The sequence below is a fragment of the Pseudomonas sp. CFBP 8770 genome (assembly GCF_014841705.1).
Classification (GTDB): domain Bacteria; phylum Pseudomonadota; class Gammaproteobacteria; order Pseudomonadales; family Pseudomonadaceae; genus Aquipseudomonas.
In genome coordinates, this window is the sequence record NZ_JACYUL010000001.1 from 57,672 (window position 1) to 113,716 (window position 56,045).

Genomic DNA, 56,045 nt, shown 5'->3' on the forward strand with positions numbered 1-56,045 from the left:
ACGAGCTGGTGGTCGGCATGGAGCAGGAAGCCATCAAACTGGTGGAAGTCGTGCAGGGGGATCGCGAGGTCGACCTGGCCGAGGAAAAAGCGTGAAGTTTCGTCGTCGCAGTCGGGAAAACATCGAGCTCAATCTGATCTCGCTGATAGACGTCGTGTTCGTGCTGCTGCTGTTCTTCGTCATCACCACTACGTTCACTCGCGAAACCCAGCTGCGTGTCGAGCTGCCCGAAGCGGTGAACGGCGCGCCGGAGCAAGCCAGCAACCTCAAGCGCATCGATATCGCCATCAGCGCCGAAGGCGTCTATGCGGTGAACAACCAGTTGCTACCGAAAAGCGACCTGCCGACCCTGCTCGACGCGCTGCGTACCGCTTCGGCGGGAGACAGCTCGCTGCCACTGTCGATCAGCGCCGACGGCAAGACGCCTCATCAAGCCGTGATCAGCGCCATGGACGCGGCCGGCAAGCTGGGTTTCAGCCAAATCAGCATGATCACCGTCGAGGCGCAGGCGAATCCCTGATGAGCCTCGCCGACCGATTGTCCGCCGCCTGGTATGCCGGTCATCGGGCTCTGTGGCTGTTGCGCCCGCTGGAATGCCTGTACCGCAGCGTGGTGGCGCACAAGCGGCGGCGATTCGAGGCCGGGCAGGGCGAGATCTACCACGCCCCGGTGCCGGTGCTGGTGGTCGGCAACATCACCGTCGGTGGCACCGGCAAGACACCGATGATCCTCTGGCTGATCGAGCACTGCCAGGCGCGCGGCCTGCGCGTCGGCGTGGTCAGTCGCGGCTACGGCGCCAGGCCACCGAGCCTGCCATGGCGGGTCCGCGCCGAGCACGAGGCCGCCCAGGCGGGCGACGAGCCGCTGCTGATCGTGCGGCGCAGCGGCGTGCCGCTGGTGATCGATCCAGACCGTGGCCGTGCCGTACGTGCGTTACTCGAGGCCGAGCCCGTGGACCTGGTGCTCAGTGACGATGGCTTGCAACACTACCGCCTGGCGCGCGACATCGAACTGGTGCTGATCGACGCGGCGCGGGGGTTGGGCAATGGCCGCTGCCTGCCCGCCGGTCCGTTGCGCGAGCCCGTCGAGCGCTTGCAGTCGGTCGATGCCGTGCTGTGCAACGGTGCCGCCGACGATTCGCCGCGTGGCTACGGCCTGACCCTGCAAGCCCAGGCGTTGATCAACGTGCGCAGCGGCGAGCGCCGGCCATTGAGCCATTTCCCACCAGGACAGGCAGTGCACGCCGTGGCCGGAATCGGCAACCCGCAACGTTTCTTCGACACCCTGCAGGCGCTACACTGGCAGCCTGTCGCTCACCCTTTCGCCGATCATGCCCGGTTCACGCCCCAGGCCCTGTGTTTCGAGCCACCGTTGCCAGTGGTCATGACCGAAAAAGATGCCGTGAAGTGCCGCGCGTTCGCCGCTGCGGATTGGTGGTACCTGGCCGTCGACGCCCAGCCTTCGCCCCATTTCATCGGTTGGCTCGACCAGCGCCTGACCAGCCTTTTGCCCTGATCCCCTTGCCTTGAAGGATTTTTCCATGGACACCAAATTGCTCGATATCCTCGCTTGCCCGATCACCAAGGGCCCGCTCAAGCTCAGCGCCGACAAGCGCGAGCTGATCAGCAAGGGCGCCGGCCTGGCCTATCCCATTCGCGACGGCATTCCGGTGATGCTGGAAACCGAAGCGCGGACCCTGACCGACGACGAGCGCCTGGATAAATGAGCACGGCCTTCACCGTGGTGATACCCGCGCGATACCAGTCGACTCGCCTGCCGGGCAAGCCACTGCAGATGATCGCCGGCAAACCAATGATCCAGCACGTCTGGGAACAGGCCTGCAAGAGCACGGCAGCGCGAGTCGTGGTTGCTACCGATGATGTGCGCATCGAGTCCGCCTGCCGAGCGTTCGGCGCCGAGGTGGTGATGACCCGGCCTGATCACGAATCCGGTACCGACCGTTTGGCCGAGGTATGCCAGGCTTTGGGTCTGGATGCCGAGTCCATCGTGGTCAACGTGCAGGGCGACGAGCCGCTGATTCCGCCCGTGGTCATCGACCAGGTGGCGGCCAATCTCGCTGCCAGCCACGAGGCTGCCATGGCAACCCTGGCCGAGCCGATCACGGACGTGGAAGCTTTGTTCAACCCCAACGTGGTCAAGGTGGTCACCGACCTGAACGGCCTGGCGCTGACTTTCAGCCGAGCGCCGCTGCCGTGGGCGCGCGACGATTTCGCCAACGATCGCGATGCCCTCCCGGCCCAGGTCCCCTACCGTCGTCATATCGGTATCTATGCCTATCGTGCCGGCTTCCTCCAGGATTTCGTGCAGTGGGGCCCTTGCTGGCTGGAAAACACCGAGCGCCTCGAGCAGCTGCGTGCGCTCTGGCACGGGGTACGCATCCATGTGGCCGATGCCGTGCAGGCGCCGCCCGCCGGTGTCGACACTGCGCAAGACCTGGAGCGCGTGCGGCGCCTGCTGGAGGCTTGATGGCAGCCCATGGCAACGTTCCGCCAGTTGAGTCCATGAGTCTGGATATTCGCGCCAACCAGTCGCTCAAGCCCTACAACACCTTCGGTATCGAGGTGAAGGCAGCGTTCCTGGTCTCGGTGCATGACGATGCCGAGCTGATCCAGGCATTGGCCTGGGCCAAGGCGAGCGGCCTGCGTGCGCTGGTGATCGGTGGTGGCAGCAATCTGTTGCTGACCGCCGACCTCTCCGACGTGCTGGTGGTGCGCATGGCCAGCCGAGGTGTGCGCGTGCTCGAGCAGGCCGGGAATGCGGTGGTGCTGGAAGCCGAAGCCGGCGAGCCGTGGCACCCTTTCGTATTGCAGACGCTTGAACAAGGTCTGGCAGGTCTGGAAAACCTCAGCCTGATTCCCGGAACCGTGGGTGCAGCGCCCATGCAGAACATCGGTGCCTACGGCGTCGAGATCAAGGACGTGTTCGCCGGCCTCACTGCGCTTGACCGGGACACGTTGCAGAAACGCGACTTCAGCGCCGCCGAGTGCGCGTTCGGTTATCGCGACAGCCTGTTCAAGCGCCAGCCCGGCCGCTGGGTGATCCTGCGCGTGCGCTTCACGCTTTCCCGTTCCGCGCCGGTGCATCTGGACTATGGCCCGGTGCGTCAGCGGCTGGCCGAACAGGGTATCCAGCACCCTACGCCCACCGACGTCAGCGCCGCCATCTGCAGCATCCGGCGAGAAAAGCTTCCCGACCCTGCCGAGCTGGGCAATGCCGGCAGCTTCTTCAAGAACCCGGTCGTCCCCGCCGCGGTGCTGGATGCCATTCGCCGCGAGCATCCCGATGTGGTTGCCTATCCCCAGGCCGATGGCCTGTACAAACTGGCGGCGGGTTGGCTGATCGAGCGCGCCGGCTGGAAGGGCCATCGCGAGTGTGACGCCGGCGTGCACCGCTTGCAGTCATTGGTGCTGGTCAACCACGGCAATGCATCGGGCAAACAGCTGCATGCCCTGGCCCAGCGGATCCAGGACGATATCCAGTCGCGCTTCGGTGTGGTGCTGGAGATGGAACCCAATCTGTATTGAGCGTCCGTACGGCGCATCGTGACTATCGGAGCCTACCACCATGCCAGCCATCATCGCTCCCTGCGCCTTGATTCTCGCTGCAGGGCAAGGGCGCCGTTTTCAGGAAGCCGCAGGGCAGGGTGCTGACAAACTGCTTGCACCCTGCAGCGGGTTGGACGGCGTCGAGCGCAGCGTCGTCGAACAGGTCCTGCACAACCTCGGTGACACGGTTGAGCGCCGTGTGCTGATCACCCGCGCGCACAAGAAGCAAGTGATACAGCTGGGCGAAGCCTACGGCTGTGAGGTGGTATTGCTCGACTCCGCAGGCATGGGCGACAGCCTGCGCACGGGTGTCGAAGCCAGTTTGGATGCCGATGGCTGGCTGGTGTGCCTGGGCGACATGCCCTTCGTGAGCCCTGGAGCATTCGCCAGGGTTCGCCAGTGCATGGCACCGGAGCGCATCAGCATTGCCCATGGCGCTCGTGGTCACGGGCACCCGGTAGGCTTCGGCCGCACCTTTCGCGAGCAGTTGCTGTCGCTGCAGGGCGATCAGGGTGCTCGACGATTGTTCGCCGAGGCGCACATGCACCTGGTGGTATGCGACGACCCAGGGATCTACCGCGATGTGGATCGGCCGGACGACCTGGTCGGGTAACAGGTCGGCGAACAAATTGCAGGCAACAAAAAAGGCCACTTTTTCAAGTGGCCTTTTTTGTTGTTTGGTTGCGGGAGCCGGATTTGAACCGACGACCTTCGGGTTATGAGCCCGACGAGCTACCAGACTGCTCCATCCCGCGTCTGTGTGGGCTATTCTACAGCGCAGCGCCTGCTTGTCAAACCCTGATTTCAAGAAAACTCTTTTCCATCAATCGCTTAGCTTTGCCAATAGTGCTACGAGTCAGGCGGGGCGGGGCTTTCAGGGGGATTGGGGCGGTTTGCCGGTGAGCAAAAGAATGTGCACCGGGCTTTGGCCATGGCGCTTATCGCTGTGAGTGAGATAATACCGTTGTTTTTGTACGATCTTTTACCAGCTTGGTACCCCGCCCAGACCATGACGCAGCGCAAGATCATCCATGTCGACTGTGACTGCTTCTATGCCGCCATCGAAATGCGTGACGACCCCCGGCTGGCTGGCAAGCCACTGGCCGTCGGCGGCTCGGCGGAGCGTCGCGGGGTGATCGCCACCTGCAACTATGAAGCCCGCGCCTATGGCGTGCGTTCAGCCATGAGCTCGCGACACGCGATCAAACTGTGCCCCGACCTGACCATCGTCAAACCGCGCATGGATGCCTATAAAGAAGCGTCGCGGGAGATTCAGGGGATTTTTCGCGAGTACACCGACCTGATCGAGCCGCTGTCGCTGGACGAAGCCTACCTCGACGTTTCCGACTGCCCGCATTTTTCCGGCAGCGCCACGCGAATTGCCCAGGACATCCGACGCAAGGTCTCCAAGCGCCTGCATATCACCGTTTCGGCGGGAGTGGCGCCAAACAAGTTTCTCGCCAAGATCGCCAGCGACTGGCGCAAGCCGGACGGCCTGTTCGTCATTACTCCTGGACAGATCGAAGACTTCGTTGCCGCCTTGCCGGTTACCAAGCTGCATGGCGTGGGCAAGGTCACCGCTGACAAGCTGGCCCGCCTCGGCATCGACAGTTGCCTGGAGCTGCGTGAGTGGACCAAGCTGGCGCTGGTGCGCGAATTCGGCAGCTTCGGCGAGCGTCTCTACAGCCTGGCACGCGGCATCGACGAGCGCGTGGTGCAGAACGACAGTCGGCGGCAGTCCATCAGCGTGGAAAATACCTACGAGGCGGACCTGCCGGATCTGGCCAGTTGCCTGGACAAGCTCCCAGAGTTGATGCAGACCCTGGCCGAGCGCATCGACCGGATCGACAGCAGCTATCGTCCGGGCAAGCCTTTCGTCAAAGTGAAGTTTCACGACTTTACCCAGACCACCTTGGAACAGGCAGGGGCGGGCAGGGATCTGGACAGCTACCGGCAGCTGCTGGGTCAGGCCTTCGCCCGGGGTGGCAAGCCGGTGCGCCTGTTGGGCATCGGCGTGCGCCTGCTGGACCTGCGCGGGGCCCACGAGCAGCTGGAACTGTTCAGCGACAGTTGACCGGCTGGCTCAGGTCCCGGGATCGGCGACCAGTCGGCCGGTATCCCTGCGCAGCGACTTGAGAAAGTCCTGCTGCAATTCGGGGTCGTTGCGGGTCAGCTCGATCAGGCTCTGTTCCAACTCGCTGGCTTCATCTTCCAGGCCCAGCTCGGCAAGGCGCTTGACCCGATACACCCACTGACCGACCTCGTCACCTTCCAGGTCATCGAAGATCAGCGTGTGCGCTTCAGCCAGTTTGCCGCGCAGGTCCGGGCTCACCGGCAGCAGGGCGCTCGCCCGGGTCTGGCTTTCCTCGTCCACTACACTCAATTGCAGGCGTGTGACATGGGTCAGATCCTGTTCCGCAAACGGGTTGTCGAGCAGGTTGATGCGCAACACACCGTTGGCGTCGGTTTCCAGGTCATAGGTCTTGCGGCCGGTGCCCACTTGTACCGGGCGTTCGCTCCATGGCGTGCTGTCGTGCTCCACGCGCCTGTCGGTCTGCACCTCGTCGATACCGGCAAGGTTCTGCTCGGCACGGCCGTTGGATTGCACGTTCATGAACGGATTGAGTCCGGCGAAACCATAGCTGACCCAGTCCTTGGTCACGCTGTCGGGCAGGCTACCAAAGGTCGCCACGTTCACCACGTTGGCGCCGACGCCGGCTACCACGGCCACTGCCCCTAGTGGAATCTCGTAGACTTCACGCCAGGGTTGATAGGGTGTGTAGCGGTCGTAGTGACGTGTGGTCTCGAACGCCGTGACCTCGAAATCCTTGAGTTCACGAATGCGCACGCGACGTTGCGGCGTCTGCAGCACCTCGGGCTTGCCCAGGTCGATCTGCACGCTGTGCTCGAGCAGCTTGCGCTCGATGCGCTCTTCGTGTTCGTTGCGCTGCGACATCTGGTTGGCGCAGCCACTGACCAGCAGGGTGCTGCACAGGGCAGCACCACCAAAGGCCATGGTAGTTCGCTTGAACATGGTTTCTCGAGTCTGTCAGCGGCGCACGCGAGCCTGGATGAAAGACAGGACATCGTCGACAGGCAAGGCCTGTGCGGCGTCCTCGGTACGGCTCTTGTATTCCAGGTTGCCTTCGGCCAGGCCACGGTCGCTGATGACGATCCGATGGGGAATGCCGATCAGCTCCATGTCGGCGAACTTGATCCCGGGGCTGGTTTTCTTGTCGCGGTCGTCCAGCAGCACTTCGAAGCCCGCTTCGGTCAGTTCCGCGTACAGCCGGTCGGTGGCTTCGCGCACTTGCTGGGTTTCATAGCGCAGCGGCACCAGAGCGACCTGGAAGGGCGCCAGGGTATCGCTCCAGATGATGCCGCCAGCGTCGTTGTTCTGCTCGATGGCAGCAGCCACCACGCGCGACACACCGATGCCGTAGCAGCCCATGGCCAAGGTCACCGGCTTGCCGTTCTCACCCAGTACCTGGCACTTCATGGCTTCGCTGTACTTGGTGCCCAGCTGGAAGATGTGACCTACCTCGATGCCGCGCTTGATGGTCAGCGTGCCCTGGCCATCCGGGCTGGTGTCGCCGTCGACCACGTTGCGCAGATCGGCAATCTCGGGCAGCGGCAGATCACGCTCCCAGTTGACGCCGAAGTAATGCTTGTCGTCGATGTTGGCGCCCACGGCGAAGTCGCTCATGAACGCCACCGAGCGATCGATGATGCAGGTCAGGGGCAGGTTCATCGGGCCCAGGGAACCTGCGCCCGCGCCTATGGCATCACGAAGTTCGGCCTCGCTGGCCATGACCAGCGGATTGGCAACCAGCGGTTGGTTGGCGGCCTTGATCTCGTTCAGCTCGTGGTCGCCACGGATGATCAAGGCAATCAGTTTGCCTTCTTCGGCGGCGTGGACCACCAGCGTCTTCACGGTTTTTTCGATCGGCAGGCCGAAGTTTTCCACCAGCTGGGCGATGGTCTTGGCGTTGGGTGTGTCGACCAGGCGCAGGGCCTCGAGTGCGGCGCCACGCTCGGTTTCGCGCGGAATCGCCTCGGCCTTCTCGATGTTGGCGGCGTAATCGGAAGTATCGCTGAAGACGATGTCGTCTTCACCCGACTCTGCCAGCACATGGAATTCGTGGGAGCCGGCGCCGCCGATGGAGCCGTTGTCGGCTTCGACCGCGCGGAACTTCAGGCCCAGACGGGTGAAGATGTTGCTGTAGGCCAGGTGCATGCGGTCATAGGTGGCCTGCAGCGATGGCTGGTCGGCATGGAAGGAATAGGCGTCCTTCATGATGAACTCGCGACCGCGCATCAGGCCGAAGCGCGGACGGATCTCGTCACGAAACTTGGTCTGGATCTGGTAGAGATTGATGGGCAACTGTTTGTAGCTGTTGAGCTCGTTGCGCATCAGGTCGGTGATGACTTCTTCGTGGGTGGGGCCGGCGCAGAAGTCACGGTCGTGGCGGTCTTTGAGGCGCAGCAACTCGGGACCGTACTGCTCCCAGCGCCCCGACTCCTGCCACAGTTCGGCCGGCTGGATGCCGGGCATCAGCACTTCGAGAGCGCCGGCGGCGTCCATTTCCTCGCGCACGATCCGCTCAACCTTGCGCATCACTCGAAGCCCCATCGGCAGCCATGTGTACAGGCCCGAAGCGAGCTTGCGGATCATGCCGGCACGCAGCATCAGCTGATGGCTGATCACGACCGCATCGGAAGGGGTTTCTTTCTGTGTGGCGAGCAGATATTGACTGGTGCGCATGGTTGACCGTTGTCTTCGCGAAATTTTATCGAGGTCTGGCATTGTACGGCGGTGATTGGGCGACGTACAGGCGTAGGGCCGGGCTTTGCCGGGCGCTGCCGTCCAGACGCAGAAAAGCCCGGCAGAGCCGGGCTTTTCGAGGTGAAGCGACCTGCTGGGCGGTTACATGATGCTCAGAGGGTACTCGACAATGAAACGCAAGTCGTTGTTCGACGGACCGTAGTCGGCATCGTAGGCGTTGTTGGCGCGGTAGATGGCGCTACGCAGGCGGAAGGACATGTCCTTGATCGGACCTTGCTGAACCACGTACTTGGTTTCGAAGTCCCACTCGTGCTCTTTGCCTTCTTCGCCGTTGCTGGCTTCGATGTTGTCGCCAGTGATGTAGCGAGTCATGAAGCTCAGGCCGGGTACGCCGTAGGTTGCCATGTTGATGTCGTAGCGAACCTGCCACGATTTCTCTTCGGCGCCGACGAAGTCGGAGTACTGAACGGAGTTGTTCAGGAACACGGTGCCGCCGCCGTCCACGCCGTAGGCGTAGCCGGTGTCGCCGGAACTGCGCTGGTAACCCAGGGTGAACTTGTGCGCGCCCAGGCTATAGGCAACCGCGGTGCTCCAGATCTTGTTGTCGACGTCGCCGCCCAGATCTTCGCCCTGGCTCTTGGTGCGATAGGCGTTGAAGTCGAAGTTAAGCGACTGCAGGTCGTCGATCGGCAGGGTGTAGTTCAGGTTGACGTACTGACGCTTCCAGTAATCTTCCACGTCGGACGCAGCGACCGTACCGGTGAAGTTCTTGGTGAAGGCGTAGGTGGCGCCGGCGATGTCGGCGGACTTCAGGCCCAGCGAGTCGTGACCCATGCCGGTCTGCGCGCTCATCGAGGTGAAGCGACCGATGTTCAGGGTCAGGTTGTCGATTTCGTTGCTGGTGATCGAAGTGCCGGTGGCGACTTCAGGCAACAGACGGCCGTCGTCGGTCGCGAAGACCGGGCTGGCAACGATCTGCTGGCCGTATTTGAGTACGGTATTGGAGAAGCGGAACTTGACGGCTGCGCCGCCCTTGGTCTGGCTGTGCTCGAGGTTGCCTTCGTCGTCGGCTGCGAACAGGCCGTTGCTGCGGCGACCGGTACCGCCGTCCAGGCGCACCGAACCGAAGCCCATTGCATCCACACCGGCACCGATGGTGCCCTGGGTGAAGCCCGACTCGTAGAACATCTGGGCGCCAAGGCCAGTGTCTTCACGATAGCCCTTGTCGCTGCCAGCGGTAGGGTTGCCTGCGCCGTGCTTGTAGTCACGGTTCATGTACAGGGCGCGCAGCTTGAGGTTCAAGGTGCTGTCTTCCACAAAACCCTTGGACTCGTCCTGGGCTGAGGCCAAAGCCAACTGCGAGGTGCCGGCTGTTACAGCCAGTGCGATCATGCTCCACTTCATCACGCGCATCGTGATTTGCTCCTTTGGTTTTTAAGAAGAGTAACCACTGCCTCACCTGTTTTTTTATCTGAGGCAGTTCTTTCTTTTTATGACGGCGCGGAACGTATACCACGCCGGTCATGTTGGCGATACTTCAAGTCCGCTGTTGCATGTCCACGCTTACAACCACACTTGGGTTGCGTTCATGCACTGGCGTCGCTTCATTGATTCACTGTTTCCGTTTGTTCCGGTTTCGTCTTCCCACGTCCCCGGTGACCGTGCGGTGATGAATGCAACAAGCGTGCACAAACGTGCCACCAGTTCACATATTTTTCACTTTTCTTCCAGTGGTTCGGCCAAGCCCACGTAAAACCGGCTCATCGAGCCATTCCTGCTTTCCCCGGTAACGATCCTCTGCATGCGAGTGAATCCTGTTTCGCGGTGCAAACGTTACCGCTGGGTGACACGAGTGGGTAGATTACGAGGTCTTGATGCACCGAGACCTTCCCTGGTGGACCTTTTTGGTGCGAAAGGTGACGTCCTGAATGGCAAGGCTAGCCCAGCGGCAGGAATTGGCAACGCCGCGCCTGCGTAAAGAAGTACCGCTTGTCAGGCAGTTACACGCGGTATTGCACAAAGCGCGTGAAGTACGGTGAAAAGGTGTTGTCCACGGCTTGGTGCTGCGGGCGATCCTGGGGCGGGCGGCACCAAAACCGTGCCTCGCCTCGGGCGCGGCCCCAGGTGCGCCGCCTTCCGGCATATCGAGTAAATAGTGGCTCACCCGGAAAAAAACCGATCAGGCACGCTATCCTTGCCGCTCGATGATTCGTGGCCATGCTTCGGTCACCCATTCCTTTCTGTGGAGAACGCCCGTGTTCAGCCTGGATCCCCGACTCGCCGAAGACACTCATGTCATCGGTGATTTCGCACTTTGTCGCCTGCTGCTCAGTAATGACGCCAGGTATCCCTGGTTCATTCTGGTGCCGCGGCGGCCGAATATTTCCGAGGTGTTTGAGCTCGACGACGCCGACCGCGCAGTGCTGTGGAACGAAACCAATGCATTGGCGAAGTTGCTTCACCAGGAATATTGCGCCGACAAGATCAATGTCGCCACATTGGGCAATGTCGTGAGCCAACTGCATATGCACGTGATCGTTCGCTATCGCACGGACGCTGCCTGGCCTGCCCCTGTGTGGGGCAAGCTGCCCGCGATGCCCTACACCGTCGAGCAACTGGCGACGGTTCGCCAGAGGCTGGCAGGCGCGCTGGGCACCGATTTCGAATTTACGGAGGGCAGGGCATGAGCCTGGAAGATCGCGTGATGGAGCTGGAAACACGTCTGGCGTTTCAGGATGACACCCTGTCTTCGCTCAGCGACGAACTCATCCTGCAGCAGCGCGCGATCGAGCGCCTGCAGATGCAGCTCGCCGCGCTGCTCAAGCGTCAGGAGGAAATGGTCGGTCAGTTCGAAACGGCTACGCAGGAGGCGCCACCGCCGCATTACTGAAATCTTTTTTGCGGCAATGAAAAACGCGGGCAATGCCCGCGTTTTTTTATTGCCGCATTGGAGTCAGCGACGCGGCGATGCCGCAATCACGTCTTCGGCCTGCAGTCCTTTGTCGCGGTTCATGACCGAGAACTCGACCCGTTGACCTTCGACCAGCACGCGATGGCCTTCGCCACGAATGGCACGAAAATGCACAAAGATGTCGTCGCCCGAATCACGCGAAATGAAGCCGAAGCCCTTCGACGTGTTGAACCACTTGACGGTGCCGGTATCGCGGTTGGTCATGTCGTACTGCACGGCGCTGGGTGCGGGTGACGCGCGGTAGAAACTGATCGACAGGTGCGCCAGGCATGCGAGCAGTGCGCACAGCAGGCCTGGCAGAATGCCGATGGCAGGCAGCGGCACCAGCAGTGTCAGGGTCTGGGTGATCACCGAGGCAACCAGCAGCACACTGACCAGGTTTTGCAACAGATGACGTGGGCCTTTGTTCCAGCGCGGTATCACTGGAGCCAGAAGCAGGTTGAGCAGACCGAACAGCGCCAGGTAGATTGCGTCGGGTTGTTGCAGGTAAGGCGCTACATCGGCCCGCAGGCTTGGTATGAACGACAGCAGCACGGCCGCTGCGCCCGTCAGGAGGTGGACGATTTTCAACATTTGATTGGCTCACTCTAAGATCAGGCATCAGGAAGAGCTGATACCGCAACAAGCACAGCGTTGGGGTGACAATAATTGCCGAGCATCTGCAGGGATCAGCCTATGCGCCACGGCTTGATTAATTGCCCCGGCTCACGCGGCCTATTTAACAGCAAAGCCCGACCCTTCTCAAATCGGCCAGAGCGCCGCTCGACGCCGTCGAGCGGATAGCCTGCGCAACTTGCTCCAGGCAAGGGCTGCGTGGGCCGAAGGGTCTTGGTAAAGTGGGCGTCCACTCGTGGTGGTATACATTCATCGTCATCAAGGACATTACATGGCAATCGATATCGGCATCAGCGAAGAAGATCGCAAATCGATCGTGGACGGCCTGTCCCGTCTGCTTTCCGACACCTACGTCCTGTACCTCAAGACGCACAACTTCCACTGGAACGTCACCGGCCCGGCTTTCCGTACCCTGCACCTGATGTTCGAAGAGCAGTACACCGAACTGGCGCTGGCCGTGGATTCCATTGCCGAGCGCATCCGCGCCCTCGGCTTTCCCGCGCCCGGCGCCTATTCGGTGTATGCCCGTCTGTCTTCGATCAAGGAAGAGGAAGGGGTACCCTCGGCCCAGGACATGATCAAGCAGCTGGTCGAAGGTCAGGAAGCCGTCACCCGTACGGCCCGCGGCATCTTTCCGCTGCTGGACAAGGTCAGTGACGAGCCGACCGCCGACCTCTTGACCCAGCGCATGCAGGTGCACGAGAAGACTGCCTGGATGTTGCGTTCGCTGCTCGAAGGTTGATCCCTGGCGATACGGCGGCGCCTTCGCCAGCGCGACGTCCGCCGTGTCGATCCAGCCTTTCGCCGCCCACTGCACGCGTTGCTGGAACGGTTCGCTCCTACCCAACGACGCCGCGCTTCGCACGTATGCACTTCCCTATTCCTCTGTCGCCATCGTTCGCCGATACGCTTCCATAGATCCGTCAGCATACCTCCAGGGTTGGAGGGGCGATCATCTAGGAAGCACTGATCCATGGAACGGAACCTCGTCGTCACCCGCGCACGCCAGCTCGACCGATCGAGCAAGCTTGTCATCGATCCCTATTCGGAAAATTTCGACATGGGCCTGGCCAGGCCCGTCTCGCGCTCGGTCCGCCTGAACGGTTTCGCCACCTGCCTGCGCCTGGAGCGGGTCTATTGGGAAATTCTGGAACGCATTGCCCTGGTCAATGAATGCACGGTGAACGCGCTGCTTTCCTACGTCGACCGCGAGGTCCACCTACGCCATGGCGGCGTCAAGAATTTCAGTGGATTGGTACGGGTAGTCTGCGTCACCTACCTGATGGGGCGTGATCGAACGTCGTCTGTTACCTTGGACGGCTGCGCGGCGTCGATTAACCGGATATAATCCCGCGTTTCGCCCTGGCGCTGCTTGCGCTGCGGTCATTTGGTTGCCGAGACACTACCCATGCCGATGTACGACTATCAATGTGCTTCCTGCGGTCATCAGATGGAAGTCATTCAGAAGATCAGCGCCGAGCCTTTGACCGATTGCCCTGCCTGCCAGGCGCCGCAACTGAAAAAGGTGCTTTCCATGCCGGGCTTCCGCCTCAGCGGCACCGGCTGGTACGAGACCGATTTCAAGACCGGCAACAAGAAGAATCTGGCAGGCGGCGACAAGGCCGAGTGAGTTGTCCCGCCCGCTCCAGCACGATGTCCAGGGTGCCGCGTGTCAGCTACACGCCGTCATCGAATCATGAATTACGAGAAGTGAAACCACTACTATGATGCGCAGCCACTATTGCGGCCAACTGAACGAGACCCTGGAAGGTCAGGAAATCACCCTGTGCGGCTGGGTCCATCGCCGTCGCGACCATGGCGGGGTGATCTTCCTCGACATTCGGGATCGTGAAGGCATGGCCCAGGTGGTCTTCGACCCCGATCGCGCCGACAGCTTCGCCGCCGCCGATCGCGTGCGCAGCGAGTACGTGGTCAAGGTCACCGGCAAGGTCCGTGCGCGGCCCGCCGGCGCAGTCAATCCGAACATGGCGTCTGGCGCCATCGAAGTGCTGGGCTACGAGCTCGAAGTGCTGAACGAAGCAGAGACCCCGCCGTTTCCGCTCAACGAATACTCCGACGTGGGCGAGGAAACGCGCCTGCGCTACCGCTTCATCGACCTGCGCCGTCCCGAGATGGCCGAGAAACTGCGCCTGCGCTCGCGCATCACCACCAGCATTCGCCGCTACCTCGACGAAAACGGCTTCCTCGACGTCGAAACGCCGATCCTGACCCGTGCCACGCCTGAAGGCGCCCGCGACTACCTGGTGCCCAGCCGTACCCACCCCGGCAGCTTCTTCGCCCTGCCGCAGTCGCCTCAGCTGTTCAAGCAGTTGCTGATGGTGGCCGGTTTCGACCGTTACTACCAGATCGCCAAGTGCTTCCGCGATGAAGACCTGCGTGCCGATCGCCAGCCCGAGTTCACTCAGATCGACATCGAGACAAGTTTCCTCGACGAGAGTGAAATCATCGGCATCACCGAAACCATGGTGCGCAAGCTGTTCAAGGAAGTGCTGGACGTCGAGTTCGGCGATTTCCCACACATGACCTTCGAAGAAGCCATGCGCCGCTACGGCTCGGACAAGCCCGACCTGCGCAACCCGATGGAACTGGTCGACGTCGCCGATCAGCTCAAGGACGTCGAGTTCAAGGTCTTCAGTGGCCCGGCCAACGATGCCAAGTGCCGCGTTGCCGCACTGCGCGTTCCAGGCGGGGCGAGCATGCCGCGCAAGCAGATCGACGACTACACCAAGTTCGTCGGCATCTACGGCGCCAAGGGCCTGGCCTACATCAAGGTCAACGAGCGCGCCAAGGGCGTCGAGGGCCTGCAGTCGCCGATCGTCAAGAACATCCCGGAAGCCAACCTCAATGTGATCCTCGATCGCGTTGGCGCGGTCGATGGCGACATCGTGTTCTTCGGCGCCGACAAGGCCAAGATCGTCAGCGAGGCATTGGGTGCACTGCGCATCAAGCTGGGCAACGATCTCGACCTGCTGACCTGCGAATGGGCACCGATGTGGGTCGTCGACTTCCCGATGTTCGAAGAGAACGACGACGGCAGCTTCAGCGCGCTGCACCATCCGTTCACCGCACCCAAGTGCACGCCGGCCGAGCTGGAAGCCAATCCGGCCACTGCGCTGTCGCGCGCCTATGACATGGTGCTCAACGGCACCGAGCTGGGTGGCGGTTCGATCCGTATCCACCGCAAGGACATGCAGCAGGCCGTGTTCCGCCTGCTCGGTATCGAAGCGGCGGAACAGGAAGAGAAGTTCGGCTTCCTGCTCGACGCGCTGAAATACGGTGCACCACCCCATGGTGGCCTGGCCTTCGGCCTGGACCGCCTGGTCATGCTGATGACCGGTGCGCAGTCGATTCGTGAAGTCATCGCCTTCCCGAAAACCCAGAGCGCCGCCGACGTCATGACCCAGGCCCCTGGCGTGGTCGATGCCAAGGCGCTGCGCGAATTGCACATTCGCCTGCGCGAACAGCCCAAGGCCGAGTAACTGCTGACAGGGCGCATCTTCGGATGCGCCCTTGCGTTGGGCGACGGAAAAACCTTGCCGGGGGCAGGGGTCGTTTGGGTAACACACAGAAATCGGAGTTGCGTTATGGCTGGTCATTCCAAGTGGGCGAACATCAAGCACCGCAAAGAGCGCCAGGATGCCAAGAGGGGCAAGATCTTCACCAAGTGGATTCGTGAGCTGACCGTGGCAGCCCGGCAGGGCGGTGGTGAGCCGGGGTCCAATCCGCGCCTGCGGCTGGCTCTGGACAAGGCGCTGAGCGCCAACATGAGCCGTGACATCATTGATCGCGCGATTGCGCGGGGCACCGGGGCGGCCGGCAGCGACGACGTGGTCGAGCTGAGCTACGAGGGCTACGGGCCTGGTGGCGTCGCCGTGCTGGTCGAATGCATGACCGACAACCGCAACCGGACCGCTGCCGCCGTGCGCCATGCGTTCAGCAAATGCGGCGGCAATCTGGGTACCGATGGTTCGGTCGCGTATCTGTTCGAGCGCAAGGGTCAGTTGTCCTTCGCCCCGGGCGTCGATGAGGATGCATTGATGGAGGCGGCCATGGAGGCCGATGCCGACGACATCGTCACCCATGGCGACGGCTCGATGGACGTGTTCACCTCGTTCGCCAGTTTCTACTCGGTGGGCAATGCATTGCAGGCAGCCGGTTTCAATGCCGATGAGGCGGAGATCGTCATGGCGCCTACGACCAGTGCCGAACTCGATGCGGAAGGTGCCGAGAAGGTACTGAAGCTGATCGACATGCTCGAGGACCTCGATGATGTGCAGAACGTCTATTCCAATGCCGAAATATCCGACGCCGTGATGGAGCAGCTTGGCTGATCGGCCAGCGTGTTTCATCGAAGCCATGCTTTACCAGTGTCGGCCTCTTCACGGGTAGATGGCGTCAGCCGTGTTTCTCACTACTGCAGGCTTTATGACATTAATTCTTGGAATCGACCCAGGCTCGCGCATCACCGGGTTTGGGGTCGTGCGTGAAACCGGCCGCGGTTGCGAATACGTGGCTTCGGGTTGTATTCGTACCGGCGGCGGACTGCTGCATGATCGTTTGCAGATCGTTTTTCGTGGGGTGCGTGAGGTTATCCAGACCTACGGTCCGGTGACCATGGGCATCGAGCGAGTGTTCATGGCGCGCAACGCCGATTCGGCCCTGAAACTGGGCCAGGCGCGCGGCGCTGCCATCGTCGCGGCGGCGGAGGAGGGGCTGGAGATCGCCGAGTACAGTGCCACCCAGGTCAAGCAGGCCATCGTCGGCACCGGCGCGGCCAACAAGGAACAGGTGCAGATGATGGTCATGCACCTGCTCAAGCTGACCCAGAAACCCCAGATCGATGCCTCGGACGCCCTGGCCATTGCTCTTACCCACGCGCACACCCGGTCCAGCCTCATGCCCCACGGCCTGAGCGCCGCCCGCAGTCGTGGTGGGCGCTTGCGCCTGTAGCGGCTTACATCGTTTCAAACTTTTTTGCTTGCAGCTCACCTCAGTCCTGTAATGATGGCCCTTGAACTGGCCCGCATGAACAGGGCGTGACTGCGCCTTCCGACAAAGGATTCATACGTGATTGGACGCCTGCGCGGTATCTTGGCTGAAAAGCAGCCGCCGCACCTGATTCTCGACGTCAACGGGCTGGGCTATGAGCTCGAAGTGCCGATGACCACGCTCTATCGCCTGCCGCCGGTCGGCGAAAGCGTGACCCTGCACACCCATCTGGTGGTGCGCGAAGACGCTCAGTTACTCTATGGCTTCTATGAAAAGCGCGAGCGCGAGCTGTTCCGCGAGCTGATCCGTCTCAACGGCGTCGGACCCAAGCTGGCACTGGCGCTGATGTCGGGGTTGGACGTCGATGAACTGGTGCGCTGCGTGCAGGCCCAGGACACCTCGGCGCTGGTGAAGATACCCGGCGTGGGCAAGAAGACCGCCGAGCGGCTTCTGGTCGAACTCAAGGATCGCTTCAAGGCCTGGCAGACCACGCCGAGCATGTTCGAGCTGGTCCCCAGCGGGCCGCAGGGGCCGGCGCCGGTCAACAGCGCCGAAGCCGATGCCGTCAGTGCGCTCATCTCGCTGGGCTACAAGCCCCAGGAAGCCAGCCGCGCCGTGGCGGCCATCGACGCCAAGGGGCTGAGCAGCGAAGAATTGATCCGCCGCTCGTTGAAGGGAATGATCTAAGTGATCGAAGCCGACCGCCTGATCGCCGCCACTGGCCGCGATCGAGAAGAAGTACAGGACCGGGCCATCCGCCCGCTCAGCCTGGCCGACTACATTGGCCAGCCCACCGTGCGCGAGCAGATGGAGCTGTTCATCCAGGCCGCGCGCGGGCGCAGTGAATCCCTGGATCACACCTTGATCTTCGGCCCGCCCGGATTGGGCAAGACAACCCTGGCCAATATCATTGCCCAGGAAATGGGCGTGTCGATCAAGAGCACGTCGGGGCCGGTACTGGAACGGCCGGGCGATCTGGCTGCCTTGCTCACCAACCTGGAACCCCACGATGTGCTGTTCATCGACGAGATCCATCGGCTGTCGCCCATCGTCGAGGAAGTCCTGTATCCGGCCATGGAGGATTTCCAGCTCGACATCATGATTGGCGAGGGTCCCGCGGCACGTTCCATCAAGCTCGATCTGCCACCGTTCACCCTGGTCGGGGCCACGACCAGGGCGGGCATGCTGACCAATCCGCTGCGCGACCGCTTCGGTATCGTCCAGCGCCTGGAGTTCTACAGCACCGCGGACCTGGCAACCATCGTCAGTCGCTCGGGCAATATCCTCAACCTGGAGATCGAGGACGAAGGTGCCTTCGAGATCGCCCGCCGTGCCCGCGGCACGCCGCGAATCGCCAATCGCCTGCTACGTCGCGTGCGCGACTTCGCCCAGGTGCGTGGCAAAGGGCACATCACCAAGCCCATCGCCGACCTGGCGCTGAACATGCTCGACGTCGACGAGCGCGGCTTCGACCACCAGGATCGCCGGCTGCTGCTGACCATGATCGAGAAGTTCGACGGTGGCCCGGTGGGCGTCGACAGTCTTGCCGCAGCGATCAGCGAAGAGCGCCACACCATCGAGGACGTCCTCGAGCCTTACCTCATTCAGCAGGGCTACATCATGCGTACTCCGCGTGGCCGGGTCGTGACTCGCCACGCCTACCTGCATTTCGGCCTGAACATTCCCAACCGGCTGGGCGACATGCCGGGCAGCGATGCCATGTCCGAAGAAATCGACGCATGAAAGGCGCATCGCGCAGCGACCTAATTCGGCTTTGCGTGGTCCTAGGGGCTGACGCAGCTTTTGCATGGGCTTTGCCTGCACACGCGACGAAAAAACAGTTGCCTGGGCGGATTGGCAACCTGAGGAGTAAGCACTAGAGTATGCGCGCGCAAAACGGGGTTCAGGCGTTCGCCCATTCGTGTCGGGTCTATTACGAAGACACCGATGCCGGCGGCGTCGTCTACTACGTCAATTACCTGAAATTCATGGAGCGGGCTCGTACCGAGCACCTGCGTGCGCTGGGTTTCGTCCAGTCGCAGCTGGCAGGTGAGAACCTGCTGTTCGTCGTGCATTCGGCAGAGGCGCGCTACCATGCGCCGGCGCGGTTGGACGACGAGCTGACGGTGACCGCCGAAGTAACCGAATTGAATCGCGCCAGCCTGCGTTTCAAACAGCAGGTCTGGCGTGTGAAGGATGCAACGCTGCTCTGCGAAGGGCAGTTCATGGTGGCCTGTGTGCGCGCCGATAACTTCAGACCCCGGGCCATTCCCCCAGCCTTGCGTGCGGCCCTTGCCGACGCAGGCGGCCTGGGCAAACAATCCAATGCAGGAGATTAAGCGTGGAAGCTAACGTCGTCGACCATACCTCCATGTGGAGTTTGGTCAGCAATGCCAGTGTCGTGGTGCAGTTGGTAATGCTTATTCTGGTGGCCGCCTCGGTCACCTCGTGGGTCATGATCTTTCAGCGCAGCTCGATGCTGCGCGCCGGTCGTCGTGCCCTGGACAGCTTCGAGGAACGCTTCTGGTCGGGCATCGACCTGTCCAAGCTGTACCGCCAGGCCGGTAGCAATCCCGATCCGGATTCGGGTGTCGAGCAGATCTTTCGCGCCGGCTTCAAGGAATTTTCCCGTCTGCGCCAGCAGCAGGGTGTCGATCCCGATGCCGTGATGGAAGGCGTCGGCCGTGCCATGCGCGTGGCGATTTCGCGCGAGGAAGAAAAGCTCGAACAGGGCCTGCCATTCCTGGCAACCGTCGGTTCCACCAGCCCCTACGTGGGTCTGTTCGGTACCGTATGGGGCATCATGAACTCGTTCCGCGGCCTGGCATCGGCCCAACAGGCGACTCTGGCCACCGTTGCGCCAGGTATTGCCGAAGCACTGATTGCCACGGCCATCGGCCTGTTCGCAGCGATTCCGGCCGTTATCGCCTACAACCGTTTCGCTGCCCGCAGCGAAACCCTGATCAACCGTTACTACACGTTCGCTGACGAGTTCCAGGCCATCCTGCACCGTAAAGTGCACACCAGCGAAGAGTGAGCAGGGATAACCCAATGACTCGAGGTCGTCGCCCAAAACGCAAGCCGGTCGCCGAGATGAACGTAGTGCCCTACATCGACGTGATGTTGGTACTGCTGGTCATCTTCATGGTCACCGCTCCGATGATCAACCAAGGTGTGAAGGTCGATCTGCCCAAGGTTTCCAGCGAAGCGTTGCCGCAGGACAACAACACTCAGGTGCTCACCATTTCCATCAAGGCCGACAAGACCTACTACTGGAACGTCGGCAAGGAAGTAGACACTGAAAAGCAGCAGGACAAGGCCATGACGCTGGCGCAGATGACCCAGGCCGCGACCGCGATCATCAACCAGGGCAATGCCAGCGGCAAGAAGACCCAGGTCTTCATTCGCGGTGACAAGACCGTGGATTACGGGGCTGTCATGGGCGCCATGGGTGGTTTGCAGCAGGCAGGTGTCGGTAACGTTGGCTTGATTACCGAGGCCCCCTGATGCGAAAGCGAGAGCATTCAGCCTCGGAAAGCTTCTTCTGGCCCACGGTCTGGGCGGTAGCCCTGCACGTGCTGATCTTCGGGATGCTGTTCGTCAGTTTCGCCATGACGCCCGAACTGCCTGAAGCGCGACCCATCGTGCAGGCTACGCTCTATCAGCTCAAGTCCAAGAGCCAGGCCACTACGCAGACCAACCAGAAACTGGCGGGCGAGGCGAAGAAGTCTGCTGCGCGGCAGACCGAAGTCGAGCAGATGGAGACCAAGAAGCTGGAGCAGGAAGCCATCAAGGCCGCGGAACAAAAGAAAGAGGAAACCGCTCAAAAGGCCGAAGCGGCGAAGAAGGCCGACGAAGCCAAGAAGTCCGATGCTGCCGCCAAGGCGGAAGCCGCCTCTGCAGCAGCGGCCAAGGCTGAGGCTGCCAAGGCCGAAGCCGCTGAAAAAGCGGCCGAAGCCAAGAAGAGCGAGCTGGCCGACATCGCCAAGAAGAAGGCCGAGCAGGAAGAGGCCAAGAAGGAGGCAGCCGAGGACGCCAAGAAGAAGGCTGCCGAGGACGCCAAGAAAAAGGCCGCCGAAGACGCGAAGAAGAAAGCCGAAGACGACGCCAAGAAGGCCACTGCAGCCGAGGAAGCGAAGAAGAAGGCCGCCGAAGACGCGAAGAAGAAAGCTGCAGCCGATGCCGCGAAGAAGAAGGCTCAGGATGCAGCGCGCAAGGCAGCGGAGGACAAGAAGGCGCAGGCACTGGCCGATCTGCTTTCCGACAAGCCCGAACGCCAGCAGGCACTCGCCGACGAGCAGGGGGATGAAGTCGCAGGCAACTTCGACGATCTGATCCGCTCGCGAGCAGCCGAAGGGTGGGCGCGTCCGCCTTCGGCACGCAAGAACATGACCGTGGTATTGCAGATCAACATGTTGCCCGATGGCACCGTCACCAATGTCAGCGTTTCACGCTCCAGCGGCGATGGTCCCTTCGACAGTTCGGCGGTTGCTGCGGTCAAGAACATTGGCCGTTTAACGGAAATGCAGGGTTTGAAACCAGCTGACTTCAACCCCTATCGTTCCTTCAAGATGACATTTACACCTGAGGATCTTGCCTTGTGATTACCCTTCTTCGAGGACTGCTCGTCGTCCTTTGCTGCGCAGCCGGCATGGCCTCTGCGGACGAAAAGAACATTTTGGTCACCAGCGGTGCCGACCGTGCCACGCCGATTGCCGTCGTGCCGTTCGGTTTCCAGGGCGGCAGTGTGTTGCCTGACAATATTGCCGAGATCGTCGGCAACGACCTGCGCAACTCGGGCTACTACGCACCCATTCCACCGCAGAACATGATCAGCCAGCCTTCCCAGGCCAGCGAAGTCATCTACCGCGACTGGCAGGCGCTGGGTGCCCAGTACGTCATGGTCGGCAGCATCACGCCGGCCGGCGGCCGCTTGCAGGTGCAATACGCGCTGCTCAACGTCAACACGCAGCAACAAGTGTTGACCGGTAGCGTTTCCGGCACCACCGACCAGCTGCGCGACATGGCTCACTTCATCTCCGACCAGTCGTTCGAGAAGCTGACCGGGATCAAGGGTGCGTTCTCCACGCGCATGCTCTACGTGACTGCCGAACGGGCCGGCACCAATGCCACTCGCTACACCCTGCAGCGTTCGGACTACGACGGCGCACGTGCGGTGACCCTGTTGCAGTCGCGCGAGCCGATCCTGTCGCCGCGCTACTCGCCCAACGGCCGCAACATTGCCTATGTGTCGTTCGAACAGCGCCGTCCGCGGATCTTCCTGCAGAACGTCGACACCGGTCGCCGTGAGCAGTTGACCAACTTCGAAGGACTCAACGGCGCACCGGCGTTCTCGCCGGACGGCAATCGCCTGGCACTGGTGCTGTCCAAGGACGGCAACCCGGAAATCTACGTGATGAACCTGGCCTCGCGTGCGCTGACCCGCGTGACCAACAGCCCGGCGATCGACACCGAACCCTTCTGGGGCAAGGACGGTTCGACCCTGTACTTCACGTCGGACCGTGGGGGCAAGCCACAGATCTACAAGACCAGCACCTCCGGCGGCGCCAATGCCGAACGTGTGACGTTCGTGGGCAACTACAATGCCAACCCGAAACTTTCGGCCGACGAAAAGACTCTTGTAATGATCCATCGGCAAGATGGTTTCACCAATTTCAAGGTGGCGGCGCAGGACCTGGAGCGCGGAAGCGTAAAGATCCTCACAGATTCAACTCTTGATGAGTCGCCTACTGTTGCGCCCAACGGCACCATGGTAATCTACGCCACCCGCCAGCAGGGCCGGGGAGTCTTGATGCTCGTGTCGCTAAACGGCCGCGTGAGGCTCCCGCTTCCTACCGCTCAAGGCGAAGTCAGAGAACCGTCCTGGTCCCCTTACCTGAACTGACGCGGCGTAATACGTTGTACTTAACACATTGGGGTTCATTAGGAGTTTCACGATGGAAATGCTGAAGTTTGGTAAGTTCGCTGCGCTGGCCCTGGCCTTGTCCGTAGCTGTAGGTTGCTCGTCCAAAGGCGGCGAAGATGCTGGTCAAGGCGGCGCTGCTGTCGACCCTAACGCTGGTTACGGCGCAAACACCGGTGCCGTTGACGGTTCCCTGAGCGAAGAAGCTGCTCTGCGCGCAATCACCACGTTCTACTTCGAATACGACAGCTCGGACCTGAAGCCAGAAGCCATGCGCGCTCTGGACGTTCACGCCAAGGACCTGAAAGCCAACGGCGCTCGCGTCGTTCTGGAAGGTAACACCGACGAGCGTGGTACTCGCGAGTACAACCTGGCACTGGGCGAGCGTCGTGCCAAGGCCGTTCAGCGTTACCTGGTACTGCAGGGCGTTTCGCCAGCTCAGCTGGAACTGGTTTCCTACGGTGAAGAGCGTCCAGTGGCTACTGGCAACGACGAGCAGTCGTGGGCTCAGAACCGTCGCGTCGAACTGCGTAAGTAATTCGTCATGCGAACGTGCCGTCGTGCTGTAACTGTTCTGGCTTTCGCCCTGCCTGTAATGGCTTGGGGCGCGGTGCCTGTGGTCGATAGCAACAACAATGGAGGCTACGGTAACAGTGGCGCCGTTGGTGGCAGCTATCCGCCCTCAGGTTACGGTACGAACGGCGCCTCGGCCGGGACAGTCGCGCAAGCGCCTGTCTCGGCTCAGGGCGAGCTGTTCATGCAACTGCAGCAAATGCAGGAAGACATCGCACGTCTGCGAGGTCAGGTCGAAGTCCAGCAGAACGATATCCAGCGCCTGAAACAGGAAGGGCTCGAGCGATATCAGGAACTCGATCGTCGGATTGGCTCGGGGGTTGCACCTGCACCCGCTGCTCAACCGGATAATTCTTCAGCCAGTGGCGCCTCGAGCGGCGCTGGTGCTTCATCGGCCGCCGGCCAGTCGTCCGCAGGCGCCGAGCCTGGCGATCCGGCCAAGGAGAAGCTGTATTACGATGCAGCCTTCGACCTGATCAAGGCCAAGGATTTCGACAAGGCCAGCCAGGCTTTCGCTGCCTTCCTGCGCAAATACCCAAACAGCCAGTATGCGGGCAATGCCCAATACTGGCTGGGCGAGGTCAACCTTGCCAAGGGTGACCTGCAGGGCGCAGGCCAGGCTTTCGCCAAGGTCAGCCAGCTTTATCCGAAGCACAACAAAGTGCCGGATTCGCTTTACAAACTGGCCGACGTCGAGCGCCGGCTGGGCCACACCGACAGGGTCAAGGGCATTCTGCAGCAGGTAGTGACCCAGTATCCGGGTACATCCGCTGCGCAATTGGCGCAGAAAGACCTGCAAAGATTGTGAAGCTTGCCGTGTGATTCGAAGAAACCCGCGCCTGTCGCGGGTTTTTTCGTTAGAATTTGCCGCCATTTTATGAACACGCTTCCTGAGGCCACGCGATCGCGGGCCGCCTGAAGTGCCCAACGGAGGCGGTCAGCCTGTTTCGCTGTCACGCCCGTGGACCCTATGCAAGACACACTACGTATTACCGAAGTCTTCTACTCGTTGCAGGGTGAGACGCGGACCGCAGGCTTGCCCACGGTTTTCGTGCGCCTGACCGGTTGCCCTTTGCGCTGCCAATATTGCGACAGCGCGTATGCGTTCAGCGGGGGAACACAGCGCACGCTCGATTCGATCATGGAACAGGTGGCCAGCTACAAGCCTCGCTATGTATGCGTTACCGGAGGCGAGCCATTGGCTCAGCCCAATGCCATCCCGTTGATGCAGCGGCTTTGCGATGCCGGCTATGAAGTTTCCGTGGAAACCAGCGGCGCACTCGACATCAGCGCAGTCGACACTCGGGTCAGTCGCGTGCTCGACCTGAAGACGCCGGGTTCCCTCGAAGTCCATCGCAACCGTTACGAGAACATCGAGCTGCTGACCCGCAACGACCAGGTCAAGTTCGTCCTGTGCTCGCGCGAGGACTATGACTGGGCCGTGTCCAAGCTGATCCAGTACGGGCTGGACGGTCGTGCCGGCGAAGTGCTGTTCTCGCCGAGCAAGGATCAACTGCGCGCTACCGATCTGGCCGACTGGATCGTGGCCGACAACCTGCCGGTGCGCCTGCAGATGCAGCTGCACAAACTTCTTTGGAACGACGAGCCGGGGCGCTGACATGAACCATACCCAACACGAGAAAAAGGCAGTCATTCTGCTCTCCGGCGGCCTGGATTCCGCCACTGTCGTGGCGATGGCCAAGGCCCAGGGCTACGCCTGCTATACCATGAGCTTCGACTATGGCCAGCGCCATCGGGCCGAGCTCGATGCCGCAGCACGCGTGGCTCGGGACCTGGGCGTGATACAGCACAAGGTCATAGGGCTCGACTTGGATGGCATGGGTGGCTCGGCACTGACCGACACCTCGATCGACGTTCCGGAAACCTTGGGTGAGGGCATTCCGGTCACCTACGTTCCAGCTCGCAACACGGTGTTTCTGTCATTGGCCCTGGGTTGGGCCGAGGTGCTCGAAGCGCGCGACATCTTCATCGGCGTCAATGCGGTGGACTATTCGGGCTATCCGGATTGTCGGCCAGAGTTCATCGAGGCCTTCGAGCGCCTGGCCAACCTCGCTACCAAAGCGGGTGTGGAGGGCAATGGCTTCACCATACAGGCCCCGCTGCAGAACATGAGCAAGGCCGATATCGTCAAGGCAGGCGTGGCGCTGGGTGTCGACTATGGCCTGACGGTGTCGTGCTACCAGGCCGATGACCAGGGTCAAGCCTGTGGCAAGTGTGATAGCTGCCGCCTGCGTGCCGAAGGCTTCGCCACGGCAGGCGTGAGTGACCCCACGCGTTATTTTTGATTTATTTTCTGTAGGGTGTTGAATTACCGAAAGAATTCGGTATTATACGCCCCACGAAACGGGTCGTTAGCTCAGTTGGTAGAGCAGTTGGCTTTTAACCAATTGGTCGTAGGTTCGAATCCCACACGACCCACCATTTCGAAACCCGCAGCTTGCAAAGGCTGCGGGTTTTTTTATGCCTGTGATTCGGTGGTTGTGGCTGCACCGTCTATAAGGCTTTGCTAACGGCTTGTTTCTCTGTAGCCTGCGCCAGCCCTCAAAAACCTCACGAAAGCCAGGGCATATACTCCCAGGCCGTCGCTGGCCCGGCCTATACTCGACTTTCGCGCATCAGCGCCCGCAGGTCTTGCCCCATGACGCAGATATCCGAACGCCTTCTGGTCCAGGCTCACCTGGATGCCAAGCAGCCCCGGCCACTGACACCGGAACAGGAGGCTGACTACCGTGCCGCCATCGCCGCCGAGCTTGAGGCTCAGGACGCGGTGCTGGTTGCCCATTACTACTGCGATCCGGTGATCCAGGCATTGGCAGAGGAAACCGGTGGCTGTGTTTCCGATTCGCTGGAAATGGCGCGCTTTGGCAATCAGCACCCGGCGCGGACGGTGGTGGTGGCAGGCGTCAGGTTCATGGGTGAAACGGCAAAGATCCTCAACCCGGAAAAGCGGGTGCTCATGCCGACCCTGGAAGCGACCTGTTCGCTGGACCTGGGCTGTCCGGTGGAAGCGTTCTCGGCATTCTGCGACCAGCATCCCGAACGCACCGTGGTGGTCTATGCCAATACCTCGGCCGCCGTGAAAGCCCGTGCCGATTGGGTAGTGACCTCGAGTTGCGCGCTGGAGATCGTCGAAAGCCTGATGGACAACGGCGAGAAGATCATCTGGGCGCCCGACAAGCACCTGGGCAACTATATCCAGACCCACACTGGCGCGGACATGTTGATGTGGGACGGTGCCTGCATCGTTCACGAGGAGTTCAAGGCGCGGCAGTTGGCCGACATGCGTGCGCTGTACCCCGACGCCGCGATTCTGGTGCATCCCGAGTCGCCGGCCGAAGTGATCGCGCTGGCGGACGCCGTGGGTTCGACCAGTCAGTTGATTGCCGCTGCGCGCACCTTGCCGCAGCAGACCCTGATCGTGGCCACCGACCGCGGTATCTTCTACAAGATGCAGCAGGCCGTGCCCGACAAGACGCTGATCGAGGCCCCTACGGCCGGCAATGGTGCCGCCTGTCGCAGTTGCGCGCATTGCCCGTGGATGGCCATGAACACCCTGGAGCGCACCTTGCAGTGCCTGCGCGAGGGCAGCAACGAAATCACCGTGGATGCCGCGCTGATCCCCCAGGCCATCCGGCCGCTCAAGCGCATGCTGGACTTTACCCAGGCCGCGCGCCTGAAGCTGGCCGGCAACGCCTGATCAGAGGGCTTTGCCCAGCGCGACCACGGGCCGTTCGGACTTCGCCAACTCAAGCTTCGGCAACTCCGGGCGCGGACGGCCCAGTCGTTTGTTCAGTTCCAGCCATTCGGCCAGGGCCAGCATCAGGCCCGCGCCCACCAGCGCACTGGCGATCTGCATCGCGAGCTGGTCGTCGGCCAGGGCATTGGCCATGTCGGCCAACGGTGCCAGCACCACGCTGAGGCAGAAGACCTCGAGCGAATAACGTCCCATCAGCGCGACCTTGCGTGGCAGCAGCTGATTCACCCATTCGCCTCGGGGTATCAGCTTGGCCACGCAGTAGGCCAGGGCCACGAAATGCAAAAGGCGTGACGGCGACATGTTGGTCTTGTCGATGGGGTAGAGCAGTTCGCCAAACCAGCCGGGCACCAGCGCCTCGTGCAGCACCGGCCAGCGCCAGCCCAGGGCGACCAGGGCGCTGAATGTCACCAGTGCGGCGCACGCGAGAAACAGCGGCTGGCGGCCCAACGGGCGAGCCGCCGCGACTGGCGCGCGTGCCGAATGCAGCGCCGTGGCGCCACCCAGCACGAACAGCATCTGCCAGGCCAGGGGGTTGAAGTACCACAGGCCGTTGTCGTGCGCCGGGATGTTCCAGCCCAGCCATTGCACTGCCAGGTACAACACCAGCGACAAGCCGATGGCCTGCGCTGGCCGCTTGATCAGTAGTGGCAGGACGATCGGCAGGCCGAGCAGCAATACGATGTACAGCGGCAGAGGGTCCATCAGGTTGGGTTTGAAGCGCAGCAGCAGTTCGTCAACCATGGCCTGTTGCGGATTGGAAATGAAATAGGTGAGGTTCATTTCCTGGATCATGTCGCGCGTTTCGACGTGATTGTTGGCGACGAAGATGATGCCCATCAGCACCGCCAGGAGGAAGATGTGCACCACGTACAACACCCACGCGCGGCGCAGTATCCGTATGCTGGCGACCAGGTAGCCGTCGCGCAGCGCGATCTTGCCGTAGGCCAGCACGGCCGCGTAGCCGGCGAGGAACACGAACACCTCTGCGGCGTCGCTGAATCCGAAGTTGCGCAGCGTGAAGCTGGCCAAGGGGTTTTGCGGTATGTGATCCCAAAAAATGAAGATCAACGCCAAACCCCGATAGAAATCGATCCGATGGTCTCGATCGTTAGTCATGGCGACAGGCTCTTGCGAAAAGAAAGGATGTAGTAGGGAGTGAACGCTGGGGTTGCGGTTCCGCGTCGGCGGCCATTATCGATCAGCGGCGCGGAGGTTGGCGGGTTTCGCAATGAATTGCAAAAGTTTGGCTATTACGGAATGTCACAAGGTCGAGTTGGCGCAGCCTTTGTAGCTGCGACGCAAGCCGCGTTCGGCCTCACCGCGTTTGTTCAGGCACACCGCATGCACCGATGACGCGGCTCGCGCCGCTGCTACAGGGATGGATGGATCAGTTGTCGGCGCATTTCCGTGGTTTCTTCGCTCCAGTAGACCGGTTTGCCTGCGATCAATGCCGCCACGGGGAGCCCGTCGCGGTATAGCACGCGGTTGCCGGGTAGCGCTGGCACGGTTTTCTGAATCTGCAGGGGGTCGGCTCCCGGCAATGGCAGCAGGGTGCCGACCAGATTCAACGGGTCGCTGGCCGTGATCGATACCAGGGTGCCATCGACCGCTCGCTTGCGCACCTCGCGCAAGGCTGGAATGGCCTCTGGCAGTGCGAACTGCTCACCTGACAAACCATCGATGAAACGCCCCCCGCGGATCTGCCCACGCGCCTCCAGGCGCTGCAGTGCACGCAACAGCTCGCGCCAGCTGGGCAGCCAGTCGGCTTCGCGTTGCAGCAAACGCCAGAAGACCACGCCGTAGCGGCGCAGCAGCACCAGGGCGATCTGTTCCACGGCTTCCTCGGGCGCGCAACCAGGCGCCTGCAGCAGGGCCCAGCGCCCGGCATCGTCCATGCCACCGATAAACGCGCCACGACCGCGGCGACTGCTGCGCGCCTGGCGCTTGCCAGCCGGGGTGATCAGTGCGCGCAGGCCAGCGAAACTGTCGGCGTTCACGCGACCTGCGGCGACCAGCTCCTGCAGGGCGTTCTCGGCTTCCGTGCGCAGCAGGCGTGTCTGGTGGACCAGATCATCGAAAAACATGGCGCCCTGCGCAGCCAGGGTCTGCTCGACCTTTTGCGCACGCATGGACAGTTCCAGCGGCTGGACTGCCGCAGCCAAGCTGCGCCACACAGCCAGGCGCGCGCGCGGCAGCAGCACGATCGGCGTGTTGCGCAGGGTCGCGCCCTTGCCGCTGCTGGCCAGCCGCGCCCAGACCGTCTTGCCGCTGCGGCTGGCGCGGTCCAGCCACGACGGATCGTATCCGCGCAGACGAGCCGGCAGCAGGTCGTTCTCCCAGGCGCTGGCTGGCGCGCTGTAGCCTTCGAGCTGGTCGAGCAGTCGGCTCATTGCCGCTTCGCCTTGCAGGCGCGTAGCGGGCGCAAGGCACTGCCAGTCGAGGAGAAAGCGCATGAACACCTGCAGGCTGACCGGTTCGATCTCACGCCGCAGTCGCTTCACCGTATACCGATGGATACGCGCCAGCAGGTGCCGTTCGCACCACTGGGTTTCCTCGATGTGGGCGAGAAACCGGCCGCGCATGACGTAGCCCTGGGTTTCCAAGGCGAGCAGGGCTTGTTCGACGAGTGCGGGATGCAGGTTCAGTGGGGCGGCAATCTCACCCAGCCGCTGCGGGCCGAACCCGCTCAAGCGGGCGCGGATCAGTTCCAGTGTCGCTTCTTGCTTCGTCCACGTCTGCGCCAGGTGTGCGGGCATCTGTAGTGCCGGCGACAGCTCGGCGCCCCCATAGATGGCCTGCAGGCAGGCCGCTCGTTCCAGGGCCAGCCACACGTGGCCGCCGTCGCCCAGCGTCAGGCGCGCTGCGCGACCCGTACGGGCCAAGGCCTTCAGCAGCGGTAGCTCGCTGGCCCCAACCTCGCGTTCAGCCCACGCACCCAGGCTCATCAACGCCTCATGCATCTCGTCGCTGCTGACCGGGGAGGGCGATGCCTCGGCGGCCACCGCCTTGATGGCATCCTCGTCCAGTTCGCCCATGTCGTCTGCCGTGCGGGGTTCGTCCCAGCGCCTGTTCAGTACCGCTTGGGTACGTCGCTCTTCCAGCGGTGCGTCATCGAGAAACGCATAGGGCCTGGCATTGAGGATCGCTGCCGCCAGCGGCGAAGGGCGGGGCAGATCACGCTGGATGAGGCTGATCCGACCGGTTTCGATGCGCCGCAGCACGGCCAGCCAACCTTCGCTGTCCATGGCATCGTGCAGGCAATCGTCGAGGGTTTGCGTAACCAGCGGGTGATCGGGAATCTCCCGCTCGCCGACGATGTTCTCCAGGCAGGCGATCTGGTCCGGGAATACCGTGGCGATCAGGTCCTCGCTTTTCATTCGCTGGAGCTGCGGGGCGACCTTGTGGCCGCCGCTGTAGCGGGGCAGGGCCAGGGCCGTGGCGGCGTTCCAGCGCCAGCGCACGCCGAACAGCGGTGCGTCGAGCAGCGCCTGGGTCAATATCGATTCGGCGCTGTTGCTGTGCAGGTAGTGCCAGACGTCCTCCAGCGCAAAGCTGTGGCTGGTCGACAACGACAGCACGATGGCATCTTCGCTGGCCGCTGCTTGCAGCTCGAAATTGAACGTGCGACAGAAGCGCTTGCGCAAGGCCAGGCCCCAGGCCCGGTTGATGCGGCTACCGAATGGCGTGTGGATGACCAGCTGCGTCGCGCCCGAGGCATCGAAGAAACGCTCCATGATCAACGTGTCCTGAGAGGGCAGCGCGCCAAGCGCCTCGCGCGTACGCGCGAGGTAGTCGAGCAGTTGTTCGGCGCTGTCCCGTCCCAGGTCGAGCGCGTCCTGCAACCAGGGCAGCACGGGCTCGGGTAGCCCGTCACCGAGCGCCAGGCGCTGGTCTATCGAGGCCTGCAAGCGCGCCACGCCGGCAGACAGCTCGGCGCTGCGTCCGGGCATCTCCCCGAGCCAGAAGGGGATGTTAGGCGCCTGACCGTGGGCATCTTCGACCCGCACCTTGCCGCCTTCGATGCGCAGGATGCGGTAGGAGCGATTGCCCAGCTGGAAGATATCGCCGGCCAGGCTTTCCACGGCAAAATCCTCGTTGACGCTGCCGATGCTCAACGCCTGGGGCTCCAGCAGGACCGCGTAGTCGGCGTTGTCGGCGATGGCGCCTCCGCTGGTGACCGCAGTCAACTTGCTGCCGCGCCGGCCGCGCAGGCTCTGGGTGAGCGCATCACGGTGCAGATAGGCGGCGCGCACGCCCTGACGCCCGCTGTAACCTTCGGCCAGCATGCGCAGCAATGCTTCATAGCGTGTGGCGTCCAATGCCGCATAGGGCGTTGCCTGGCGGAACATCTGCAGCAACGCCTGCTCCGGCCATTCCTGGCAGCTGACCTCGGCGATGATCTGCTGGGCCAATACGTCCAGCGGCGCCTGGGGAATGCGCAGGATATCCAGTTCGCCGCGGCGCACGCAGTCCAGCAACGCCACGCATTCGATAAGGTCGTCCCGAGAGGTTGCAAACAGGCGGCCCTTGGGAATACCACCGACGTGGTGGCCCGAACGGCCTACCCGTTGCAGAAACGCTGAAATGGAGCCGGGCGAGCCGATCTGGCAGACCAGGTCGACGTTACCGATATCGATGCCCAACTCCAGCGAGGCGGTGGCGACCAGCACTTGCAGGTCGCCACGCTTGAGCCGTTGTTCGGCATCCAGACGCTGCTCTTTCGCCAGGCTGCCGTGGTGGGCCGCCACCTGCTCGCGCCCGAGCCGCTCGCTCAGATGGCGCGCCAGGCGCTCGGCCAGGCGCCGGGTATTGACGAACACCAGGGTGGTTCGATGCGCCTGTGCAAGTTCGGCCAGGCGGTTGTAGACCAACTCCCAGACGTCATTGGGCATGACCGCCGCAAGCGGCACCGCGGGCACTTCGATGGCCAGGTCGCGGGGGCGGGCATGACCGATGTCGACGATCGAACACACCCGCTGCGCCCCGACCAGGAACTGCGCCACCTGAGCGATCGGCTTTTGCGTGGCGGACAGGCCGATACGGCGCAGCGGCTTGCTGCACAGTGCCTGCAGGCGCTCCAGGCTCAAGGCCAGATGGCTGCCGCGCTTGCTGCCGGCCACTGCATGGATCTCATCGACGATCACCGTGCCGACATCCGCAAGCATGCGTCGGCCGGAGTCGGATCCGAGCAGTACATAGAGCGATTCGGGCGTGGTGACCAGGATGTGCGGAGGGTGCCGGCGCATGGCGGCCCGCTCTTTCTGCGGCGTATCGCCGGTACGCACTCCGGCGACGATTGTCAGCGCAGGTAGATCCATGCCGGCCAGTTGCTCGGCTATGCCCTGCAGCGGGCGTTGCAGGTTCAGCTGGATGTCGTTGGACAGGGCCTTGAGCGGCGAGACGTACAGCACCAGAGTGCGTTGCGCCAGTTGGCCTCCTTGCGCGAGGCCCAGCTGCACCAACTCGTCGAGAACGGCGAGAAATGCCGTCAGGGTCTTGCCCGAGCCCGTGGGTGCGGCGATCAGGGTCGAGTGCCCTTGCTGGATCAACGGCCAGGCCTGGGCCTGAGCGGGAGTGACGGCAGCAAATTGCCGGCGGAACCAGGCGCTTACTGCCGGATGGAAGTTGGCCAGTGCCGAATCGTGTTGTGCAGGTAGGTTCATGATCTATTGATGGGGAACGCGCAGCGAAGTTGCAACCGGCAGGGGGCCGCAGGTGCATTGCCGCAACCCACAAAAAAGGGCGACTCGCGTCGCCCCCGATCAAGCCGGTTGCATTCAACCGCGACGGCGCAGCGCTTCGATACGGTCTTCCAGTGGCGGGTGGGTCATGAGCAGGCCGGCCAGGCCATGCTTGAGGCCACCGTTGATGCCGAAGGCGTTCAGCGAGTCGGGCATCTGCACGGGAACGCCCTGCTCGGAGCGCAGGCGCTGCAGCGCACCGATCATCGCGTTGGTGCCGGCCAGCCGGGCACCGGCTTCGTCGGCGCGGAACTCGCGGCGGCGCGAGAACCACATGACGATGACGCTGGCCAGGATACCCAGCACCAGTTCGGCAACGATGGTCGCGATGTAGTAGGCGATGCCCTGCCCTTGCTCGTTCTTGAAGATCACCTTGTCGACGAAGTTGCCGATGATTCGTGCGAAGAACATTACGAAGGTGTTCACCACGCCCTGCACCAGCGCCAGGGTGACCATGTCGCCGTTGGCCACGTGGCCGATCTCGTGGGCCAGCACCGCCTTGACCTCATCGGGCGAGAAACGCTCGAGCAGGCCCTGGCTGACGGCCACCAGCGCGTCGTTCTTGTTCCAGCCGGTGGCGAAGGCGTTGGCCTCGTAGGCCGGGAAGATGCCGACTTCGGGCATCTTGATGCCTGCCTCGCGCGACAGCTCCTCGACGGTCTGCAGCAGCCATTGTTCGTGACGGGTGCGCGGTTGGGTGATGATCTGCGTGCCGGTGCTCATCTTCGCCATCCACTTGGAGATGAACAGCGAGAACAGCGAGCCGGCGAAGCCGAACACGGCGCAGAAGATCAGCAGCTGATTGAGGTTCAGATCCACCCCGTTGGCCGCCATGAACCCATTGAAGCCAAACAGGCTCAGGGTAATGCTGGCAATCAGCACAACCGCAAGGTTAGTGGCCAGAAACAGCAAGATGCGCATCATGGTTGTAACGTTCTCCTGACGGATAGAAGTGTTGCGTATGCGGTATATAAGGCCCGAGCCCGGTCGATTCAACCGGGGGACTATTTCAAACTGTGTATATGCGCACGGACACTTGAATACGTTCGGTTTTTACTGGCGATAATTCTTCAGGAAGCGACCGATGCGACCGATGGCCTGCTCGAGGTCGTCGACGCGCGGCAGCGTCACCACCCGGAAATGGTCCGGGTTGGGCCAGTTGAACGCAGTGCCCTGGACCACCAGCAGCTTTTCCGACAACAGCAGGTCGAGCACGAACTTCTCGTCGTTGAGGATCGGGCAGACCTTGGGATCGATGCGCGGGAAGGCGTAAAGCGCGCCCATGGGCTTGACGCAACTGACGCCGGGAATGTCGTTGAGCAGCTCCCAGGTGCGGTTGCGCTGCTCCAGCAGGCGACCGTTGGGCAGGACCAGGTCGTTGATGCTCTGGTAGCCGCCCAGTGCGGTTTGGATCGCGTGCTGGCTGGGTACGTTGGCGCACAGGCGCATGTTGGCGAGGATGTCGATGCCCTCGATGTAGCTCTGGGCGTTGTGCTTGGGCCCTGAAATGGCGATCCAGCCGGAGCGGAAACCGGCCACGCGGTAGGATTTGGACAGGCCGTTGAAGGTCAGGCACAACAGGTCCGGGGCCAGCGATGCCGTACAGATGTGTACGGCATCGTCGTAGAGGATCTTGTCGTAGATCTCATCGGAGAACACCACCAGATTGTGCTGGCGAGCGATTTCCAGCATGCCCAGCAGCACTTCCCTGGAATACACGGCGCCGGTGGGGTTGTTCGGATTGATGATCACCATGGCCTTGGTGTTGGGGGTGATCTTGGCCTTGATGTCGTCCAGGTCTGGCCACCAGTTGGCCTGCTCGTCGCACAGGTAGTGCACGGCATGGCCACCGGCGAGGCTGACCGACGCCGTCCAGAGTGGGTAGTCGGGGGCCGGGATCAGCACTTCGTCGCCGTTGTTGAGCAAGGCCTGCAGCGACATGACGATCAGCTCGGAGACGCCGTTGCCCAGGTAGATGTCCTCGATGCCGACCCCTTCCACCTGCTTCTGCTGGTAGTACTGCATGACCGCCTTGCGCGCACTGAACAGGCCCTTGGAGTCACTGTAGCCCTGGGCGGTGGGCAGGTTGCGGATGACATCCTGAAGGATTTCCACGGGGGCCTCGAAACCGAACGGCGCCGGGTTGCCGATGTTCAGCTTGAGGATGCGGTGGCCTTCCTCTTCCAGGCGCTTGGCGTGCTTGAGCACCGGCCCGCGTATGTCATAGCAGACGTTGGCGAGCTTGTTCGATTTGCTGAACTGCATGGTGAGGTCCCGAAAGATGGCAAGGCCCGCGCCGGCCCTGATGATGAAAAAAACGAATCGCTGCAACGCGGGTGACAGATTGCTGTCCAAAGGCGCAATCATACGTGCCGCCTGATCGTTGCAAAAGATACAGATCGGGCTTTTTGAACTGCCGAGGTGTACCGATGGGCAAGCTCACTCGAAGCGAAGAAGAATGGAAGAAAATGCTCGATCCCGAGCAGTACAACGTCTGTCGCCTGAGCGCGACCGAGCGGCCCTTCACGGGCAAGTACAACGACTTCAAGGGTGACGGCATCTTCACCTGCGTCGGCTGCGAAGAGCCGTTGTTCGACTCGCGCAGCAAATTCGATTCCGGCTGCGGCTGGCCGAGTTTCTCCGCACCGATCGGCGAGCAGGCGATGGTCGAGATCCGCGATACCACCCACGGCATGGTCCGTACCGAGGTCAAGTGCGCCACCTGCGACTCGCACCTGGGTCACGTGTTTCCCGACGGCCCGGCCCCGACCGGCCTGCGCTACTGCATCAATTCGGTGTGCCTGGACTTCCAGCCGCGGGCCGACCAGCCGGCATGACCTCTGACAAGAAAGCGACCATGAGCAAAGACCTTCTTTCCATCCCGTGCATCACCCTGGACGGCCAGCACAAGACCATCGGCGATTTCGCCGGCAAGGTCCTGCTGGTGGTCAATACGGCCAGCCAGTGTGGCTTTACGCCACAGTACAAGGGGTTGGAGGAGCTGTGGCAGACGTATCGCAAGCAGGGCCTGGTGGTGCTGGGGTTCCCCTGCAACCAGTTCGGCAATCAGGAGCCCGGCGATACCCTGGACATCGTGCAGTTCTGCGAGAAGAACTTCGGCGTGAGCTTTCCGATGTTTCGCAAGATCGACGTCAATGGCGACCTGACCCATCCGCTGTTCGTGCAGCTGAAGAAGCGCGCACCGGGGCTGTTCGGCTCGGAGAAGGTGAAATGGAATTTCACCAAGTTTCTGGTGGCGGCCGACGGCAGTGTCAAGCGCTTCGCACCGCTGACCAAACCCGCTGCGCTGGCTCACGAGATCGAAATGGCGCTGCGCTGAGCCTGGTTGCTATTCAGGTACCCACTGGTCGATCAGCATGACCAGTTCTTCTCGGCGGAACGGCTTGGCCAGATAGTCGCTCATGCCCGCCGCGCGGCAGCGCTCGCGTTCTTCGGGCATGGCATTGGCTGTCAGCGCCACGATCGGCAGCTGCGGCCAGCGCCCGCTTCGACGAATCTGCCGACTGGCTTCGTAGCCATCCATGACCGGCATGTTGCAGTCCATCAGCACCAGGTCGAACTCGTGCTTTTCCAGCTCGCCGAGTGCCTCGCCGCCGTGCGCGGCCACGGTGACCTCGCACCCCAGCTTGCTCAGCATGCCTTTGGCCACCAGCTGATTCACCGGATTGTCCTCCACCAGTAGGATGCGTGCACGACGCTGCGCGCTGCGCCGGTTGGCCAAGTGGTCGAGCGCAGTGGGTTCATCACCCACCAGGCTGCGCCGCAACGCCTGATACAGGGCATTGCGTGCCAGCGGCCGGGCTTGTTGCTGCAACGGCATCAGCGCGTTGGCCTGCTCGGTGGGCAGGAAGTTGCCGTAGGCGGTCACCAGCAGAATCGGCGCCTGGATACCGGGACGCAGGCCGAACAGGCAGTCCAGGCTGTCGGTGACGACCAGGTCTGGAGTGATACCGGTAAGGTCCGCGCCCAGGTCGTAGCGCTGGTAATCAATGCCCCATAGCGGCAGCAGATCGTGCAACAGTTCTGCCAGGCCGCTGCCGGCGTGACCGACCAGCAACACCTGGCCACGCAGCAACGGCGGAACGTAGGCCGGACTGTGCGCCATGAGCGGCAGGTCGGCGTAGAACTGGCTACCGAAGCCGGCTTCCGAGCTGATGCTCAAGCGGCCCTGCATGGCCTCGCAAAGGTTGTTGGTCAGCGCCAGGCCCAGGCCGGTGCCGCCGAACTGCCGGGTGATGCCGGCACCGGCCTGGGTGAAGGGCTGGAAGATCTTGACCTGCGCTTCCTGGGCGATACCGATCCCAGTGTCACTGACTTCGATGCGCACGCCACCCGGACGGGTGTAGAGGCGCACGTCGACGCGGCCGAAGCGGGTGAATTTCAATGCGTTGGACAACAGGTTGCTGACGATCTGCCGCACCCGGGTCGGGTCGCCCAGGACCAGGGCGGGAAAGTGCGGATCGATCAGGCAGGTCAGCTCGACGCTGGGCGCCGCGTTCTGCGACAGCAGGTTGGCAGTGTCTTCGATCAGTGCGCCCAGATCGAAGGGGATGCGCTCCAGCTCCAACTGCCCGGCGTCGAACTTGGACAGGTCGAGGATATCGTTGAGCAATTCGACCAGCACCTTGCCCGAATCGTGCGCGATGGACAGCTGCTGACGCTGCTCGGCGTTGAGCGGGCTGTCCAGCGACAGCGCAATCATGCCCAGTAGGCCGTTGAGCGGGGTGCGAATCTCATGACTCATGTTGGCCAGGAACGAAGCGCGCGCCTGGGCCATGTCCAGCGCCGTGCGGCGGGCCTTTTCCAATTCTTCGTTGGACATGCTCAGGCGCGTATTGCTGGCCTTGAGCTCGGTGGTCCGCGCCGACACGATGTTTTCCAGCTCACCCAGGTACTCGGTCAAGCGGTTCTCGGCGCTGCGCCGCTGCTGGATCTCCGTGGCCATACTGATGAACTGCTGGTTGGCGACCTTCACCAGCACGCCGATCTCGTCGTGCTCGTGGCCGGGCGGGTAGTCAAGCCGCGCCGGCTTGGGCTGATGCGGATCGCTGCTGCTCAAGGCACGGATGACCCGGTTGAGGGGCTTGGTCAGCATCAGGTAGAAAAAGCCCAGCAGCATGCCGGTGAGCAGCGCCGTGCGCAGGAAGCCGCTGGCCAGGGTGATTTCGGCGCGGCGCAGGAAGCGGTTGCCGATGGCGAAGGTGTCGACGCTCAGTTGCAGGGTGCCGAGGCGATCGTTGGGCATGTGCGACAGAAACAGGGGGTCTTCGTACTGACGCTGGGCGTCGAAGAGTATGTCACTGAGGAAGCGGTAGCTGCTTTCCAGGCGCGGTCGCTGCACGCTGGCCAGCACGTTGCCGTTGTTGTCCGTCAGCCGCGCACCGGTGATCGACTCCGACTGCAACAGGCCCAGAGTGAGTTCCTTGGCGAGTTCGGCATCGATGTTGTAGGCGATGCGCGAGGCCGGGTTGTGACTGATCTCGAGCAGCGAGCGCATCTGCCGATCAATGGCTTCGTTGACATTGGAATAATCGATGCCGATCTGGATAACACTGAGCAAAGCCCCCAGAATGAAGCCGACCAGTACCGTCAGGCGTGCTTGTTTATAGGACAGCCGCTGGGTGAATTTTATATCCATGGGTACTGGGCCAATTTCCATTCCGTGCGCAGGGCCAAAGCATGGACCATGTGTGTGCGCCGCAGCGTGCGACGGCATGTCCGCCTTGCCGAACCTTTTACACGCAACTTGCCTTGAGGAAAAGTCGTGGACTCTCGTTTGAATGCCTTTCTTGAGCGCGCCGAATCCGTGCTGGCGCGGCTCGAGCCGTTGCTGCCCGCGCTTCGCAGCGAAATCGACTGGAATCAGTGCCTGGCGGCACGCTGGCAGCGTGAAGGTCGCAGCGGCTACCTTTTGCCGCTGGAGGTCAGCCTGGACATGCGCCTGAGCGACCTCATCGGTGTCGACCAGCAGCGCCAGCAGCTGGCGCGCAATACCCAGCAGTTCCTCGACGGCCATCCGGCCAACCACGCGCTGTTGTGGGGGTCGCGTGGCACCGGCAAATCATCGCTGGTGCGCGCGCTGCTTGCCGAACACGCGGCTGCGGGGCTGCGCCTGATCGAGATCGAGCGCGACCACCTGGCCGACCTGCCGCGGGTGGTCGAGCAGTTGCAGAAACTGCCGCAGCGTTTCGTGCTGTTTTGCGACGACCTATCGTTCGAAGCGGGCGAGGGCGACTACCGGGTGCTCAAGAGCGTGCTCGACGGTTCCCTCGAGCAGGCCCCTGACAACGTCCTGCTCTACGCCACGTCCAACCGCCGTCATCTGGTTCCCGAGCATCAGAGCGACAACGAGAACTGGTCCCGGGTCGACGGCGAGTTGCACCCCAGCGAAGCGGTCGAAGACAAGATCGCCCTGTCCGACCGGTTTGGCCTGTGGCTGTCGTTCTATCCGTTCACCCAGGAGCACTTCCTGCGTGTGGTGGAGCACTGGATCGGCGAACTCGCTCGCGACAGCGGCCTGCAATGGTCGCGTGACGAGCAACTGGATATCCTTGCCGTGCGCTGGGCGACCGGGCGGGGTAACCGCAACGGCCGCTGCGCCTATCAATTCGCCCGTTACTGGGTAGGCCTCAAACTGCTGGAGCAACAAGCATGATCGATTTGCACGCCGCAGGCGCGGGGCTGGAAGGCTACCGCATGCTGTGCGCTCAATTGCAATCGCTGTTGGCGGACGAGCGTGATTTCGTCGCCAATGCGGCGCAACTCTCGGCATTTCTATTCAACCAGGTCGACGACCTGAACTGGGCGGGCTTCTACCTCAACCGCAACGAGGAGCTGGTCCTGGGGCCCTTCCAGGGGCAGGTGGCGTGCGTGCGCATTGCGTTTGGCCGTGGCGTGTGTGGGGCCGCAGCGGCGACCCGGCAGACCCAGCGGGTCGATGACGTGCATGCGTTCCCCGGGCACATCGCCTGCGACAGCGCATCGAACAGCGAGCTGGTGATTCCGCTGGTCAAGGACGGCGTGCTGATCGGCGTACTGGATCTGGACAGTCCGCGCACGGCACGCTTCAGCGAGGCCGACCAGCAAGGCCTGGAGCAACTGGCGGCGATCTTCCTCGAAGCGACCGACTGCAGCCGCTACTGAAGCGCCAGCGTGTTCAATCGTAGTTGGTCTTCTTCTGGAACGGGTCTTCCTTCTCGTCGGCTTTCAAACCGTCGGTGAGTTCGTTGACTTCGTTCCCGGTCGGCTCCATCTGGCTGAGCACCATGGCATTGGTGCGCTTGAGCATCTTCTGCAAGTACTCCAGCTGCTCCTGGTAGAGCGCAGCATCGGGCTGCCCCTTGAGGTATTGCACACCCCGCTCGAATGCCAGTCGCGCGCGGCCCGGCTGGCCCTCTCCCAGCAGTTGCTGGCCCAGGTTGTTGAAGAATTCGATGTGCAGCAGGACCAGAATGCTACGGATCTCGCGCGCCCAGTGCTTGGTCTCGGCCGCGTTGAGAAAGCCCTCTTGGGCGGCCCGGGTGACCTGCGCATGCAGGGCTTCGAGCAGAAAGCGCACTTCCTTGGCCTGGTCTTCGGTCAAGATCGGGAAAGGCGGATTGCCGATTGCAATGTCATCGCCCTTGGCGATTTCAGCTTGCAACTCTTCGAGGCGCGTCTTTAGCGGCGCGTTCTGCCTGTCGAGCAGCAACAGGCGCTGGCTGATGTTCAGCTCGAGCCGGGTAAGCAATTGCTTGAGGGCAGGGGTCATCAGCTGACCGGGGAACGTCTCGCCGATGCGGCCGCAGCGGCGCAGGCGGTCGGTGAGCTCGAGCTTGTCGCGCGCCTTGTCCAGCTTGTTGCTCTCGACCATGTTGTTGAGCAGGCCGATGACAATAAGGATGGCGATCCCCGTTACGATGAACAGGGTGATCATGAGTGGAGTCACCGGGGAGCTCTCGAGGTTGAGTGAGGTTGAAGTGTAGGGCCGGTCTGCCGACACCGATAGCACAACACGCTGCAACGCTTTTATAGAGGTACCAGCGTTGCCTGTCACAACTATGGCGTTGTGCTATTACTAGTGTCAAAAGCTTATTCATGTCGACTTGTCTCGCTGCTTCATCGAGCATGGCCGGATGACCCGCAAAGCACGGTGAAGTCATTGATTTAAATAAATTTATAACAGGGGGTTGACGACCCTCGAAAGCATCCATAGAATGCGCGCCACTTGCAGCGTAAAGCACACAGCGAAGCGCGGCAGGGAGTGAAGTTGTAGCGTGTCCCCTTCGTCTAGTGGCCTAGGACACCGCCCTTTCACGGCGGTAACAGGGGTTCGAGTCCCCTAGGGGACGCCATTGCGGGAATAGCTCAGTTGGTAGAGCACGACCTTGCCAAGGTCGGGGTCGCGAGTTCGAGTCTCGTTTCCCGCTCCAGTTTAAGCAGTGTGGCCTTCGGGCGGCACTGAGTGAAACCAGCATCCAGTCTTCGGACATGGGTCTGGGCGCCGGAATACACACCATGTGTTTAGGTCAGCGTGTCCCCTTCGTCTAGTGGCCTAGGACACCGCCCTTTCACGGCGGTAACAGGGGTTCGAGTCCCCTAGGGGACGCCATTGCGGGAATAGCTCAGTTGGTAGAGCACGACCTTGCCAAGGTCGGGGTCGCGAGTTCGAGTCTCGTTTCCCGCTCCAAATTCAATGAAAACGCCGCTCAGAGATGAGCGGCGTTTTTGTTCGTGTGTGGTTTATGAGTCATGCACCGTGACGTGCCTTTCGCGGCCGGTGACCGCTCCTGCGCAGTAGCGCGCCGAGCGTAGGAGCGGTCATCGGCCGCGAAGGGTTCAGCGCGATTTATCCGGATCAGCCCGGCGCCGATGGGGAATGTCATCGTCGGCAATCAATACCCGTTCCATTGCCCGCGGGAAATCACCGTAGTTGTACACCGGGTAATGCAATGCCCCACGGTTGTCCCAGAACGCCACGTCCCCCGGTTGCCACTTGAAACGCACCTGGTACTCGGGGTTGCTCACTTCCTTGAGCAGCAGGCCGACGATCTCGCGGCTTTCCTCCAGTGACAGCCCAAGAATCTGCGGTGACATAGAAAAGTTGATGAACAACGCATCTTCGCCCGTCTCCGGATGCGTACGCACCAGTGGGTGCGCGAGGATCGGGTAGTTGTAGCCGACCTTGTCCAGCGCGGGTTTGAAGTTGTGGGTGACGAAGGCATTGTCGATCCGCTCGCGCAGGGCCGCCGGCAGGCTGCGGTACACCAGGCCGGTGTCGGCCCAGAGCGTATCGCCACCGCACTCGGGCAGTGACACCGCGCGTAGCACGGCGCCGAAGGTCGGCTTGAGCATCCAGCTGGTATCGGTATGCCAGCGGCCCTTGCGCGCATCGCCATAACGGTCACGGGCTTCACTTCCGAGAATCAGGTGGGCGTTGGGACGCTCGTGGTCCTGCTTCTGGGTGGTCGGATGCTGGTACAGCTCGCCGAACTGACGGGCGAACGCCAGTTGCTGGGCGGTATCGATGTGCTGGTCACGGAAGAACAACACTTTGTGCTTGAGCAGCAAGGCACGTATTTGATCACGGGCGTGCGCGTCGAGTGGGCGCCGCAGATCCACGCCCTCGATCTGCGCGCCGATGGTCGGCTCCAGCGCAGTGGCGCGGATCGCCGTGGCAGGGCGCGGTATTTTTTCGGCAAACATGGCAGATGTCCTTTGCAATCGAGTGCCGGAGCCCACGGCCACGGCGGGTGGGAAAAGGGTATTCAGGCCACTTCTTCGTTGCGGCGCGGTGTTGAGTTGCGATTGGCCGGCACCTCCAGGCCGAGGTTGTCGCGCAGGGTCAGGCCGGGGTACTCGGTGCGCAACAGGCCGCGTTGCTGAAGGATCGGCACCACGTAGCGGGTGAAGTATTCGAGGCCGTCGGGCAACAGCGAGTTGATGATGAAGCCATCGGCGGCGTTGCCTTCGAACCAGGCTTGCACGGCGTGGGCGACTTCTTCGGGCAGGCCGACGAAATCCCGATCTGGCTTGGCGAAGCGCAGCGCCACTTGGCGCAAGGTCAGGTTCTCTTCACGGGCCACGTGCTTGATACGCTCGGACGTACCCTTGTGGCTGTTGGCGCCCAGGTCGCCCAGATCGGGGAAGGCCGCGTCCAGGTCATGCCCGTTGAAGTTGTAGTCGTTGAATGGGCGGCCGAGGGCGACGATGGCGTCTTCGATGCCCACCAGGTCTGCAGCTTCCTCATAGCGGCGCTCGACCTCATCACGGTCACGGCCCACGATCGGGCTGATGCCGGGCAGGATGAACAGTTTGTCCGGGTTGCGGCCGGCCTTCGCCGCACGTTGCTTGAGGTCCTGGTAATACGCATGCGATTCGGTGAACGACTCGTGCCGGCAGAAGATCGCATCGGCGTTCTGCGCGGCGAAGTTGCGGCCGTCCTCGGAAACGCCGGCCTGGAAAATCACCGGTTGACCCTGGCGCGAGCGGGCGATGTTCAGCGGTCCCTTGACCTGGAAGAACTCGCCCTGATGGTTCAGCGCGTGCAGCTTGCTGCGGTCGAAAAACTCGCCGGTGGCCTTGTTGCGGGTGAAGGCATCGTCTTCCCACGAGTCCCACAGCCCCTTGACCACATCCACGTGCTCTCTGGCGATCTGGTAGCGCACGGCATGGGGCGGATGCTCGGCCTTGCTGAAATTGTCGGCGGTGCCGGACAGCCAGGAGGTGACCACGTTCCAGCCGGCGCGGCCGCCACTGATGTGGTCGAGCGAAGCCAATTGCCGCGCCACCTGGTAGGGCTCGGTGTAGCTGACCGTGATGGTAGCCACCAGGCCAATGTGCTCGGTAGTGGCGGCCAGCGCCGAGAGCAGGGTGAGCGGTTCGAAGCGATTGAGGTAATGCGGGCTCGAGCGTTCGTGAATGTGCAAGCTGTCGGCGATGAAGGCGAAGTCGAAGCGGGCGTCTTCGGCCAGGCGGGCCTGCTGTTGGTAGTAGCGCAGGTTGGTGCTGGCGTCGGCCAGTGCCTGCGGATGGCGCCACTCGCCCCAGCCGTGCCCCACACCGTGGATCATGGCGCCCAGTTTCAGTTGTCGTGTGCTCATGGGAATCTCCTGTTATGGCGCGCTGGCCAGTGGGGTCTGGGTGGGTGCGCGGTAGGCGTTGAAATGCTTGTCGAAACCTTGGGCAACCTTGACCGGCTGGGCCAGCACGCCTTCCTCCAGATAGATGTCGGCGGTTTGCTGAAGGTCGGCGATCACCGCGTCGGTGATCTCGGCGCGGGTGTAGCGGGTCTCGTTGACCGAGGCCAGGTGCACCGCCAAGGGCAGGCGGGTGACCTGGGCCTGGGCTGCGGCGAACTCGTTGTGGTGGATGTTGGCCCATTGGTAGGCACGTTCCAGGCGCACGACGAAGTCCTCGACCTGCGCGCGCTTGGTTTCAGTGGCTTGCTCGGTGGCGACCAGGTAGGTGTTGTTGGTCAGCAGGTCGGTGCCTTTGCGCAGGATGCGGGCGTTGCCTTGGTTCAGCGCAATGGTGGTGTAGGGGTCCCAGGTCGACCAGGCGTCGGCGTCGCCGGACTGCAGCGCGCCTTGGGCGTCGCTGGGCAGCAGGTTGACGAAAGTGATGTCGGTGGTCTTCAAACCTGCGTCGCGCAAGGCCTTGATCACCAGGAAGTGGCCGATGGAGCCACGGTTGGTGACGACGCGCTTGCCCTTGAGGTCGGCGACCGACTGCAGCGGCGAGTCCTTGGGCACCAGGATGGACGTGGTGTAGCGGCCTTCGAAATGGGTGATGCTGACGGCCTTGAGCGGCGCACCGGAACCCAGCGCGAAGACGTAGGGCGCGTCGCCCAGATAGCCCACGTCCACCGCGCCGGCGTTCAGCGCTTCGCCCAGAGGCGCGGCGGCGGCGAATTCCGAGAACTCGATGGGGTAGGGAACGTTCTTGAGCTCACCGGCGGCGGTGAGCAGAAGCTTCAGGGTGGATTTCTGATTGGCAACGCGCAGTGGCTCGAGCTTGTCGGCCCAGGCCATGGGCCCGGTGGCCAGCAGCCCCACGGCCAGGACGAAAGAAAGGACACGGGAACGGGTCATGGACAGCGACTCCTGAAGAGGGATTGAGTTACCTCCACCAGGCGAGGGGTCGGTCTGCATTCAAGCTAAAGCTCTAACGAGGCGCTGTGAAATGACATTTAGTTCTATGTTAATTATTCTTTTTATGAATTCTTAGGTCCGGGCAATATGCGTAGCGAGCATATTTTTCCTAGACCTGTCTTGTGGGAGCGGTCCGTGGCCGCGAAGGGGCGCTGTGGTGGTTCAGGCCTACCGCAGTGGTTTCTTCGCGGCCGATGACCGCTCCTACGTGGAGCGGGATGGCGTGGCTCAGGCCAGGGCACGCTGGCGCTTGCCGGGGACGGCGTCGAGCAGCGCCTGGGTGTAGACATTCCCCGGATGGTTGAACACCTGCGCAGTGGCGCCTTGGTCGACGATGCGGCCCTGGCGCATCACCAGCACGTCATCGGCGACGTTGGCGATCACTGCCAGGTCATGGGAGACGATGACGTAGGCGATGTCCAGCTCGCGTTGCAGCTCGTCGAGCAGATCGAGGATCTGCCGCTGCACCGAGACGTCCAGCGCCGACACCGGCTCGTCCAGCAGCAGAAGATCAGGCTGCAGCGCCAGGGCCCGGGCGATGGCCACCCGCTGGCGCTGGCCGCCGGACAGCTCCCTGGGCAAGCGGTCGAGGAAGTGGGCCGGCAGATGCACTCGTTCGATCAATTCACGCGCAGCCCGATCGAGCTCCGCCCCTCGGGCCAGGCCGAACGAGACCAGGGGTTCGACGATGCTGTCGAAGATCGACAGGCGCGGGTCCAGCGCTGCGAACGGGTTCTGCTGCACCAGTTGCATACGCCGACGCAACGGTCGGAATTGTCGCCAGCCGAAATCGGTCACGTCCTGCTCGGCAAACTCGATGCGGCCGCTGTCGGCCTTCTCCAGCCCCAAGGCAATGCGCAAAGCCGTACTCTTGCCCGAGCCTGATTCGCCGACGATGCCCAGGGTCTGCCCGGCGCAGACCTTGAAGCTGACATCGGCCAGCGCCTGGAAGCTGTCGGCCTGGCCACGGACGCGTGGCAGCCGGTAATGCTTGTTCACCGCAGTCAACGCCAGCAGCGGCGGTTGCCCTGGCGCAGCCGCAGTACGCGGTGCGCGGGGCTCGGCGAAGGCCGGCGCGGCGGCGATCAAGGCGCGGGTATAAGGCTGCGTCGGGCTGGCCAGCACCTGCTGCGGCGTGCCGTGCTCGACCAGCGTCCCGGACTTCATCACCAGCACCCGGTCGGCGCGGTCGGCGGCAACACCCAGATCATGGGTAATGATCAGCAACGAGATGCCACGCTCGCGCACCAGCCCCTCGAGATGATCGAGAATCCGCTGCTGCACGGTCACATCCAGCGCACTGGTCGGCTCATCGGCGATGATCAGTCGCGGGTTGCCAGCCAGTGCAATGGCGATCAGCACGCGTTGACGCATGCCGCCGGAAAGCTCGTGAGGGTACTGCCGGGCGCGCAGCGTCGGGTTGTCCAGGCCGACCTGGGCGAGCAGCTCGCCGACATCGTTGTCCACCCCCCGGTAGCGCCCACCTCTGGCCAGCACCAGTGCCTCGGCGATCTGCCCGCCGATGCGTTGGGTGGGGTTGAGGCTGACCATCGGGTCTTGCGGTACCAGACCGATGGTGCGGCCGCGCAGTTGGCGCTTGGCACGCTCACTGGCCTGGCTCAGGTCCTGACCGGCCACAAGCAGCCGACCGGCGGTCAGCACGGCGCTGTCGGGCAGCAAGCCGAGGATAGCGTTGGCCACAGTGGTTTTGCCCGAGCCTGATTCTCCAACGATGGCCAGGGTCTCGCCCTGGGCCAGGCTGAACGATACATCCGTCACCGCCTGGGTCTGTTGCGCACCCTGGCGGTAGGCGATGCCCAGGTTGTGGACTTCAATGAGCGCGTTCATCGCTTGATCTCTTCAAGGGTGCGGGCCAAGTGATTGAGGCTGAACACCACGGCAACGACAAAGGCGCCGGGCAACAACGCCACCCACGGCGCTGTGATCAGAAAATGCCGGCCGGTGGCGATCAACGTGCCCCATTCCGGCGCCGGTGGCGCGGCGCCGAAACCCAGGAAACTGAGGCCTGCGGTGGCCAGGATGGCGGCGCCGAAGTCCAGGGTGGCGAGCACGGCGACCGGCCCCCAGGCGTTGGGCAGGATGTGCCGCCGCAACGTCTGCAACCAGCTCGCGCCGCCCAAACGGGCGGCTTCCACGTAGGGCAAGGTCTTCACGCGCAGCACCTCGGCGCGGGTGGTGCGGGCAAAACCGGGAATGATCCCCACACCCACGGCGAGGGCTACCGGCAAGGTGCCGAAGCCGATGGCGGTGACGATGGCCAGGGCCAGCAGCAAGCCGGGCAGGGCCAGCAGCACGTCGATGATGCGCATGATCAGCGCATCCACGCGGCCCCCGGCGAACCCCGACAGCACGCCCAGGCTCAAGCCACCAAGCAAGGCCAGGCCAACCGCCAGCAGTGCTGCCTGAATCGACAGACTGGCGCCGTGGATCACGCGGGTATACAGGTCGCGGCCCAGCTCGTCGGTGCCGAACCAATGGGTGGCGTTGGGCGCGGTGAGCTTAACCAGCGGCGCCGTGGCATTGGGGTCGAACCCGCTCAGCACGCCCGGTGCCAGCGCAGCCAGCAAGGCGAACGCGACTACCAGTGCGGCCAGCATGAAGCCGGGACGGCGCAACAGGGGGCGTGAAGCGCTGAGCAGGCGTGACCAGCGATTGCGCCGTCGCCATGGCGTCGCGGTCGCGGCTGGCAATGGCGCGGATGGCGCGGTTGGCGTGGTAGCCGGTATGCGTTGTAGCGACGGCGAGCCGAACCGACGGTCGAGGTTGCGCACGGCGTTGGATGAAGGCATGAGCGGAATCCTTTGCAGGCCTAGGCCGCACTGGGCGCACGGGGCGCGTGGGTGATACGGGGGTCGAGCATCGGGTAGAGCAGGTCTACCAGCAGGTTCACCACCACGAAAGCGGCCGCCGAGATAGCGACGATTGCCAGCACCACTGGAATGTCCTGGCGCAGTACGGCTTCCTGCGCCAGGCGCCCGACACCGTTGCGGCTGAAGATGGTCTCCACCAGCACCGCACCCGACACGGTGTTGCCGACCTGCAGGCCGAACAGCGTGAGAATCGGCAGTGCCGCGTTCTTCAGGCCGTGGCGGTACTGCACCTGGGCGCGGCTCAGCCCCTTGGCGTAGGCCGTGGTGATGTAGGGCTCGCGCCACACGTGCTGAAATCCGCGTTGCAGCACCTGGGCATACACCGCGGCGCTTGGGATCGCCAGGGTGATGGCCGGCAGCACCAGGCTGTCCAGGCCCTGACTGCCGGTGGCGGGGAACCAGCCAAGGCCGAAGGCGAACACCTGGATCAGCAGCAGGCCCAGCCAGAACACCGGCACCGAGAACCCCAGCGACGGCAGGCGCGCCATGGCCGATTGCAGGGGTTGCCAGCGCACGTAGGCGGTCAGGTAGGCCAGGCCGATGCCGCCGATCAACGACAGCATGATGGCGGTGCCCGCCAGGGTCAGGGTCTGTGGCAGGCGCTCGGCCAGCAGCGCAGTCACCGGGCGGTTGAGCGACAGCGACTGGCCGAAATCACCGTGCAGGGCCTGCCAGAGCAGATGAACGTACTGCTCGAACAGCCCGCGATCCAGCCCGTAGTAGGCGCGGGCCTTGGCCAGGTCCGCCGGTGACAGCGCATCGACTTCCAGGCCCGAGGCACTGAGCATGATCGACAGCGTGTCGCCGGGCAGCAGGTAGAGGATGAAGTAGGTGATGGTATAGGCGCCCCACAGCACCAGCAGCGCCTGGCCGACACGCCCCAGCAGGTAACGGTTCATGGCGTGCCGACCTCGATGTCACCGAGGAAGGCGAAGCCCTCTGCAGTCCAGTGGAAGTTCTTCACCCGAGCCGCCGTGGCCGCCTGCCAGACACGCTCGTAGATCGGGATGGCCGAGGCCTCGTCTACCAGCAGGTCCTGCAGGTCGCCGTACGCCTTGGCGCGTTGCTCGGCTTGAGTGGCAGTGATGCCAGCGTCGAACAGCGTGGTGGCCCGGTTCAGGGTCGCCGGTTCGTAGGTATTGGTGGCCAGGGTCGAGCTGTTGGCGCTGCGCGGATCGAGAATGGTCTGCAGAATGATCGGATCGGCGCGGGTCATGTAGGTGGACGTCAGGTCGTAGTTGCCCTGGGCATTGGCGGCGGTCCATTCGGCGCGGGTCACGACGTTGAGTTTCAGGTCGATACCGACCTTGCGCAGTTGATCCTGCACCAGCACATCGCCGGCCGTTTCACTGCCGTTGATGTTGTAGGCCAGGCTCAGGCGCTTGCCGTCCTTGTGTCGATAGCCATCGGCAGCCGGTGCCCAGCCTGCCTCGTCCAGCAGGCGTGCGGCGCCGATAGCGTCGTAGCCAAGCTTGGCGCCCTGGGCCTTGAAGTACGGAGTGGTGCTGTCGTACACACCGTTGACCACGGGGAAATCGGCGTTGTACACGGTGCTGGCGTAGCTCTTGCGGTCGATGGCCTTGAGCAGTGCCTGGCGCACTTTCCTGTCGGCCAGGACACGGCCGTTGCGGGTGTTGGGGTAGAGGTTCAGCGCCGGGCCGGGCAAGGCGCGGCTCTGAATGGTAGCGCCCTTGCTCTGGTACAGCTGGAGGTCGACTTCCGCGAACGGGTTGCGCGGCCACAGCACATCGACCTTGCCCTGCAGGAACAATCCGTTGCGTACGCTTTCCTCGGCGATGTAGCTGATTTCGACGGCATCCAGATGGGCGTCGGCCTTGTTCTTCATGTTCGCCGACGCCCAGTGGTAGCCCGGTCGACGGGTCAGTCGGGCGCCGCTCTCCGGCGTGTAGTGATCGAGCACGAACGGCCCGGTGCCGATGATCTGGCCGAGCGAGCGCTGCTTGGCCGTCAACTGGTAGGAGGCCGGCGCGAGAATCGCCAGGTTGGTGGTGGAGGTGGCCTGCAAGAAACCAGCGTTGGGTCGCGACAGCACCAGTTTGACGGTGAAGTCGTCGAGCACTTCGGCATGGTCGTAGCCCGCCAGGTAGGTCGCACCGAAGGTTGCCGGCAGCTCCTTGGCGAATGCCTTGTCGCTGTCGAAGGCGGCCTTCACGGCGTGGGCGTCGAAGCGCTCGCCATTGCTGAAGGTGACGTCGTCACGCAGCTGGAAGGTGTAGCTCAGGGCGTCGTCGCTGATGTCCCAGCTCTTGGCCAACCAGGGAATGATCTTGCCACTGTCCGGGTCCTGGTCGGTCAGGGATTCGGCGACGTTGCGCAGCAGCACGCGGTGTTCCAGCCAATAAACCTGGAACGGGTCGACGCTGACCAAGGTGGTGTTGTCGCCGAAGAAGGCGATCTTCAAAGTCTTGTCGGCCTGCTCGGGGGCCGAGGGCGAGCAGCCCGCAAGTGTTGCGAGCAGTATGCCGAGCGCCAGCAGGCGGGGGCGTTGGGGTGGGTTCGAAGCCGATAGGTGGGTTGGGTGGGGCATGGGTGATTGTCCTTTTAGTGCTGTGATCGGCTTGGGTTTGGGGTGGGGGCCTTCGCGGGCAGAGCCCCGCTCCCACAGAGGTGGGTGGTGCCTGTGGGAACGGGGCGGGCGGCGAGTTCTCTGTGGGAGCGAGGCTCTGCCCGCGAATGGCCCCACCTCGGATCAGGTCGCGAGTGCTCGCGGTCTGCTCGTCAGCGGCAAGGATCCATCGGCCACCTGAGGCGGGCCGGCTTCCACGCCCAGCAGTCCCAGCAGGCGTCGGCGAATGGCGTTGAAGGCCGGGGTGCCTTTCTCCCGAGGGCGATCCAGGCCGATCGGCAGCGCTTCGGCAATCCGCCCCTGCTTGAGCACGATGATGCGATCGGCCAGCAGGATCGCTTCCTCGACATCGTGGGTGACCAGCAGCACCGCAGGCCCGTGGGCACGCCACAGGTCGATGATCAGCTGATGCATGCGAATGCGGGTAAGGGCATCGAGGGCCGCGAAGGGTTCGTCGAGCAACAGCAGGCGAGGCTCGCGCACCAGGCTGCGGGCCAATGCCACGCGCTGGGCTTCACCGCCGGACAAGGTGGCGGGAAAGGCATCGAGCCGATGCGCCAAACCCACCTCGGTCAACGCCTTGACCGCACGCTCGCGGGCCTGGGGGTCGCGCACGCCGAGGGTCACGTTCTTCCACACGCGCTTCCACGGCATCAGCCGCGGTTCCTGGAACACCGCCGAGCGTGCCGCGGGCACCAGCAGGCGGCCGCCCTCGATCGGGTCAAGCCCGGCCAGCGAGCGCAGCAGGGTGGTCTTGCCCGAGCCGCTGGCGCCCAGCAGGGCAACGAACTCGCCGGGCGCGATGTCCAGGTCCAGGCCGTCGATCACACGATTGGCGCCGAACTGGCGCACCACGTTCTGCAGGCTGACGGCGGGTTGAGGGTGCAATGGGCGGGTCAGGGTGTGTGCGGTCATGGGATCAGCTCTTCACGAAGGAGGGGCGCCAGGCCAGGGCATAGTGCTCCAGGGCGCGGATGATGCCGTCGATCACCAGCCCCAGCAGGCTGTACACCAGCAGGCAGATGACGATGATGTCGGTGCGCATGAAGTCGCGTGCGTCGCTGGCCAGGAAGCCGATGCCGGAGGTGGCGTTGATCTGCTCGACGAACACCAGCGCCAGCCAGGAAATCGCCAGCGAATAACGCAGGCCGACGAAGAACGACGGCAGCGCGCCGGGCAATATCACGTGCCACACCAGTTCGCGACGGTTCAGCCCCAGGGTGTTGCCGGCTTCGATCAGCTTGGGGTCGATGCTGCGGATGCCGGCGAACAGGTTCAGGTACACAGGAAAGGTGGTGCCCATGACGATCAGCGCGACCTTGGTGAATTCGCCGATGCCGAACCACAGAATGAACAGTGGCACCAGCGCCAGCGACGGTACGGTGCGCAGCATCTGCATGGGCGAATCGAGCAGCACTTCGCCACGTCGCGACAACCCGGTGAACAAAGCGGCGACGGTGCCGATCACCACCCCGATGGCCAGTCCCGACACCGCCCGCTGCAGGGAGATCAGCAGGTGCATGGGCAGTTCGCCGCTGACCGTCAGGGCCCAGAAGGTCACGGCAATGCTCGACGGCGCGGCGATGATGCGCGGTGGAATCAGCCCGGTCCGGGAAGCCAGTTCCCACAGCACCAGGATCGCCAGCGGGCTCAGCAGCCTGAGCACGAAGCCTGGCACGCGTACGCCGCGGCGGGGTGCGCTGGGGGTGACTTCGAGCATGTGGATGGGCGCTCTGGCGATCGGCCCGGAGGCGATTTCAGGTGGCATAGTCTTGGCCCTCGCGGTCCAGTTGACGGATCAAGGCGTCCCAGTGCAGTTGGATCTTGGGGTTGTCGCCGCTGGCTGCACTGGCGGACTGCTGGTGCACCTTGTCGATGGCCGCCTGCGGTGCCAGCAGCAGCTCGGCATTGCCGCCGGCCTGGGCGGCGATCTGGATGTTGCAGGCGCGCTCCAGCCCATGCAGTTCGCGGAAGGCGTGCTCGACACTGACGCCTCCGGTCAACAGGCCGTGGTTGCGCAGGATGAGGATGTTGCTGTTGCCCAGGTTGCGGACCAGGCGCGTCTGTTCGTCCAGATCCAGCGCGATGCCTTCATAACCGTGGTAGGCCACGCGGCTGTAGTAGAGCAGCGCGTGCTGGGACAGCGGCAGCAAGCCGTTGCGCTGGGCCGACACTGCCGCACCATCGCGGGTATGGGTGTGCAGCACCGCTTTGAGGTCGGGACGTGCGCGGTGGATGGCGCTGTGGATCACGTAGCCTGCGTGGTTGATGCCCAGACCCAGCGGATCGTCGATCAGCTCACCGTCGATATCCACCTTGACCAGATTGGACGCGGTGATTTCATCGAATAGCAGGCCGAAGGCGTTGATCAGGAAGTGTTCCTGATCGCCCGGCACGCGGGCCGAGAAATGCGTGTAGATATGATCGGTCCAGCGCAACTGCGCGGCGATGCGATAGGCAGCCGCAAGCTTGACGCGCACCTCCCATTCCTGCGGCGTGACACGCTGGCGCAGCGTGGGCGTGGAATCGTGCAGAACGGACAACGAAGTCATCGGGTCTCTCCTGAAAAACGTGCAGACCGGCGGCGACGGCACATGAGTGCGATCGCCGCTCGGTCCGGTTTCATCAGGTCCCGAGCAGCCAGTGATTTAAGGGGTACGGCGGTGTCAGATCACCTTGAAGCCGTGGGTGCCATCGTTGGCCAGCTGTTCGACCAGACCGAACTCCCAATCCAGATAGCCTTGCATGGCCTGGCGAGGGTTGTCGGTGCCCTCGTAGGGCCGCCGGTAGCGATCGCTGCGAGGCACGGCCAGGTGGCGCTCGCCTGTTGCCACCGGCAGGCCTTGCTCCACCCAGGCGGCGTTGCCACCTTCGAGAAGAAATACCGGCTTGCCGGTCAATGCCTGCAGATCGGCCACGGCGAAGCGCGCCAGCAGCCCGCTGCCGCAGGTCACCACGTAGCGTTCGGCCACGGGCACGTTCTTCAGGGCCTGGGACAACTGCGCGCGCAGGGCCCAGTGGGCACCGGCAATGTGGCGCTGCACATGGTTGGCGCTGCTGGTGAAATCGAATACCTGGGTGTCACCCGCGGCTTGCCACTGGGCAAGTGTTGCCGGGCTGACCGTCTCGGCATCGGGCAGGGTCGGCAGCGGCGCCTGCCAGGCGCCGATGGCCGTGAAATCGCTGGATTGCACATCGTCCAGCACGTAGACGTCCCAGCCCATCTGGGCCAGCCACGAGGCGCTCATGTTGGCGCGCACGCCGTCGTCGTCCACCAGCACCAGCCGTGCACCGCGCACGCTGGCGAAATGATCGGTCTCCTGCACCAGCTGACCGCCCGGTGTGGAGCGCGCCGCGGGCAGGTGCCCGGCCGCGTATTCTTCCGGGGTGCGCACGTCGAACACATAGGTGGTGCGGCCCTGTTCGGCCTGCCAACTGGCCAGCACTGCAAGCGTCGCGCGTTGCACGCCGGCCCTGTCTGCCACGACGCGTGCCCACTGCGCCGCTGCCGCACGGGTGTGCTCGGCGACCTCGCCGAAGCGACGCTGTTGACCGTGCTCCAGTGTCTGACCTGCCAGTGTCCAGCCGATGGTGCCGTTGCGCAGTGCCGACACCGGGTTGGGAATGCCCGCATTGACCAGCGACTGCGTGCCGATGATGCTGCGGGTGCGACCGGCGCAGTTGACGATCACCCGGGTCTGCGGATCGGGCGCCAGTTCGCGGATGCGCAGCACCAGTTCGGCGCCCGGCACACTGATGCCGCCTGGAATGCTCATGGTCTGGTATTCGTCGAAACGGCGGGCGTCGACCACCACCACATCGGCCCGGCTATCGAGCAGTGCCTGCACTTGCTCGGCGGCCAGTGAAGGCGTATGTCGCAGGCTTTCGACCAGCTCGCCGAAGGCCTTGCTCGGCACGTTGACGTCGCGAAACAGCTCGCCGCCCGCATCGCGCCAGCCGGCAAGCCCACCTTGCAGCAGCGCCACGTCGGTATAGCCGAGCGCTTGCAAGCGTTGCGCGGCCACGGCAGCGAGGCCTTCGCCGTCGTCATAGACGGTGACGGCCGTATCGCGGCGCGGTACCCGCGCGTAGATGTCCAGTTCCAGCCGGGACAGCGGGATGTTGGCGGCGAACAGTGGGTGAGCCTCGGCGAAAGGCGCCTCTTCGCGTACATCGATCAATGCCACTTCCTGGCCGTCCAGCAGTGCCTGGCGCAAGGTGGAGTAGGGGCGTACGGCAATCTGGCTCATGCGGGTGAACTCTCTTTTGGCTGGCGCTCTTTGGACACGTCCCAGAAGTTGGGAATGCCGGCATTGGAATAACCGGAAATGAAGGGCTTTGCTTCGCCGCTTTCGCTGTACACGGCGCGCGCTACGGCGCCGATATTGGCGCCGTAGACATGAATGCTGATGGATACACGGTCGTCGAAGGCATTGCTCACCTGATGGATGTCGCCGATGCTGGGCGATACCGCTTCGACCTGGCCGGGCCCCAGGCGGATCGGCGCGCCGTCTGGCAACAGGCGACCATCGCTGGCACGGCTGAAGGCCTGAGAATATTCGGCACCGCGCAACATGCCGATCAGTCCCCAGACGCGATGATCATGGATCGGTGTGCTCTGCCCAGGGCCCCAGATGAAGCTCACCACGGAAAAGCGCTGGCGGGCGTCGGCGTGCAGCAGGAATTGCTGGTAGCGTTGCGGATCGGGCTGGGCAGCGATGGCCGGCAGCCAGTCGTCGTGGCTGACCAGCCGCTGCAGCAACACCGCGCCCTGTTCCAGCACCGCAGGCTCGCTCGAGTCGCGATCTAGCAGCTCGGCCAGGTCGCCGACGAACTGGCGAAAGCGGTCATAGCGCAGTGGATGAGTCATTTCAGTAGCCCTCGAACAGATTCGTTATTACCCTAGCAAAGGGATTAAGCTTCCCGAAATTCAATTTGTTTATAAGCTAATATGCGAAAAGCGAATGAAGATAGATGACATCCAAGCGTTCCTGGCAGTGGTGCGCCTGCAGTCACTGAGCGTGGCCGCCGAATCCCTGCAGCTGACCCAGTCCGCCGTGACCCGGCGGCTGCAAAGTCTTGAAGAATCGCTCGGCGCGATTCTGCTCGACCGGCACACCAAGCCGATGAAACCCACCGCTATCGGCTTGCGCGTGTACGAACGCTGCCAGGGCGTGATGCGCGAGGTCGATTCGCTGCATGAGCTGGTGGCCGAAGACGCCGCGCCCTCCGGCACCCTGCGCTTGGGCGTACCGCAGACGGTCGGCGACGCCGTGCTGCTCGATGCCCTGCACGCCCTGAAACAGCGCTTCGTCGATTTGCACGTGCAGGTCGCCCACGGCTGGGGTGGACAGCTGGTCCAGCGTATCCAGCACCGTGAGCTGGACGCGGCGGCAGCGTTGTTTCCGGCAGGCAAGGTGTTCCCCGACGGCGTGGTGGGCCACTCGCTCGC

Annotated in this window: 54 protein-coding genes, 6 tRNA genes and 1 pseudogene (2 of these 61 cut by a window edge); 38 read left to right on the forward strand and 23 right to left on the reverse strand. The window is 63.0% G+C overall.

What is annotated here, in order from left to right:
- The 7 genes in view from IFT98_RS00180 to IFT98_RS00210 are tightly spaced (at most 40 nt apart) and all read left to right on the forward strand, a layout consistent with a single transcriptional unit that may run on beyond the window.
- Positions 1-95 carry the final stretch of a MotA/TolQ/ExbB proton channel family protein gene (locus IFT98_RS00180; protein WP_192049900.1) on the forward strand. Its footprint begins 541 nt before the window's first position, so the window shows 95 of its 636 coding nt (coding positions 542-636); its start codon lies beyond the left edge, outside the window; its stop codon occupies positions 93-95.
- Positions 92-520, forward strand: coding sequence for an ExbD/TolR family protein (locus IFT98_RS00185; RefSeq protein WP_122479328.1), 429 nt, complete (start codon positions 92-94; stop codon positions 518-520). The genes IFT98_RS00180 and IFT98_RS00185 overlap by 4 nt, the downstream gene beginning before the upstream one ends.
- A complete protein-coding gene (gene lpxK / locus IFT98_RS00190; RefSeq protein ID WP_192049898.1) occupies positions 520-1,515 on the forward strand; it encodes a tetraacyldisaccharide 4'-kinase in 996 nt (331 codons plus the stop codon). Before IFT98_RS00185 ends, lpxK begins: the two co-directional genes overlap by 1 nt.
- 25 nt (positions 1,516-1,540) lie before the next feature.
- Positions 1,541-1,726, forward strand: a complete 186-nt coding sequence (locus tag IFT98_RS00195) for a Trm112 family protein (protein WP_122479326.1) — start codon at positions 1,541-1,543, stop codon at positions 1,724-1,726.
- Complete coding sequence (gene kdsB / locus IFT98_RS00200; RefSeq protein ID WP_192049896.1) at positions 1,723-2,487, forward strand: 3-deoxy-manno-octulosonate cytidylyltransferase; 765 nt, start codon at positions 1,723-1,725, stop codon at positions 2,485-2,487. The genes IFT98_RS00195 and kdsB overlap by 4 nt, the downstream gene beginning before the upstream one ends.
- A 35-nt stretch (positions 2,488-2,522) precedes the next feature.
- Positions 2,523-3,545: a UDP-N-acetylmuramate dehydrogenase gene (gene murB / locus IFT98_RS00205; protein WP_192049894.1), complete on the forward strand. Its 1,023-nt coding sequence runs from the start codon at positions 2,523-2,525 to the stop codon at positions 3,543-3,545.
- Positions 3,546-3,585: 40 nt separating this feature from the next.
- On the forward strand, positions 3,586-4,179 hold the full coding sequence (locus IFT98_RS00210) for a nucleotidyltransferase family protein (protein ID WP_192049892.1): 594 nt from the start codon (positions 3,586-3,588) through the stop codon (positions 4,177-4,179).
- A gap of 65 nt (positions 4,180-4,244) precedes the next feature.
- On the opposite strand, the gene IFT98_RS00215 is transcribed toward IFT98_RS00210, so the two are convergent.
- Positions 4,245-4,321 (reverse strand) — tRNA-Met (locus IFT98_RS00215).
- A gap of 254 nt (positions 4,322-4,575) precedes the next feature.
- Here IFT98_RS00215 and dinB point away from each other — a divergent pair.
- Positions 4,576-5,640 carry a DNA polymerase IV gene (gene dinB / locus IFT98_RS00220; RefSeq protein WP_192049890.1) on the forward strand — a complete coding sequence of 355 codons (1,065 nt, stop codon included), beginning with the start codon at positions 4,576-4,578 and terminating at the stop codon, positions 5,638-5,640.
- 9 nt (positions 5,641-5,649) lie between these two features.
- Here the strand turns inward: dinB and IFT98_RS00225 are convergent, their stop codons facing one another.
- The 3 genes from IFT98_RS00225 to IFT98_RS00235 form a co-directional block, all read right to left on the reverse strand.
- The gene (locus IFT98_RS00225) at positions 5,650-6,600 is read right to left on the reverse strand and encodes a hypothetical protein (protein WP_192049888.1); all 951 of its coding nucleotides are present in this window, start codon (positions 6,598-6,600) and stop codon (positions 5,650-5,652) included.
- A gap of 15 nt (positions 6,601-6,615) precedes the next feature.
- Positions 6,616-8,331: a proline--tRNA ligase gene (locus IFT98_RS00230; protein ID WP_192049886.1), complete on the reverse strand. Its 1,716-nt coding sequence runs from the start codon at positions 8,329-8,331 to the stop codon at positions 6,616-6,618.
- A 162-nt stretch (positions 8,332-8,493) separates the two neighbouring features.
- Positions 8,494-9,765, reverse strand: a complete 1,272-nt coding sequence (locus IFT98_RS00235; protein ID WP_122479320.1) for an OprD family porin — start codon at positions 9,763-9,765, stop codon at positions 8,494-8,496.
- Positions 9,766-10,607: 842 nt separating this feature from the next.
- Here IFT98_RS00235 and IFT98_RS00240 point away from each other — a divergent pair.
- A complete protein-coding gene (locus IFT98_RS00240; RefSeq protein ID WP_192049884.1) occupies positions 10,608-11,039 on the forward strand; it encodes an HIT domain-containing protein in 432 nt (143 codons plus the stop codon).
- Entirely contained in the window at positions 11,036-11,242 is a 207-nt protein-coding gene (locus IFT98_RS00245) for a SlyX family protein (RefSeq protein ID WP_049861523.1), read from the forward strand. The genes IFT98_RS00240 and IFT98_RS00245 overlap by 4 nt, the downstream gene beginning before the upstream one ends.
- Positions 11,243-11,305: 63 nt before the next feature.
- Here the strand turns inward: IFT98_RS00245 and IFT98_RS21055 are convergent, their stop codons facing one another.
- Positions 11,306-11,896, reverse strand: coding sequence for a cold-shock protein (locus IFT98_RS21055; protein WP_049861522.1), 591 nt, complete (start codon positions 11,894-11,896; stop codon positions 11,306-11,308).
- 313 nt (positions 11,897-12,209) lie between these two features.
- Between IFT98_RS21055 and IFT98_RS00255 the strand changes: the two genes are divergently transcribed.
- The 19 genes from IFT98_RS00255 to nadA all read left to right on the forward strand — a co-directional run bounded on the left by IFT98_RS00255 (position 12,210) and on the right by nadA (position 27,162).
- Entirely contained in the window at positions 12,210-12,680 is a 471-nt protein-coding gene (locus IFT98_RS00255) for a Dps family protein (RefSeq protein WP_090356750.1), read from the forward strand.
- Positions 12,681-12,911: 231 nt separating this feature from the next.
- Positions 12,912-13,286 (forward strand): ribbon-helix-helix domain-containing protein, encoded by a 375-nt coding sequence (locus tag IFT98_RS00260; RefSeq protein WP_192049883.1) that lies wholly within the window; start codon positions 12,912-12,914, stop codon positions 13,284-13,286.
- Positions 13,287-13,346: 60 nt separating this feature from the next.
- The gene (locus tag IFT98_RS00265) at positions 13,347-13,568 is read left to right on the forward strand and encodes an FmdB family zinc ribbon protein (RefSeq protein WP_122479318.1); all 222 of its coding nucleotides are present in this window, start codon (positions 13,347-13,349) and stop codon (positions 13,566-13,568) included.
- Between the two features lie 94 nt (positions 13,569-13,662).
- Positions 13,663-15,438 (forward strand): aspartate--tRNA ligase, encoded by a 1,776-nt coding sequence (gene aspS / locus IFT98_RS00270; protein ID WP_192049881.1) that lies wholly within the window; start codon positions 13,663-13,665, stop codon positions 15,436-15,438.
- A 105-nt stretch (positions 15,439-15,543) separates the two neighbouring features.
- The gene (locus IFT98_RS00275; protein WP_122479316.1) at positions 15,544-16,290 is read left to right on the forward strand and encodes a YebC/PmpR family DNA-binding transcriptional regulator; all 747 of its coding nucleotides are present in this window, start codon (positions 15,544-15,546) and stop codon (positions 16,288-16,290) included.
- 94 nt (positions 16,291-16,384) lie between these two features.
- Complete coding sequence (ruvC, locus tag IFT98_RS00280; protein ID WP_122479315.1) at positions 16,385-16,909, forward strand: crossover junction endodeoxyribonuclease RuvC; 525 nt, start codon at positions 16,385-16,387, stop codon at positions 16,907-16,909.
- A gap of 117 nt (positions 16,910-17,026) precedes the next feature.
- Positions 17,027-17,635 carry a Holliday junction branch migration protein RuvA gene (gene ruvA / locus IFT98_RS00285; RefSeq protein ID WP_192049879.1) on the forward strand — a complete coding sequence of 203 codons (609 nt, stop codon included), beginning with the start codon at positions 17,027-17,029 and terminating at the stop codon, positions 17,633-17,635.
- Positions 17,636-18,691 (forward strand): Holliday junction branch migration DNA helicase RuvB, encoded by a 1,056-nt coding sequence (gene ruvB, locus IFT98_RS00290; protein ID WP_122479313.1) that lies wholly within the window; start codon positions 17,636-17,638, stop codon positions 18,689-18,691.
- A gap of 140 nt (positions 18,692-18,831) precedes the next feature.
- Complete coding sequence (gene ybgC / locus IFT98_RS00295; RefSeq protein ID WP_192049877.1) at positions 18,832-19,287, forward strand: tol-pal system-associated acyl-CoA thioesterase; 456 nt, start codon at positions 18,832-18,834, stop codon at positions 19,285-19,287.
- 2 nt (positions 19,288-19,289) lie between these two features.
- Entirely contained in the window at positions 19,290-19,985 is a 696-nt protein-coding gene (tolQ, locus tag IFT98_RS00300) for a protein TolQ (protein WP_122479311.1), read from the forward strand.
- Between the two features lie 14 nt (positions 19,986-19,999).
- A complete protein-coding gene (gene tolR, locus IFT98_RS00305; RefSeq protein ID WP_122479310.1) occupies positions 20,000-20,455 on the forward strand; it encodes a protein TolR in 456 nt (151 codons plus the stop codon).
- Complete coding sequence (gene tolA, locus IFT98_RS00310; RefSeq protein ID WP_446730837.1) at positions 20,455-21,552, forward strand: cell envelope integrity protein TolA; 1,098 nt, start codon at positions 20,455-20,457, stop codon at positions 21,550-21,552. The genes tolR and tolA overlap by 1 nt, the downstream gene beginning before the upstream one ends.
- The gene (gene tolB / locus IFT98_RS00315; protein WP_122479308.1) at positions 21,549-22,853 is read left to right on the forward strand and encodes a Tol-Pal system beta propeller repeat protein TolB; all 1,305 of its coding nucleotides are present in this window, start codon (positions 21,549-21,551) and stop codon (positions 22,851-22,853) included. The genes tolA and tolB overlap by 4 nt, the downstream gene beginning before the upstream one ends.
- Positions 22,854-22,905: 52 nt before the next feature.
- Entirely contained in the window at positions 22,906-23,409 is a 504-nt protein-coding gene (gene pal / locus IFT98_RS00320) for a peptidoglycan-associated lipoprotein Pal (protein ID WP_043187198.1), read from the forward strand.
- Between the two features lie 6 nt (positions 23,410-23,415).
- The gene (ybgF, locus tag IFT98_RS00325; protein WP_122713291.1) at positions 23,416-24,252 is read left to right on the forward strand and encodes a tol-pal system protein YbgF; all 837 of its coding nucleotides are present in this window, start codon (positions 23,416-23,418) and stop codon (positions 24,250-24,252) included.
- 162 nt (positions 24,253-24,414) lie between these two features.
- Positions 24,415-25,062 carry a 7-carboxy-7-deazaguanine synthase QueE gene (queE, locus tag IFT98_RS00330; protein WP_122713290.1) on the forward strand — a complete coding sequence of 216 codons (648 nt, stop codon included), beginning with the start codon at positions 24,415-24,417 and terminating at the stop codon, positions 25,060-25,062.
- Position 25,063: 1 nt separating this feature from the next.
- A complete protein-coding gene (queC, locus tag IFT98_RS00335) occupies positions 25,064-25,750 on the forward strand; it encodes a 7-cyano-7-deazaguanine synthase QueC (RefSeq protein WP_192049875.1) in 687 nt (228 codons plus the stop codon).
- A 60-nt stretch (positions 25,751-25,810) separates the two neighbouring features.
- A tRNA-Lys gene (locus IFT98_RS00340) sits at positions 25,811-25,886 on the forward strand.
- A 217-nt stretch (positions 25,887-26,103) separates the two neighbouring features.
- Entirely contained in the window at positions 26,104-27,162 is a 1,059-nt protein-coding gene (gene nadA / locus IFT98_RS00345) for a quinolinate synthase NadA (RefSeq protein WP_192049873.1), read from the forward strand.
- Here nadA and IFT98_RS00350 read toward each other — a convergent pair whose 3' ends face one another.
- The 4 genes from IFT98_RS00350 to IFT98_RS00365 form a co-directional block, all read right to left on the reverse strand.
- Complete coding sequence (locus tag IFT98_RS00350; RefSeq protein ID WP_192049871.1) at positions 27,163-28,338, reverse strand: OpgC family protein; 1,176 nt, start codon at positions 28,336-28,338, stop codon at positions 27,163-27,165.
- Positions 28,339-28,592: 254 nt separating this feature from the next.
- Positions 28,593-32,885 (reverse strand): DEAD/DEAH box helicase, encoded by a 4,293-nt coding sequence (locus IFT98_RS00355; RefSeq protein WP_192049869.1) that lies wholly within the window; start codon positions 32,883-32,885, stop codon positions 28,593-28,595.
- 114 nt (positions 32,886-32,999) lie between these two features.
- Positions 33,000-33,887, reverse strand: a complete 888-nt coding sequence (gene htpX / locus IFT98_RS00360) for a protease HtpX (RefSeq protein WP_043187206.1) — start codon at positions 33,885-33,887, stop codon at positions 33,000-33,002.
- A 129-nt stretch (positions 33,888-34,016) separates the two neighbouring features.
- On the reverse strand, positions 34,017-35,228 hold the full coding sequence (locus tag IFT98_RS00365) for a pyridoxal phosphate-dependent aminotransferase (protein ID WP_122479716.1): 1,212 nt from the start codon (positions 35,226-35,228) through the stop codon (positions 34,017-34,019).
- Positions 35,229-35,392: 164 nt separating this feature from the next.
- Between IFT98_RS00365 and msrB the strand changes: the two genes are divergently transcribed.
- Positions 35,393-35,800, forward strand: a complete 408-nt coding sequence (gene msrB, locus IFT98_RS00370) for a peptide-methionine (R)-S-oxide reductase MsrB (protein WP_122479301.1) — start codon at positions 35,393-35,395, stop codon at positions 35,798-35,800.
- A gap of 20 nt (positions 35,801-35,820) precedes the next feature.
- Positions 35,821-36,303 carry a glutathione peroxidase gene (locus tag IFT98_RS00375; protein WP_122713285.1) on the forward strand — a complete coding sequence of 161 codons (483 nt, stop codon included), beginning with the start codon at positions 35,821-35,823 and terminating at the stop codon, positions 36,301-36,303.
- A gap of 9 nt (positions 36,304-36,312) precedes the next feature.
- On the opposite strand, the gene IFT98_RS00380 is transcribed toward IFT98_RS00375, so the two are convergent.
- Positions 36,313-38,622 (reverse strand): response regulator, encoded by a 2,310-nt coding sequence (locus IFT98_RS00380; protein ID WP_122713284.1) that lies wholly within the window; start codon positions 38,620-38,622, stop codon positions 36,313-36,315.
- A gap of 126 nt (positions 38,623-38,748) precedes the next feature.
- Between IFT98_RS00380 and IFT98_RS00385 the strand changes: the two genes are divergently transcribed.
- Both IFT98_RS00385 and IFT98_RS00390 read left to right on the forward strand, forming a co-directional pair.
- Positions 38,749-39,639 carry a DUF815 domain-containing protein gene (locus IFT98_RS00385; protein WP_122713283.1) on the forward strand — a complete coding sequence of 297 codons (891 nt, stop codon included), beginning with the start codon at positions 38,749-38,751 and terminating at the stop codon, positions 39,637-39,639.
- Positions 39,636-40,127, forward strand: a complete 492-nt coding sequence (locus IFT98_RS00390) for a GAF domain-containing protein (RefSeq protein WP_192049867.1) — start codon at positions 39,636-39,638, stop codon at positions 40,125-40,127. The genes IFT98_RS00385 and IFT98_RS00390 overlap by 4 nt, the downstream gene beginning before the upstream one ends.
- 13 nt (positions 40,128-40,140) lie before the next feature.
- On the opposite strand, the gene IFT98_RS00395 is transcribed toward IFT98_RS00390, so the two are convergent.
- Positions 40,141-40,911 (reverse strand): hypothetical protein, encoded by a 771-nt coding sequence (locus tag IFT98_RS00395; RefSeq protein ID WP_192049865.1) that lies wholly within the window; start codon positions 40,909-40,911, stop codon positions 40,141-40,143.
- 330 nt (positions 40,912-41,241) lie between these two features.
- Between IFT98_RS00395 and IFT98_RS00400 the strand changes: the two genes are divergently transcribed.
- The 4 genes from IFT98_RS00400 to IFT98_RS00415 all read left to right on the forward strand — a co-directional run bounded on the left by IFT98_RS00400 (position 41,242) and on the right by IFT98_RS00415 (position 41,652).
- A tRNA-Glu gene (locus IFT98_RS00400) sits at positions 41,242-41,317 on the forward strand.
- A 2-nt stretch (positions 41,318-41,319) separates the two neighbouring features.
- A tRNA-Gly gene (locus tag IFT98_RS00405) sits at positions 41,320-41,395 on the forward strand.
- Positions 41,396-41,498: 103 nt separating this feature from the next.
- Positions 41,499-41,574 (forward strand) — tRNA-Glu (locus IFT98_RS00410).
- Positions 41,575-41,576: 2 nt separating this feature from the next.
- Positions 41,577-41,652: transfer RNA gene (locus tag IFT98_RS00415), tRNA-Gly, on the forward strand.
- A gap of 149 nt (positions 41,653-41,801) precedes the next feature.
- Here the strand turns inward: IFT98_RS00415 and IFT98_RS00420 are convergent.
- From IFT98_RS00420 to IFT98_RS00475, 12 genes and pseudogenes are all read right to left on the reverse strand, one after another.
- Positions 41,802-42,668: a TauD/TfdA dioxygenase family protein gene (locus tag IFT98_RS00420; RefSeq protein WP_192049863.1), complete on the reverse strand. Its 867-nt coding sequence runs from the start codon at positions 42,666-42,668 to the stop codon at positions 41,802-41,804.
- A gap of 62 nt (positions 42,669-42,730) precedes the next feature.
- On the reverse strand, positions 42,731-44,065 hold the full coding sequence (locus IFT98_RS00425; RefSeq protein WP_192049861.1) for an LLM class flavin-dependent oxidoreductase: 1,335 nt from the start codon (positions 44,063-44,065) through the stop codon (positions 42,731-42,733).
- 12 nt (positions 44,066-44,077) lie between these two features.
- Positions 44,078-45,055, reverse strand: a complete 978-nt coding sequence (locus tag IFT98_RS00430) for an ABC transporter substrate-binding protein (RefSeq protein WP_192049859.1) — start codon at positions 45,053-45,055, stop codon at positions 44,078-44,080.
- A gap of 288 nt (positions 45,056-45,343) precedes the next feature.
- Entirely contained in the window at positions 45,344-46,963 is a 1,620-nt protein-coding gene (locus tag IFT98_RS00435) for a dipeptide ABC transporter ATP-binding protein (protein WP_192049857.1), read from the reverse strand.
- Positions 46,960-47,925: an ABC transporter permease gene (locus IFT98_RS00440; RefSeq protein ID WP_192049855.1), complete on the reverse strand. Its 966-nt coding sequence runs from the start codon at positions 47,923-47,925 to the stop codon at positions 46,960-46,962. Before IFT98_RS00440 ends, IFT98_RS00435 begins: the two co-directional genes overlap by 4 nt.
- Before the next feature lie 20 nt (positions 47,926-47,945).
- Positions 47,946-48,905, reverse strand: coding sequence for an ABC transporter permease (locus IFT98_RS00445; RefSeq protein ID WP_192049853.1), 960 nt, complete (start codon positions 48,903-48,905; stop codon positions 47,946-47,948).
- Entirely contained in the window at positions 48,902-50,554 is a 1,653-nt protein-coding gene (locus IFT98_RS00450) for an ABC transporter substrate-binding protein (RefSeq protein WP_192049851.1), read from the reverse strand. The genes IFT98_RS00445 and IFT98_RS00450 overlap by 4 nt, the downstream gene beginning before the upstream one ends.
- Before the next feature lie 162 nt (positions 50,555-50,716).
- The gene (locus tag IFT98_RS00455; protein WP_192049849.1) at positions 50,717-51,508 is read right to left on the reverse strand and encodes an ABC transporter ATP-binding protein; all 792 of its coding nucleotides are present in this window, start codon (positions 51,506-51,508) and stop codon (positions 50,717-50,719) included.
- A 4-nt stretch (positions 51,509-51,512) separates the two neighbouring features.
- Positions 51,513-52,286 (reverse strand): annotated as a pseudogene (locus tag IFT98_RS00460) (ABC transporter permease); the annotation flags it as partial.
- 64 nt (positions 52,287-52,350) lie between these two features.
- Positions 52,351-53,145: a class II aldolase/adducin family protein gene (locus IFT98_RS00465; protein WP_192049845.1), complete on the reverse strand. Its 795-nt coding sequence runs from the start codon at positions 53,143-53,145 to the stop codon at positions 52,351-52,353.
- 114 nt (positions 53,146-53,259) lie between these two features.
- Positions 53,260-54,843, reverse strand: coding sequence for a rhodanese-related sulfurtransferase (locus tag IFT98_RS00470; RefSeq protein ID WP_192049843.1), 1,584 nt, complete (start codon positions 54,841-54,843; stop codon positions 53,260-53,262).
- The gene (locus IFT98_RS00475) at positions 54,840-55,463 is read right to left on the reverse strand and encodes a cysteine dioxygenase family protein (RefSeq protein WP_192049841.1); all 624 of its coding nucleotides are present in this window, start codon (positions 55,461-55,463) and stop codon (positions 54,840-54,842) included. The genes IFT98_RS00470 and IFT98_RS00475 overlap by 4 nt, the downstream gene beginning before the upstream one ends.
- A 94-nt stretch (positions 55,464-55,557) precedes the next feature.
- On the opposite strand from IFT98_RS00475, the gene IFT98_RS00480 reads away from it, so the two are divergent.
- On the forward strand, positions 55,558-56,045 hold the 5' portion of the coding sequence (locus tag IFT98_RS00480; RefSeq protein ID WP_192049838.1) for a LysR family transcriptional regulator. Its footprint extends 406 nt past the window's final position; 488 of the gene's 894 nt are visible here — the first part of the coding sequence; the start codon lies at positions 55,558-55,560; its stop codon lies beyond the right edge, outside the window.

Bases quoted from the DNA above. Each gene is read 5' to 3' on its own strand.
- IFT98_RS00255 (WP_090356750.1), top strand. From the start codon at position 12,210: ATGGCAATCGATATCGGCATCAGCGAAGAAGATCGCAAATCGATCGTG.
- ybgC (WP_192049877.1), top strand. From the start codon at position 18,832: ATGCGCGCGCAAAACGGGGTTCAGGCGTTCGCCCATTCGTGTCGGGTC.
- lpxK (WP_192049898.1), top strand. From the start codon at position 520: ATGAGCCTCGCCGACCGATTGTCCGCCGCCTGGTATGCCGGTCATCGG.
- IFT98_RS00355 (WP_192049869.1), bottom strand. From the start codon at position 32,885: ATGAACCTACCTGCACAACACGATTCGGCACTGGCCAACTTCCATCCG.
- ybgF (WP_122713291.1), top strand. From the start codon at position 23,416: ATGCGAACGTGCCGTCGTGCTGTAACTGTTCTGGCTTTCGCCCTGCCT.
- IFT98_RS00390 (WP_192049867.1), top strand. From the start codon at position 39,636: ATGATCGATTTGCACGCCGCAGGCGCGGGGCTGGAAGGCTACCGCATG.
- aspS (WP_192049881.1), top strand. From the start codon at position 13,663: ATGATGCGCAGCCACTATTGCGGCCAACTGAACGAGACCCTGGAAGGT.
- kdsB (WP_192049896.1), top strand. From the start codon at position 1,723: ATGAGCACGGCCTTCACCGTGGTGATACCCGCGCGATACCAGTCGACT.
- IFT98_RS00425 (WP_192049861.1), bottom strand. From the start codon at position 44,065: ATGAGCACACGACAACTGAAACTGGGCGCCATGATCCACGGTGTGGGG.
- tolA (WP_446730837.1), top strand. From the start codon at position 20,455: ATGCGAAAGCGAGAGCATTCAGCCTCGGAAAGCTTCTTCTGGCCCACG.
- ruvC (WP_122479315.1), top strand. From the start codon at position 16,385: ATGACATTAATTCTTGGAATCGACCCAGGCTCGCGCATCACCGGGTTT.
- IFT98_RS21055 (WP_049861522.1), bottom strand. From the start codon at position 11,896: ATGTTGAAAATCGTCCACCTCCTGACGGGCGCAGCGGCCGTGCTGCTG.
- murB (WP_192049894.1), top strand. From the start codon at position 2,523: ATGAGTCTGGATATTCGCGCCAACCAGTCGCTCAAGCCCTACAACACC.
- IFT98_RS00195 (WP_122479326.1), top strand. From the start codon at position 1,541: ATGGACACCAAATTGCTCGATATCCTCGCTTGCCCGATCACCAAGGGC.
- tolR (WP_122479310.1), top strand. From the start codon at position 20,000: ATGACTCGAGGTCGTCGCCCAAAACGCAAGCCGGTCGCCGAGATGAAC.
- IFT98_RS00350 (WP_192049871.1), bottom strand. From the start codon at position 28,338: ATGACTAACGATCGAGACCATCGGATCGATTTCTATCGGGGTTTGGCG.
- IFT98_RS00475 (WP_192049841.1), bottom strand. From the start codon at position 55,463: ATGACTCATCCACTGCGCTATGACCGCTTTCGCCAGTTCGTCGGCGAC.
- IFT98_RS00260 (WP_192049883.1), top strand. From the start codon at position 12,912: ATGGAACGGAACCTCGTCGTCACCCGCGCACGCCAGCTCGACCGATCG.
- IFT98_RS00440 (WP_192049855.1), bottom strand. From the start codon at position 47,925: ATGCCTTCATCCAACGCCGTGCGCAACCTCGACCGTCGGTTCGGCTCG.
- IFT98_RS00225 (WP_192049888.1), bottom strand. From the start codon at position 6,600: ATGTTCAAGCGAACTACCATGGCCTTTGGTGGTGCTGCCCTGTGCAGC.
- nadA (WP_192049873.1), top strand. From the start codon at position 26,104: ATGACGCAGATATCCGAACGCCTTCTGGTCCAGGCTCACCTGGATGCC.
- dinB (WP_192049890.1), top strand. From the start codon at position 4,576: ATGACGCAGCGCAAGATCATCCATGTCGACTGTGACTGCTTCTATGCC.
- IFT98_RS00450 (WP_192049851.1), bottom strand. From the start codon at position 50,554: ATGCCCCACCCAACCCACCTATCGGCTTCGAACCCACCCCAACGCCCC.
- IFT98_RS00420 (WP_192049863.1), bottom strand. From the start codon at position 42,668: ATGTTTGCCGAAAAAATACCGCGCCCTGCCACGGCGATCCGCGCCACT.
- IFT98_RS00435 (WP_192049857.1), bottom strand. From the start codon at position 46,963: ATGAACGCGCTCATTGAAGTCCACAACCTGGGCATCGCCTACCGCCAG.
- queE (WP_122713290.1), top strand. From the start codon at position 24,415: ATGCAAGACACACTACGTATTACCGAAGTCTTCTACTCGTTGCAGGGT.
- queC (WP_192049875.1), top strand. From the start codon at position 25,064: ATGAACCATACCCAACACGAGAAAAAGGCAGTCATTCTGCTCTCCGGC.
- IFT98_RS00430 (WP_192049859.1), bottom strand. From the start codon at position 45,055: ATGACCCGTTCCCGTGTCCTTTCTTTCGTCCTGGCCGTGGGGCTGCTG.
- IFT98_RS00375 (WP_122713285.1), top strand. From the start codon at position 35,821: ATGAGCAAAGACCTTCTTTCCATCCCGTGCATCACCCTGGACGGCCAG.
- IFT98_RS00245 (WP_049861523.1), top strand. From the start codon at position 11,036: ATGAGCCTGGAAGATCGCGTGATGGAGCTGGAAACACGTCTGGCGTTT.
- IFT98_RS00230 (WP_192049886.1), bottom strand. From the start codon at position 8,331: ATGCGCACCAGTCAATATCTGCTCGCCACACAGAAAGAAACCCCTTCC.
- pal (WP_043187198.1), top strand. From the start codon at position 22,906: ATGGAAATGCTGAAGTTTGGTAAGTTCGCTGCGCTGGCCCTGGCCTTG.
- IFT98_RS00380 (WP_122713284.1), bottom strand. From the start codon at position 38,622: ATGGATATAAAATTCACCCAGCGGCTGTCCTATAAACAAGCACGCCTG.
- IFT98_RS00235 (WP_122479320.1), bottom strand. From the start codon at position 9,765: ATGCGCGTGATGAAGTGGAGCATGATCGCACTGGCTGTAACAGCCGGC.
- IFT98_RS00265 (WP_122479318.1), top strand. From the start codon at position 13,347: ATGCCGATGTACGACTATCAATGTGCTTCCTGCGGTCATCAGATGGAA.
- IFT98_RS00365 (WP_122479716.1), bottom strand. From the start codon at position 35,228: ATGCAGTTCAGCAAATCGAACAAGCTCGCCAACGTCTGCTATGACATA.
- IFT98_RS00275 (WP_122479316.1), top strand. From the start codon at position 15,544: ATGGCTGGTCATTCCAAGTGGGCGAACATCAAGCACCGCAAAGAGCGC.
- IFT98_RS00465 (WP_192049845.1), bottom strand. From the start codon at position 53,145: ATGACTTCGTTGTCCGTTCTGCACGATTCCACGCCCACGCTGCGCCAG.
- IFT98_RS00445 (WP_192049853.1), bottom strand. From the start codon at position 48,905: ATGAACCGTTACCTGCTGGGGCGTGTCGGCCAGGCGCTGCTGGTGCTG.
- msrB (WP_122479301.1), top strand. From the start codon at position 35,393: ATGGGCAAGCTCACTCGAAGCGAAGAAGAATGGAAGAAAATGCTCGAT.
- IFT98_RS00210 (WP_192049892.1), top strand. From the start codon at position 3,586: ATGCCAGCCATCATCGCTCCCTGCGCCTTGATTCTCGCTGCAGGGCAA.
- IFT98_RS00470 (WP_192049843.1), bottom strand. From the start codon at position 54,843: ATGAGCCAGATTGCCGTACGCCCCTACTCCACCTTGCGCCAGGCACTG.
- IFT98_RS00455 (WP_192049849.1), bottom strand. From the start codon at position 51,508: ATGACCGCACACACCCTGACCCGCCCATTGCACCCTCAACCCGCCGTC.
- htpX (WP_043187206.1), bottom strand. From the start codon at position 33,887: ATGATGCGCATCTTGCTGTTTCTGGCCACTAACCTTGCGGTTGTGCTG.